Origin of the sequence: Kutzneria sp. NPDC052558 (genome assembly GCF_044547355.1) — a bacterium.
In the GTDB taxonomy this organism is placed as follows: domain Bacteria; phylum Actinomycetota; class Actinomycetes; order Mycobacteriales; family Pseudonocardiaceae; genus Kutzneria.
The window spans coordinates 1-55737 of the sequence record NZ_JBIUAG010000010.1 but is presented as its reverse complement, the minus strand read 5'-3'; the positions used below and the strand labels follow the sequence as shown (position 1 = coordinate 55737).

Below are 55737 nucleotides of genomic sequence, written 5' to 3'. Positions count from 1 at the left end.
GCCGATGCTGGACGGCGTGCTGGCCACCGGCGAGGCGACCTGGTCGGACGACCTGCTGCTGCCGATGAACCGCCACGGGTACTGGGAGGAGACGTACTGGACGTACTCCTACAGCCCGCTGCACGACGACGCCGGGGCGGTGGCCGGCGTGTTCACGGCGGTCACCGACACCACCGACCGGGTCATCGCCAGCCGGCGCATGGCCGCGCTCCAGGATCTCGGCGCGCAGGCCGGGGCGACGACGATCGACGAGGCGGTCCGCCGCATCCAGGGCTGGGCCGACCGGCACGGCCCGGACGTCCCCTACGCGGCGGTGCACCTGGACGTGCCGTCCGACCGGCGCTGGCCCATCGCCAAGGTGATCGCGGACGGCGAGCCGGCGGTGGTGAAGGGCCTGTCCGGGCTGCCGGGCGGCGGCTGGGCGACGCCGCCGACCGAGGCGATGGTCGCGCCGCTGCGCAACCACGCCGGCGACGGGCCGCTCGGGGCGATGGTGCTCGCGGCCAGCGGCGGCCGGGCGCTGGACGAGGACTACCAGGCGTTCCTGCGGCTGGTGGCCGAGCAGGCGGCGGTGCTGATCAACGGCGCGACGGCCTACCAGGCCCAACAGCGCCGGGCCGAGGAGCTGGCCGAGCTGGACCGCAGCAAGACGGTCTTCTTCTCCAACATCAGCCACGAGTTCCGCACGCCGCTCACGCTGATCACGGGACCGCTGCGGGAGCTGCGCGACCAGGCCCCGCCCGCGGTCGACGAGCGGCTGTCCATGATCGAGCGCAACGCCATGCGGCTGGGCAAGCTGGTCAACGCCCTGTTGGACTTCTCCCGCATCGAGGCGGGCCGGGTGCGGGCCAACTACGAGCCGGTCGAGCTGCACTCGCTGACCGCCGAGCTGGCCAGCGTGTTCCGTGCCGCCGTCGAGAAGGCCGGCCTGACGCTCGACGTCGACTGCGTGCCGCTGGGCCGGCCGGTGCGCGTCGACCGCGACATGTGGGAGAAGGTGGTGCTCAACCTGCTGAGCAACGCCTTCAAGTTCACCCTGGACGGCACGATCTCGGTCACGCTGCGAGCCGAGGCTGAGCAGGCCGTGCTGCGCGTGCGCGACACCGGCGTGGGCATCCCGGCCGGCGAGATGTCCCGGCTGTTCGAGCGTTTCCACCGGATCGACCAGCCCCGCGCCCGATCGACCGAGGGCAGCGGCATCGGCCTGGCCCTCGTGCGGGAACTGGTGCGGCTGCACGACGGCGAGATCGAGGCCGTGAGCGCCGTCGACAAGGGAACGACCTTCACCGTGCGGATCCCGTTGGGAGACCGGGACCTGCCGGCGTCGCCGGCCGATCCCGTCGACCGCACGGCCTCGCCGTACGTCGAGGAGGCGCTGCGCTGGCTGCCCCCGGACGTGCCGTCCGGCGGCCCGTTCGACCAGGGGCCCGGCTACGTGCTGGTCGCCGACGACAACGCCGACATGCGCGACTACCTTGCCCGGCTGCTGGGCGAGCGGCACACCGTGCGCACCGTCGGCAACGGGGCCGCGGCCCTGGAGCTCATCCGGGCCGACCCACCCGACCTGCTGGTCTGCGACGTGATGATGCCCGGCCTTGACGGCCTCAGCCTGGTCCGCGAGCTGCGGTCGGGCCCGCGCACGGCCCGCCTGCCGGTGCTGCTGCTCTCGGCCCGGGCCGGCCAGGAGGCCGCCGCCGAGGGCCTGCGGGCCGGCGCCGACGACTACTTGGTCAAGCCGTTCGCCGCCGGTGAACTGCTGGCCCGGGTGAACACGCACGTCCGGCTGGGCCGGGTCCGGCGGCAGGGCGAGGAGCGGTTCCGCACCATGGCCGACGTGGCCCCGGCCCTGATCTGGGCCACGGACCGGGCCGGCCGGCGTGTGCTGGCCAACCGCGGTTGGGCGGAGTTCACCGGCCAGGACGGGCTGGCCGAGGACTGGCAGGCGGCGCTGCACCCCGACGACCGGGACCGCTACCTCGCCGCCTTCCGGCACGCGACCGAGGCCGGCGAGCCGTTCGACATCGAGTACCGGCTCAGACGGGACGACGGGGCGTACCACTGGATGCTGGAGCACGCGGTGCCGATCGGCCGCGGCGAGGAGTTCAGCGGGCACGTCGCCAGCTGTGTCGACGTCAACGAGCGCTATCGGGAGGGTGAGCGGCAGCGGCTGCTGGCGCAGGTAGGGACGGCGCTGGACGGGGAGACCGGGGTCCGGCAGCGGCTGGACCGGCTCGTCGCGGTGCTGGTCGAGGGCGGGCTCGCGGACGCATGCGCGGTCACCCGGGTCACCGACACCGGGCATCCGGTGACCATGGCCAAGGCCGGCGTCGACGTGCGGCCGACGCTGGTCAGCGAGGCCGAGATGGTGCTGCCGCTGCGGGCCCGGGGCGAGGTGCTGGCGACGCTGAGCATGCGCCGCTCCCCCGACGGTTCCCCGTACGAGCAACAGGATCTGGTGCTGGCCGGCCAGATCGCCGACCGGGCCGGCATCGCGCTGGACAACGCCCTGCTGCTGGCCGAGGAGCAGGCCGCCACCCGCCGGTTGACCCTGTTGCAGGAGGCCACCTCGGAGTTCTCCGCCGCGAGCACGCCGCAGCGGGTCGCGGAGGTCGCCGCGACCCACGGCCGGCGGCTGTTCGCGGAGCACGAGTTCGCCGTGTTCGAGCTGCGCGACACGCACCGGCTCGAACCGCTGGCGGTGCTCGGTCAACGACACGGGCTCGACCGCATCGACCTGCGCGAGCACTCCCCCGTCGCCGACGCCGTCGTCGGCCAGGCGCCGCTGTGGCTGGACCGGCTGGACGACCGGCGCGGCGACTACCCGGGGTTCATCGGCCGGGCGCTGACCGGCGGGTTCCGGTCGGGCGCGGTGATCCCGTTGGTGGCCAACGGAAAGTGCATCGGCGTGCTGGCATTCGGCAGCCGCCACGAGATCCCGTTGGCCGCCGGCGACAAGCGGGCCGCGCTGGCGTTGGCCGTGCAGTGCGGGCTGGCGTTGGACCGGGCCCGGCTGTACCAGGCCGAGCACGAGATCGCCGAGACGCTGCAACGCAGTCTGCTGCCGGCCCGGCTGCCACGGCTGGACCGGCTCGCGCTGGCCGCCCGCTACCTGGCCGGCGCGGCGTTCAGCCAGGCCGGCGGCGACTGGTACGACGTGCTGCCGCTGGACGAGGACCGGGTCGCCCTCATCGTCGGGGACGTCGTCGGCCAGGGCCCCCGGGCCGCCGCGGCGATGGGCCAGCTGCGCAGCACCCTCGCGGCGTACCTGCTGGAGGGCCATCCGCCGGCCAGCGCGCTGGCCCGGCTGGACGAGTTCGCCGCCCGCGTCCCGGACGCCCTGGCGTCCACAGTGGTCTGTGTGGTGGTCGACTGCGCCGCCGCGGAACTGCGCTGGGCCCGGGCCGGGCACCTGCCGCCGCTGGTGATCACCGACGGCCGCGGTGAGTTCCTGAGCGGTGCTCGCGGGCCGGTGCTGGGCCTCGGCGCCGGCATGGAGTTCACCGAGGGGCGGCGGTCGCTGTCGCCGCAGGCGGCCATCGTGCTCTACACCGACGGGCTGATCGAACGCCGGGACGCCGATCTCGACGCCGACCTGCAACGGCTGGCCGAGACCGCCACCGACCTGCCGCCCGAGCAGCTCGCCGTGTGGCTGGTGGACAACCTGCTCACCGAGGAGGGCCCCGGCGACGACGTCGCCCTCGTGGTCGCCCGCCTCGTGCCGGCCCCGTTGCGGCGGACCCTGCCGGCCCGCAGCGACCAGCTCGCCGTCGCCCGGCACGACGCCGCCGACTGGGCCGAACGGTCCGGCCTCTCGCCGGCGGTGGTCGACGACCTCATGCTCGTCCTCGGCGAGGCCACCTCGAACGCCGTCGAGCACGCCTATCGCGACCGCCCGGCCGGCGACTTCACCTACGAGCTGCGCTGCACCCCCGACGGCGGCGTCGCCGGCGTGGTCAGCGACGCCGGCCACTGGCGGCCCCCGCCGGCCGACAACGGCACCCGCGGCCGTGGGATCGCCATCATCGAGGCCGCGTCCACCCGTTCCGACGTGCGGGGCACCGAGGCCGGGACCCGGGTGGAGTTCGCGCTGCCGGCCACGGTTGCCGCCCCCGGGGCGCCTGGCTATGGTCACGGTCATGGCCAATGACTTCTCGGCCAGTGATGGAGATCTTCCGACGCCCGCTGACGCGACCCCGCCGGCCACGGCCGCGGTCGACACGCTGGGGCCGGTCTCCGTCGTGCACGTCAGCGGCGAGGTCGACATGACCAGCCGCGACGCCGTCGAGCGGGTGCTCACCCGCACCGTCGACGGCCGGCCCGAGGCCGTGGTCATCGACCTGTCCGAGGTGACCTTCTTCGGCTCCTCCGGCCTCCAGATGCTTGCCGAGGCCCGAGTCCACGCCGCGGCCGTCCACGTGCCGCTGTTCCTGGTCGCCACCACCCGCCGAGTGTTGCGGCCGCTGGAGATCACCGGCTTGACGATGGCGTTCACGGTCTACGCCACCGTCGCCGACGCCGTGTCCGCCGACCGGGGCTGACGGTCTCAACGCACGATGTGCACCGGGCAGGTCGCGTGGTGCAGCGCGGCCCGGCCGCCCGGTCCGGGGCGGGTCACCACCAGGTCGGTGGCGTCGGGCACGGTGGCCGCCGCGTCCCGGCGGACGACTTCCAGCACCGAACGGGTGAGCTTGGCGAACTGCCGCGCCCGGGCCACCAGCGGCTCGTCGTCGTCCGCGTCCAGCCAGGCGGTGACCTTGCGGAACTCGCCGTGCACGGCTTGCGGCCGGCCCCGCACCACAACCACATCGCAGGGGGCCGATTCGGCCAGCAGCAACGCGTGCCGGCCGACTCCCAGGTGGCATTTGTGCTGGCCACGGCAGCCGACCACCACCAGGCCGCTGGTCTTCGCGGCGGCCAGCAGCGCCGCCGCGGGATCGTCGCCGCTGCTGCGGACGCGGACCGGGAGCATCGGGTAGGACCGCAGCACCGAGCCGGTGCCGATGTCGGCCGGCAGGTCGGCCGGGATGTCCTCGAACCGCCGGTCGGCCTCGTAGACGTCCAGTTCCAGGCCGGCACGATGGGCGTAGCGCACCGCCCAGTCCAGGGCGGCGTGGCCCCAGTACGAACCGTCCGTGCCCACCGTCACCCGCCCGAGGCGAACCTTCGCCACCTGGCCGGGAATCATCAGCACGGATCGTCGCCGCTCGCTGCGTGCTACCACGTCCACCCCTGGGGTGTGAGACGGTCCGAAATGGACCGTTGCACCGCTGGATGCCCGCCGCCGCCCCGCTTTACACCCTTTGCCGCTCAGCGCCAGTCGCCCACCAGTGAGAACGACGCCCAGTGGTATGGATGGTCGAACGGCCGCACGGTGTAGTCGACGGCCCGGCCGGCCGCCGCGGCGAGCCGGCAGCGGGTCGCGAGGCCGCGCAGCTCCGCCGCATCGGACGAGCCGTCGGCCAGCCGGTCGTACTCCTCGGCCGCAGCAGCGAAGTCGAACGCCTTCACGCGCAGCGCGGCGACATCGAGCCGCCAATCGCGTTGCGCCCGCGGTCCGGAGGTCGTCCGGGCCACCTCCTGGCAGTGCGAGATCACCTCGGCGACCGTGACCGAGCGCAGCCGCGCCTGGCCGGCGCTCAGGGCCACCGCCGTCGGCCGGCCGTCGGCGACCGCCTGGTACAGCTCGCTCATCAGCAGCCCGGCGGCCACGTCCTCCACCGGCCAGCGGCTGACCAGCACCGAACGCGCGCCCGAGCGCAGCAGCGCGCGGGTGAACCCGATCAGCTCGTTGCCGGTGCGCAGCTGGGCGGCCCCGGTCTCGCAGCCGCTGAGCGTCACCAGCCGGGCCGACAGCCGCATCGACAGCACATCGGCGACGGTGAGCTCGCCGTCGGCCAGCAACACCCCGGACCGGAGCGGATCCTCGCTGTTGAACCGGGAGTGGCAGGCGATGTGCACGATGTCGTACTCGCCGCCGGTCAGCAGGGACCTGGTGTGCTCCCTGGTCACCTCGGCCCCGAGATGCGTTGTGGCGGCGGGAAAGGCCGCGCTGATCGCCAGCGCCTCGGCGCGGGCGTGCGGCAACGGCCGGTCCGTCCGGGAGTCCGCGAGCACGAGCAGCCGTGCCGCCCTGGTCACGGGGCCGGCGACGCAGTACCGCATGATCGTGGCGCTGGGCGTGCTGCACACCGGATTGCGTTCACACAGGGCCGTTCCGCCGACGGTGACCGCGGGCAGCGGGACGTCGTGCAGGTCGGCATCGGGCACCAGCCACACCACATCGCCGGGGTCGCAGTGGTCGGCGATCGGCGCGAGCAACGGCCGGTAGGGGGCGTCCCAGCCGGCCGGATCCACCGCCCGGGCGGCTTCGACCGTGCGGAAGCGGTTCGGGGCGGGCGCTCGCCGCACGGGCACGGCGATCGGCTCCGGGTAGTCCTGCCGGGCCAGCAGCACGAACACACCCGGCCCGTGGACCAGGAACTCGACGAGCAGCACCCGGCGTCCGGTCCGCTCCCCCAGTGAACCGAGTATCGCTCGAATCTCGTCGTAGCCGGCCGGATCGCCGCGACGCATGGCCACATAGGCCGCGCCGGCCGGGCCGGTCGCCGCGATGTCCCGCCACGCCCGGTTGAGCTCGTCCCTGGCCCACCAGGCATTGCTGTGCTGATGGGTGAACGGGACCCGATCCGGGGTCACGTCGGCGGCGGAGGCAACGGCCTCGCGCATGAGGTCCCGTTCCCGCTTGACCAACCCCTCAAGGCCTTGCGGCGCCGGCGCGTCCGCGCCGAGCAGCTCCAGCAGGACCCTCGACCGACTCCGCTCGATGATCTCCAACGCCCGGGCGATCGGCCGGTCCGGCATCCCGCGCACGGTCAGCAGCGGAAACACCGCCGCCTCGCAGGCGTAGGACAGGTCGGTCTCCATCCGCAGGTCGGCGGTCAGCGTCCGTAACCGGCGCTGCTCCAGCAGTTCCACGGCCAGCAACGCCTGCCGGTGCGCCTCCGGCCAGTTCGACCGCCGCTCCTCGATCTGGGCCGACAACAGGTGCGCCGTGGTCTGGTGGCCGAGGTGCCGCTGCTTGGTCGCGTTGCGCAGCAACTTCTTCACGGCCTTGGGCGCGGCCGGATCGGCGCGGCGCACCAGTTCCATGGCGCGTTCCAGATCCACGTCGAGCGGCGAGGCGAACCAGCTGGTCATGGCCGTCACCAGCCCCGGCGCCGCTGACGGCGGTGGAGCAGGTCGGATGCCATGCGGTCGGCCATCAGGCTCAGCATCCGGCCGAACTCGACGGACGCTTCGGGCCCGTACGGCGTGGCGAGGGGAAGGCTGACGGGAGACTCGGTGTGCAGGAACTGGGTGTGGCGCGGCCGCCACGGCAGCCGGCGGACGCGGGCGATCAGCCGCTCGGCCTGGTCGAGCTCGCCCAGGTTCAGACAGATCTGAGTGCATAACAGCATCGCGTGCACCCGGACGCCGACCGCGAGCTTCTCGTTGTCCAGCATCGGTTCGAGCTCGCGCAGCGCCTCGAAGCCCCGACCCAGCCGCATGCCACGCAGGTGCGCGCGATTGGCCGTGGCCAGCGCGGCGTAGTTGGGCATCCCGGCGGCGGTGAAGCTGTCGATCGCCGCCCGCCAGCTCACCAGCGCGATGTCGACCTGCTCGGTGCGATCGCTGACCTCGGCCTTCTGCATCATCGCCAGGCCGTGCAGCCGGTGGTAGTTCCGCTTCAGCCCGGCGAAGTCGCTTCGCCGGCTCGCGCCGCGCATCTCCAGCGTCACGCGGAACATGTCCAGCAGATGCTCCACGGCCCACAGCGTGGCCGCCTCCGGCGCCTGGCCGGTCGGGTTCGGGCTCGTCGTCCAGCGCACCTTCTCCATGCCCGCGGCCGGCGCCATGTGATCGGGCGCCTTGCCGATCGCCAGCAGCAGCTCGATCAGGGAGTAGTCCGCCGCCGGCCCGTAGAGCACCTGGTCGTAGAGCCACCCGCCCTCCAGCGATCCGGACATCGCGTTGACCGCCAACAGATGGCCGCCGTAGAGGGAGACCCGCATCACCCGTGGCGTGACCGCGGCGGCCTCGATCCTGATCCGCCAGTTGCCCGACCGCGTGGTCACGATCGCGACCGCCGTCTCGACCACCATCACGCACAACGCCGGCGCCGTCAGACGACTGTCGAGCTGGTGCAGCGTCGCGACCAGCGCCGGCACCCACCCCTCGAACAGCAGCGTCTTGCGCGCCACCGAGAGCGGCATGAGCAGAAACCGCATCGGCCCAGCGACCCGCAGCGCCGGCACGGAATTCAGGCCCAGCCACCCCACCAGGCACACCGCCGACAGAATCAGCGCGCCCGACAGCCCGGTCAGCCACGGCACACCGAGCCACCAGTCCGCGAGCCAACCGCCGACCGGGCCACCGAACAGAACAAGTCCGACGATCACGCCGAACGTCCGATTACGCCGCCAGATCCGGCGAACTGGACGTACCGCATGCCGCAGCCCCCGGTCCAGCACCGCCGTCCGCCCGGCCAGCAACACCAGCGCCGCCACCGTCACCACATCGGCGCCTCGGTGCACCACCACCGCCGTCACCAGCGGCGCGAACCCCGCCAGCACATAGGCGACCCGCCAGGCCCGATCGTTCCACTGCGGCGGATCGATGGGCGGCCACGAGTAGTTTCCCCTGAACCAGCCCACCAGCCCCCCACGACGTCGCCCGTCTGGATGGGCGCCGACTCTATCGGCTCGCCGCCCTGCGCGCCGCCCATTTGGGAACCCCGGTCACCCCGACATCGGCCGTATGTCCACTTCGGACTGTCGCCTTCGGGCCGCCCGGACGCACCTGATCAGCTCCTCCCCGTACGGCAGCGCGATCAACGCCCCGATCGCCGCGGCGACGCCGACGAGGTATCCGCTCGGCAAGGGATTCTTCTTCCACTGGAGCCGCCACGCGCCCTCGGCGCGCAGGAACTGCCGGACCTGCCTCCAGTGCAGGCAGGCGATCGCGGACGTGCCCATGAAGGGGAGCGACTCCAGGAAGCTGTGGATGTGCTGCTCGATCGGCCGGACCTCCCGCCCGCTGTCCACCGCGGTCTTGACGTCCCACAGCGCCGTCGCCTCGTGCGCCGCCACGGCGGCGGCCATCACGGCCAGCACCGCCGGGTTGATCTCGCACAGCAGCACGAGTGTCACGGGGATCCCGACCTCGGCCATCATCAGCAGGTGGATCGCTGATTCCTTCACCCCGGCGGTGTGCTGGATGTCGGTTCGGCGGTGCTGCCACCAGTCCAGCACCCCGGGGGCGAACCACGCCGGCAGCAGCACGTACAGCAGGTAGCGCAGGGTCGCGCTCTCGACATCGTTGACGTGCTCGGGCATCCGCATCGAGGACCGGCTCACCACGGCGCGGCGCAGGGCGTTCAAAGGTCGGCTCATCACGGCCACCGGTTACCCGGACAGGTTTGGCCCCACACCAGCGCGGTACCCGACAGGCATGGTGAGCATCGGATACTTCCTGTCCAGCGAGGAGTTCGGCCCCCGCGAACTGGTCCGCCAGGCCGGGCTCGCCGAGCGGGCCGGCTTCACCCGCCTGTGGATCTCGGACCACTACCATCCCTGGAACCACGAGCAGGGCAACAGCCCCTTCGTCTGGTCGGTCATCGGGGCCTTGTCGGAGCGGACGACGCTGCCCATCACCACCGCCGTCACCTGCCCGACCGTGCGGATCCATCCGGCGGTGCTGGCCCAGGCCGCGGCGACCGCGGCGGTGCAGTGCGAGGGCCGCTTCACGCTCGGCGTGGGCAGCGGCGAAGCCCTCAACGAGCACATCCTCGGCGACCCGTGGCCCAGCGCCGACGTGCGACTGTCCATGTTGGAGGAAGCGGTCGAGCTGATCCGGGCCCTGCACCGCGGCGGGCCGGTGACGTATCACGGCGAGCACTACACGGTCGAACAGGCGGAGATCTTCACCCGGCCGGCCGAGCCGGTGCCGATCTACGTCTCCGGCTTCGGCCCCAAGGCCGCCACCCTCGCCGGCCGCATCGGTGACGGTTTCGCCTGCGTGCAGCCGAATCCCGAGCTGATCGACGCGTTCCGCGAGTCCGGCGGCGGGAACCGGCCCGCCCAGGGCGGTTTCAAGGTGTGCTTCGCCCCGGACGAGCAGGAGGCGGTGCAGACCGCGCACCGGTTGTGGCCCAACGAGCAGCTGCCCGGCGAGCTGGCCCAGGTGCTGCCGACGCCGCGGCACTTCGAGCAGGCCAGCACCCTGGTGACCCCGGACATGGTCGCCGCGGCGGTGCCGTGCGGGCCCGATCCCGACCGCTACGTCGAGCAGCTGCGAACCTATCTCGACGCCGGCTACGACGAGGTCTACGTCCAGCAGATCGGGCCCGACCAGGACCAGTTCTTCGAGTTCTGGACCGAGCATGTGCTGCCGCGCGTCCCCGAGCTGGAGACCGTCTGAGCCGCGTGGAACAACGATTCGACCAACGCCCGCCGGGTACCCGGTTCCCGGCACGCGAAGCCCGAGCGAGGAGGCACCATGGCTGAGACCGTCGGCGACTACCTGCTGCACCGCTTGCGGGAATGGCAGGTGGAGCAGGTCTTCGCCTACCCGGGCGACGGCATCAACGGCATCGTCGCCGCGTTCGGCAAGGCCGACGACCAGCCCCGGTTCATCCAGGCCCGGCACGAGGAGATGGCCGCCTTCCAGGCCGTCGGCTACGCCAAGTTCAGCGGCAAGGTCGGCGTGTGCATGGCGACCTCCGGCCCCGGCGCGATCCACCTGCTCAACGGCCTCTACGACGCCAAACTCGACCACGTGCCGGTGGTCGCGATCGTCGGCCAGACCGCCCGCAGCGCGATGGGGGCCAGCTACCAGCAGGAAGTCGACCTCCAGTCCCTGTTCAAGGATGTGGCCAGCGCCTACCTGGTCGAGGTGAACGTCCCCGAGCAGCTGCCCAACGCCCTGGACCGGGCCATCCGCGTCGCCGAGGCCGAGCGGGCCCCGACGGCCCTGATCATTCCCAGCGACCTCCAGGAGCAGCCGTACTCGCCGCCGGGGCACGTGTTCAAGCAGTCGCCGTCCAGCCCGCCCAGCCATCCGCGCACGGTCACCGTGCCGGATCTCGCCGAGATCGAACGGGCCGCCGACGTGATCAACGCCGGCAGCCGGGTGGCGATCCTGGTCGGCCAGGGGGCGCGCGGCGCGGCCGACGAGGTGCGCAAGCTGGCCGAGCTGACCGGCGCGGGCGTGGCGAAGGCGTTGCTGGGCAAGGACGTACTGCCCGATGATCTGTCCTATGTGACCGGTTCGATCGGACTGCTGGGCACGCGCCCCAGCTACGAGCTGATGCGGGACTGCGACACGCTGCTGATCATCGGCTCGAACTTCCCGTACTCCCAGTTCCTGCCCGACTACGGCAAGGCCAGGGCGGTGCAGATCGACATCGACGGCAAGTTCATCGGCATGCGCTTCCCCACCGAGGTCAACCTGGTGGCCGACGCGAAGGCGACCCTGGCGGCGCTGCTGCCCAAGATCGAACGCAAGGACGACCGCTCGTGGCGGGAGACCGTGGAGCACAACGTGTCCCGCTGGTGGGAGACGATGGAGCGGGAGTCCATGGTGTCCGCCGATCCCATCAACCCGATGCGCATCACCTGGGAGCTGTCGGCCTACATCCCGGACAACGCCATCGTCACCGCCGACTCCGGCTCGGCCGCCAACTGGTACGCCCGCACCCTCAAGCTGCGCAGCGGCATGCGGGGCTCGCTGTCCGGCACGCTGGCGACCATGGGGCCTGGTGTCCCGTACGCCATCGGCGCCAAGTTCGCCCATCCCGACCGGCCGGTCATCGCCCTGGTCGGCGACGGCGCGATGCAGATGAACGGCCTGGCCGAGCTGATCACCCTGCGCCGCTACCACGAGCGCTGGGCCGATCCCCGCTGCGTGATCTGCGTGCTGCACAACAACGACCTCAACCAGGTCACCTGGGAGCTGCGGGCCATGGGCGGCGCGCCGAAGTTCGAGGAGTCCCAGGTCCTGCCGGACGTCGACTACGCCGGCATCGCCCGCTCCTTCGGCCTCGGCGGCCTCACCGTCACCGACCCCGACCGGATCGGCCCGGCCTGGGAGGAGGCCCTGGCCGCCGACCGGCCGGTGCTGCTCGACATCCACTGCGACCCCAACGTGCCGCCCATCCCGCCGCACGCCACCTTCGAACAGGTCAAGGCGGCCGCGGAGTCGGTGCTCAAGGGCGACCCGGACGCCTTCGCCCTGGTCACCGAGGGCATCAAGACCAAGCTCCAGGAGTTCGTGCCCGGCAGCCGCAAGTGACCGGCCTGGGAGGGATCATGCCTGAGGACGAAGCGTCCACCGGCCAGCTGCTGGCCCGGTTGAGCGAGCAACTGTCCACTTTGGTCCGTGACGAAGCCGCGCTGGCCGTGGTGGAGGTGAAGACCAAGGCCCGTGCCGCGGGGCTGGGAGCGGGGGTGCTGGCCGGGGCCGCGCTGTTCGGCTTTCTCGGGCTGTGCGTCTTCATCGCCTGCGCGGTGATCGCCCTGGCCCTGGTGTGGCCGGCCTGGCTGGCGGCCCTGGTCGTCGCCGCCGCGCTGACGGTCCTGGCCGGCGGGCTCGGCGCGTTCGCGATCGCCAAGCTGCGCAAGGGGATTCCGCCGGTGCCGGAGGACACCGTCGCCAACGTCAAGGACGACGCGGCGGCCATCCAGCAGGCGGTGACCCGATGACCGGGAAGCCGCAGGACCCCGCCGCCCTTCGCGCGGAGATCGAACACACCCGCGAGGACCTCGCCGACACGATAAACCGCTTGCAGGGCAAGGTGAACCGGGCGCACAAGGTGCCGATCGGCCTCGCCGTCGCCGGCGGGCTCGGCCTGCTACTGACCCTGATCCTGCTGCTGCGCCGGCGCTAGCTCGGCCCGGCGCACCGCCGCCAGCGCCTCGTCCACCGTGGTGTCGATGGCGAACAGCCGGTGCAGCTCGGTGATCTGGAGCGGCCGCAGGACCTGCCGCCGGGTCGCCACCAGTCGCAGCGTGGCGATCCGGCCGGACCAGCCCACGAGCAGGCTCAGGCCGCTGGAGCCGAGAAAGGCCAGGCCGTCCAGGTCGACCACGAGCGCATCGGCCCCGTCGGCCGCTTCGGCGAGTTCGAACTCCACCTGGTCCACGGTGGCCAGGTCGAGCTCGCCGTACAGGTGCACGACCGCGATCGCGCCGATCCGCTCCGTGCTGGCGGCCAGTGCCGCCGATGTCGATGAGGTGGTCATGAGCGCCGCTTCCGCTAGTGGGGGGCGCAGCCGCGAAGGACACAACAGTGCCACGCCGGCTGTAGGCTCAACCGCCTTCACCGTAGGCCAGCCGCCCCACCTGCGGCAACGGGCCTACCCAGAACGAATCGAGCTAAACCACACCTATGCGGCCGACAGCGGACTGGCCACGTCCTCCAGGGATTTCCGCGCCGCCTCGACTCCGATCGCCAGCTCGATGACGCCCCCGCCCATCATCACCGCCGCGCCGAGGTAGTAGCCGATCGCCACCATGGCGGTGCTGCCGGTGTCGACCAGCCCGCCGAACAACACCGGCCCGATGATGCCGCCCAGTCCCGTGCCGACCGAGTAGAACAGGGCGATCGCCATCGCCCGGATCTCCAGCGGGAAGATCTCCGACACGGTCAGGTAGGCCGCGCTCGCGCCGGCCGAGGCCAGGAAGAACACCGCGCTCCACGCGACGGTCAGCGCGACCGCCGACAACACCTGCTGCTGGAACAGCACCCCGGTCACGACCAGCAGCACACCGGAGCCGAGATAGCTGATGGCGATCATGGTCTTGCGGCCGACGGTGTCGAACAGCCGCCCCAGCGCCAGCGGCCCGGCCAGGCTGCCCACGGCCAGCGGGATGAGATAGCCGCCGGCCGTCGCCCCCGAGATGCCGAAGAACTTGCCCAGCACCAGGGCCTGGGTGAAGTAGACCGCGTTGTAGAGGAACGCCTGGCCGACGAACAGCCCCAGCCCGAGCAGGGTGCGCCGCGGATAGGTCTTCAGCAACGTCCGGCCGACGGCCCCGAAGCCGGTGCTGTCCCGCTGGTGGACCTCGATGGTGTCGTGCACGGGTTCGAGCTGCTCGCCGGTCTGCTCGGACACCTGGCGTTCGATGTCGGCGACCAGGTGGTCCGCCTCGTCCGCGCGGCCGTGCGTGAACAACCACCGCGGGCTCTCCGGCACGTTCCGCCGCACCAGCAGAATGCCGACGCCCAGCACCGCGCCGAGGCCGAAGGCCAGCCGCCAGCCCAGGTTCTCGGCGAACAGCGTCGGGTTCAGCAGCAGCAACGTCAGCGCCGCGCCGGCAGCCGCGCCCAGCCAGTAGGAGCCGTTGACGATCAGGTCGATGCGGCCGCGCAGCCGGGCCGGCACCAGCTCGTCGATCGCCGAGTTGATCGCCGCGTACTCGCCGCCGACGCCGGCGCCGGTCAGGAACCGCATCGCGAAGAACCACAGCGGGCTGAACGAGAACGCCGTCAACACCGTGGCCGCCAGGTACAGCGCCAGCGTGACGAGGAACAGCTTCTTGCGGCCCAGCCGGTCGGTCAGGTAGCCGAAGCCCAGCGAGCCCAGCACCGCGCCCGCCACGTAGCACGAGGCCGCCAGCCCGACCTGGGTCTCGGTCAGGTGCAGGCCGCTGGCCGGGTCGGTCAGCCGCTGCCCCAGCGCGCCGACGATCGTGACCTCCAGGCCGTCCAGGATCCACACGGTGCCCAGACCGATCAGGACGGTCCAGTGCCACCTCGACCACGGCAGCCGGTCCATCCGCGCCGGGACGTCGGTGGTGGTCATGATCGGTCGCCCAAGATTCGCATGTCGCCGGATACCCAGGCGCACAACGAATAATTCCCCCGGCGAGCGGGTAACCGAGCACCATGAGCTTCCACGGCATGATCCGGTGGGCGGCCGCGCTGGGCGCCGGCGCCGCGGCCGTGATCACCGTGCTCGCGGTGTGCGGGCTGATCGTGCCCGCGGCGATCGCCGTGGTGCAGATGCTCGCCCCCTGGTCGGCGATCCTGGTCGTGGCGGTCGTGGCGCCGCTCAAGCCCAGTGTGTAGCCGGGCTCAGGAGGCCTTGCGCGCGGCGCGTTTCACGGCGGACGCCAGCTCGTCGCGGTTCATCTTCGACCGGCCCTTGATGCCCAGCTCGCGGGCGGCTTCGTCCAGTTCGGACTTGGTCTGCCGGCGGGTGCTCTCCACGCTGCGGCGCAGGGCCTCGAGCAGGTCGGTCGTCGGCTCCGGCGGCTCGGCCTCGACGGTGATCTCGCGGCCCTTGCGCTTGTCCTCGATGAGCTTGCGCACCTTGCGGGTGTAGGTGTCACGGAAGTCGCGCGGCCGCCACGGCATGGTCATGGACTCGATGAGCTGCGTGGCCATCTTGAGCTCGTTGGCATGCGGCCGAGTGCCGGAGGGAAGCGTGTCCAGGGTCTCCCGCGGGTCGCGGATCTCGTCGGCGTAGTACAGCGTGTCCAGCGCGAGCACGCCGTCCTCGGCCCGCAGACCGGTGAGATACTGCTTGCCCCGCATGACAAAAGAGGCGATGCCGACCCGGTTGGCCTTGGCCAGCGCCGCGGCCAGCAGGGCGTAGGGTCGGCCGTACTCCTCCTTCGTCGGGGCCAGCCAGTAGGTCTTCTGGAAGTGGATCGGGTCGATCTCGGCCAGGTCCACGAACCCGGTGATCTCGATGGACTTCGACCGCCCGGGCGCGATGGCCGCCAGCTCGTCCGGCTCGACCAGCACGTACTCGCCGTCGCCGACCTGGTGGCCGCGCACGATGTCGTCGTAGGCCACCTCCTTGCCGGTCCGCTCGTTGACGCGCTGGTAGCGGATCCGGTCGGAGGTGCCGCGCTCGAACTGGTTGAAGTGCACGGTGTGGTCCTCGGTGGCGCTGAACAGGGCGACCGGGATCGTCACCAGCCCGAAGCTGATGGATCCGCTCCAGATCGACCGCGCCATCACGCACCGCCGCGCACGGTCACGCCTGTGCCTTGGCGAATTCGTCCACCAGCGCCTCGCAGAACGCTGGCAGGTCGTCAGGGTTGCGGCTGGTGACCAGACCGCCGTCGATGACGACCTCCTTGTCCACGGCCGTGCCGCCGGCGTTGCGGATGTCGGTGCGCAGGCTCGGGTAGGACGTCAGCGTGCGGCCGCGCACCACATCGGCCTCGACCAGCAGCCACGGGCCGTGGCAGATCGCCGCGACCGGCTTGCCGGCCTCGAAGAAGTCCTGCACCAGCGACACCGCCCGGCCGTTCTGGCGCAGCCGGTCCGGATTGGTGGTGCCGCCGGGCAGGATCAGCGCGTCGAAGTCGTCGACGGAGGCCGCGTCCACGACCAGGTCGACCGGGAAGGTGTCGGCCTTGTTCACGTCCGCGTTCATCGCCTGGATCTCGCCGTCCTCAAGGGACACGATCGTGGTCGTGCCGCCGGCCCGCTCCACCGCGGCCTTGGGCTCCTCCAGCTCCACCTGCTCGACGCCGTCGGTGGCCAGGATCGCGACCTTGCGGCCGCGCAACTGCTCGGACATCGCTGCCTCTCTCGGATTGCCGTACAGGTCCGGTTCCTCGTCGGCGAGCCGCTCGTCCAGGGTCTCCCCCTCGCTGTCGGCCCGCGCCCACCGCTCGGCCGGATCCATGCCTCGCTCCAGCGGATCCACGCCCAGCTCGTCCTCGTCGAGCTGCTCGCTGGTGGTCAGGTCCGGGTCGGGTGAGCTCGTCATGTCCGTCGGTTACCCCCGTCGCCGGCGGGCTATGCCAGCGCCCGCACGGTTTCCCGGCAGAGCTGGAGGTCCTCGCGGGGGCGGACTACGAAGACCGGCACGTCGGCGTCGGGCGGGCTGACCGGGCCGTCGTCGTCCCGGTTGCCGGCCAGGCCGCTGTGGATGCCCAGCACGCCGAGCCCGACGCAGACGGCCTCGCGGACCTCAGGCTGGTCCCAGCCGATCTCGCCGGTGAACACCAGGGCGTCGATGTGGTCGAAGTTCGTGGCCAGGGCGGCGAGTTCGCGACGGACCCGGTGGGCGAACACGGCCAGCGCGAAGGCCGCCTGGTCGTCCTCGGCGGCGACCAGCTCCCGCGTGTCGTCCGAGATGCCGCCCGACAGTCCCAGCAGGCCGGAGCGGGTGTAGAGCCCGTCGCGCACCTCGTCGACGGTCAGGCCCTGGTCGAGCAGCCAGAGCAGCAGGCCGGGGTCGACGCTGCCGGAGCGTTTGGTCATCGGGACGCCGTCCAGCGGGGTGAAGCCCATGGAGGTGTCGATGCTGCGGCCGTCCTGGATCGCGCACGCGGAGCAGCCTCCGCCCAGGTGAGCGGCGAGGATGTTGGGCCGCTGGACCTGGCTGGCCGCCCAGGCGTAGGACAGGCCGTGAAAGCCGTAGCGGCGCAGCCCGAATTTCTCCCGCCACTCGGCCGGCAGGGCGTAGGTGTGCGCGACCGACGGCAGATTCCGGTGGAAAGCGGTGTCCGGGCACACGACATGGGGCACGTTCGGCAGCCGCTCCCGGAGCTTGGCCAGCAGCCGCACCGTGACGGGAACGTGCAGCGGGGCCAGCGAACTCGCCGCCTCAACGGCTTTCACCACATCATCGTCCACAATGGTCGGTTTGGTCACCTGAGAACCGCCGTGCACCAAGCGATGCCCGACCGCCGCGAGGTCGCGGTCGAGCAGGTCGTCCAGCCCGGCTTCGTCGGTTGCCCGGGCCAGGACCTCCTCGGACTCGGCGTCCACCAGCACGGCCTGGAGGCTGTTCGACCCGGGATTGACGGTCAGCACGGCGGTCATCACGTCACCTCCGGCGGGTCGACGCCGTCGTGGTAGGCCCGCGCCCGCAGCTCGTCCCGCCGGGCGATCATGGCGTCGCCGTCGCGGCCGACCCGGCGCAGCGCGTCGGCGGCCAGGTCGAAGCGGCTCATCTCGTTGCGCACCAACAGGTCGAACGGAGTCGTGGTGGTGCCCTCCTCACGGTAGCCGTGCACGTGGAACCGTTCGGTGTCGGGCCGGCCGTGCAGGGTGACATGCACCGCCGACGGATAGCCGTGGAAGGCGAACACCACCGGCACGTCCTCGCCGAAGCAGCAGGCGAAGTAGCTGGCCGACAGCCCGTGCGGATGCCGCGTGTCGGGGGCCAGCGACAGCAGATCCACGACGTTGGTCAGCCGCACCCGCAGATCCGGCGCGTGCTCCGCCAGCAATCGGGCGGCGGCCACGGTCTCCACCGTCGGCACGCCGCCGGCGCAGGCCAGCACCACGTCCGGTTGCCCGACGTCCTCCCAGACGCCCGCGCCGGCGTCGAAATGCCGTTGCGCGGCGTCGAGGTCCAGCCACTGCGGCCCGGCATTCTTGCTGGCCACCACCAGGTTGATCCGCCCGGTCGAGGCCAGGCAGTGCCGCAGGGCCACCAGCAGCGTGTTCGCGTCCGGCGGCAGGTACACCCGGGCCACGGACTGCTTCTTGGTCAGCAGGTTGTTGAGGAAACCCGGGCCCTGGTGGCTGTAGCCGTTGTGCTCCTGCCGCCAGCCCTCGCTGGTCAGCAGGTAGTTCAGGCTGGCAACCGGCGCCCGCCACGCCACCTCCGAGGACATCTTGAGGAACTTGGCGTGCTGGTTGACCATGCTGTCCACAATGGACGCGAAGGCCTCGTAGCACGGGAACAGGCCGTGCCGTCCGGTCAGCAGGTAGCCCTGGAGCACGCCCTGGCACAGGTGTTCGGACAGCACCTCCAGGACGCGGCCGTCCGGGGCCAGATGCTCGGTGTAGCCGTCCACTTTGCGGGTGAAGGCCCGGCCGGTGACCGTGAGCACCTCGTCGAGCTTGTTGGACGCCAGCTCGTCCGGGCAGACGATCCGGAAGTCCCGCGTGGCCTCGGTGTCGGCCATCAGCCGGGTCAGCCACGCTCCCGCGGTGGCGGTCGGGCTGGCCGGCTCGTCCGTCGGCGCCGCGTACGGGGCCAGGTCCGGCAGCGGCAGGTCCCGGCGCAGCTGGCCGCCGTTGGCCTGCGGCACCCGGCCCAGCCGCAGCTCGGGGGGCGGCAGCTCGTCGAGCAGGTCCGGCAGCGGCTCCCCGTCGTCGGTGAACAGCTCCTCCGGGCGGTAGGACCGCAGCCAGCGCTCGATCAGCGGCAGCTGCTCGGCCTCCAGCGGCACCTGGTGGGCGTTGAACGTGCCGGCCAGGGGCTTGCCGTCGAGGTCGTGCGCGGGCACACCCCAGCCCTTGGGGCTGCGCAACAGGATCAGCGGCCAGCGCTCGCGGGTGGTGTGGGCCAGCGCCAGCGCCGCGTCCAGCACCGCGTCGGGGTGGGCCGTCGTCGTCACGTCGATCACCTGCGGCGACCAGCCGATCCCCCGGAAATACGTGATCAGGTCCTGGTCGTCCAGAGTGGACAGCACGGTCGGCGAGGAGATCTTGTAGCCGTTGAGGTGCAGGATCGGCAGCACCGTGCCGTTGCCGGGATCGTCGAAGAACGTCCTGGCCTGCCAGGCGGCCGCGGTCGGGCCGGTCTCCGCCTCGCCGTCGCCGACGACGCAGGCGGCCAGCAGGCCGGGATCGTCGGCAACCGCGCCGAACGCGGTGGCCAGCGCGTAGCCGAGTTCGCCGCCCTCGTGGATCACGCCAGGGACCTCGGGCGACAGGTGGCTCGGGAACCCGCCGGGCCAGGAGAACCGGCGCACCAGCGAGGCCAGGCCGGCGGCGTCCCGGCTCAGCGCCGGGTCGACGGCGGCGTGGGTGCCCTCCAGCCACAGGTTGGCGTGGATCGCCGGCGCGCCGTGCCCCGGCCCGGTGACCAGCAGCGTCCGCTGGCCGGTGTCCCGGACCAGGCGGTTCAGTCCTCTGTAGACGTACGTGATGCCCGGGCAGGTGCCCCAGTGGCCGAGCAGCCGGGGCTTGAGGTGCTCGGGTCGCAGCGGTTCGTGGAGCAGCACGTTGTCCCGCAGGTAGATCATCGCCGCCGCGAGGTAGTCGGCCGCGCGCCGGTATCGCCGGGCGGTCACGACTGGCCGCGGTAGTTCTCCGGCGCCACGCCGGGCATGTCGCCGAGAACCGGGTCGGTCTCCGCCGGCTGGTCCGGCATCGGCCGAACCGGCGGCGGCGTCATGCCGACCTCGCCGCGCCAGCCCCCGGTCTCGCGGCCCCGCCGCTCGATGAACTCCTTGAACCGCTTGAGGTCGCCGGCGATGCGGTTGTCCACCAGGCCCAGGGCCGTGCCGGCCTTCTCGGTGAAGGTGCCGGCCTCGTACTGCATGGCCAGCGCGACCCGGGTGACGGCCTGGTCGATCGGCTGGAAGGTGACCACACCGCCGTGCGGCGGCCCGCCGGTGGTGTTCCAGGCCACCAGCTCGTCCGGGTGCTGGGCGATGATCTGGGCGTCGAACTCCCTTGTCACGCCGCCGATGCTCGTCACCCAGTGGGTCTTCGTGTCGTCGACCTGGACGACCCGGTCCACGCCCTCCATGAACTCAGGGAAGGACTCGAACTGGGTCCACTGGTTGTACGCGGTGCGCACCGGCACGTTGACGTCGACGAATTTCTCGATCGTGGTCATGCCTGGTCGAGTACCCGCGTCTCCCCCGCTCAACCGGGTTTCGACCGGCCTCGCCGTGGGCATCCGCCGGCATGGCAAGAGCCGTCGAGTCTGCCGTGTGGTGGGTGGTGCTGGTCGGCGTCTGGCTGACCACGCTCAACGCGGTCAACTGGCAGGACCTGCTGGTCGCGGCGGTGGCGGCGGTGCCGTGCGCGCTGCTGGCGACCCTCGTGCGCGCCACCTATCGCGGACGGTGGCGGCCGGCCAGCGCCCGGGCGTTGCCGGCCGAAGTCGCCAGGGGCTGCGTTGCGCTGTTCCGTCGGCGCACGACCTTGCGGCACGAGAAGGTCCGGCCGCTCCAGAAAGCGGTCAGGACGGTCATCATATCGGCCTCCCCCGGCACCGTCGTGCTCGACGACGAGGGTGATTCGCTGCTGGTGCACGCCTTGGGGGACGAGTGAACGGCTGGGAGATCGCCGCGTTGGCGCTGCTGGTCGGCGGCCTGGCGCCGGCGCTGCTGCTGGTGGCCCGGGGCGGGGCGGTGGATCGGCTGGTCGGGATGGCGCTGGCGTCGTCGGTCGGCACGCTCACACTGCTGGTGGCGATCCAGGGGGACGGCCAGTCCAGCTACCTGATCGTGCCGCTGACCCTGGTGTTGCTCTCGTTCGCCGGCACCCTGGTCTACACCCGATTGCTGAGGCCCAAACCGTGATCGCCTGGGCGTTGTTGGCCGCGGGCAGTCTGGTCATCGTCACGTCGGCCCTGGGTGCAGTGCTGGCCAAGGACTTCTACCGCAAGCTGCACTGGCTGACGCCGGTGACCACCATCGGCGGCCCGCTGATCGGCCTCGCGCTGGCCGTCACGAACGGCTGGAGCCTGACCACCGCGATCGTGCTGCTGACGGTCGCGCTGCTGGCCGTCACCGCGCCGGTGCTGACGGCGGCGGTCGGACGGGTCGGCGCGCAACGGGACGGGATCGTGGGTGAGGAATGAGCCCCTTGCTGGTGGTGGCGTTCCTGCTGGTGGCGGCGGGCGGGGCGGTCGTGGTGTGGACGCGGGAGCCGTCCCGGCAGGCGGTCGTGCTCTCCGTCTACGGGGTGCTGCTGACGGTGCTGTTCGTCCTGGTGCAGGCCCCGGATGTGGCCCTGTCGCAGGTGGCGGTGGGCACGGCCATCGTGCCGCTGATGGTGTTGCTGGCCGTGCGCAAGGTCCGGGGCGGCAAGCAGTGAGCCGGCGGGCGCGGTGGATCGTGTTCTGGCTCGGCGCCGGCGGGGTCGCGGTGTTGTTCGCGTTGGCGGTGCTGCGGATGCCGGAGTTCGGCGGGCTGCTGCACCCGTACCGCGACCTGTCCGTGCCGGCGGCGATCGCCCGGTCCGCGCCGAATGTCGTGTCGGCGTTGAACTTCGACCAGCGCGGCCTGGACACGCTTGGCGAGGAAACCATCCTGCTGGGCTCGGTGGTCGGGGCCGCGTCGCTGCTGCGCACCTCACCGGATGAGGGGGAACGGTTGGCGGACAACGAAGGCCGGGTCCTGGAGGCCACCCGCCTGCTGGGTTACGTGCTGCTGCCGGTGACTCTGGTCCTCGGCGTCGACATCGTCACCCACGGCCATTTGACGCCCGGCGGCGGCTTCCAGGGCGGTGTGGTGCTGGCCACCGGCGTGCATCTGCTGTACGTGGCCGGCAGTTACCGCATGCTCCGGCGGTTGCGGCCGCTGTCCTGGTACAAGCTGGCCGAGGCACTGGCCGCCGGAGCGTTCGTGGTGCTGGGAATCACCGGCCTGCTGCTGGCGGGTTCCTTCCTCGCCAACGTGTTGCCGTACGGCGCTCTCGGCGACCTGTTCTCGTCGGGCACGGTGTTCGTGCTGAACGTGGCGGTTGGGGCCGAGGTCGCCTCCGGCATGGTCGTGCTCCTGGCCCAGTTCCTGGCCCAGGCCCTGTCCGTGCGGGAGGTCCGGTGACGCTCCTCCCCTACCTGGTCGCCGGGTGGCTGCTGCTCATCGGCTGCTTCGGCGTGGTGCGCAGCCGCGACCTCGTGCACACGGTCGTGTGCGTCGCGGTGGCCCAGTCCGGAACCTACGTCTTGTTGCTCAGCATCGGTTTCCAGCAGGGGGCGTCGGCCCCGGTGCAGGGCGCGCCGGGCCCGGTAGTCGATCCGGTGGTGCAGGCGTTGACGCTGACCGACATCGTCGTGTCAGCCACGGTGACCGCGTTGCTGCTGGCGCTGGTGATCCAGATCGCCAAGCGGCAGGGCACCGTCGATCCCGACCAGCTCGACGAGTTGCGAGGATGACCGTGGACCCGAGTTGGCTGCCGCCGCTGGGCATCGCCATCCCGTTGGCCGGCGCGTGCGTGGTGCTCGCGCTGGCGAAGTTCGTGCCCCGCATCGTGATCGACGTCCTGGCCATGGTCACGGCCGTGACGGCGGTGGCGGCGATGGCCGCGCTGCTGGCCGCGACCTCGTCGGGCCGGGTGGTGGCCTGGGCCGGCGGCTGGTCCCCGCAGCTCGGCATCGTGCTGGCCGCCGATCCCATCGGGGCCGGATTCGCCTTGCTGGCCTGCGTGTTGACGGCGTGCGCGCTGGGTTACACCTGGCGGTACTTCGAGGACGCCGAAGCCCATCTGCACGTGCTGGTGCTGCTGTTCCTGGCCGGCATGGTCGGTTTCTCGCTGACCGCCGACCTGTTCGACCTGTTCGTGTTCCTGGAGCTGATGAGCGTCACGGCGTACGCGCTGACCGGGCACAAGATCGAGGAGCCGCGGTCGGTGCAGGGCGGCTTCACCTTCGGCGTCGTGGCCTCGCTCGGCGCGTACTTCTCGTTGGCCGGCATCGGGTTGCTGTACGCGCGCACCGGCAAGCTCGGCATGCCCCAGATCGGGGCCGCGCTCGACGGGCACGGCCTGGACCCGCTGGTGGTCGCGGCGTTGGTGTTGGTGCTGACCGGTTTGCTGGTGAAGGCGGCGGTCGTGCCGTTCCACTTCTGGCTCGCCGACGCCCACGCGGTCGCGCCCACGCCGGTCTGCGTGCTGTTCTCCGGTGTGATGGCCCCGCTCGGCCTCTACGGCGTGCTTCGCGTGTCCACCACCGTGTTCGGCGGTGTCCTGCCGGCCGAGTCGTTGCACCGCACGCTGTTGCTGCTCGGCATCGTGACCGCGGTGCTGGGGGCGGTGCTGTGTCTGATGCAACGGCATCTCAAGCGGATGCTGGCCTACTCCACCATCGCCCACCTCGGGTTGTTCCTGGTCGGCCTGGCCACGCTGACCGCCGGCGGCGTCGCCGGGGCAGTGATCTACGTGTTCGGCCATGCCGGCGTAAAGGGAGCCTTGTTCCTACTGGTCGGTGTGTTGTTGGCCCGTAAGGGAAACGTCGACGAGTTCGCCCTGCACTGCCAGGGCCGCGACGAGCGGCTGACGAAGTGGCTGCTGCCGCTGGGCGCCTTGGCGCTGGCCGGGCTACCGCCGTTCGGCACCGGGCTCGGCAAGGCCCTCACCGAGGAATCGACCGACAGCATCGCCCTGACCGCGCTGTTCGTGCTGGTCTCGGCGGCCACCGGCGGCGCGGTGCTGCGAGCCTCGCTTCGAATCCACTTCGGACTCGGGCCGCAGCCCTCGGACACCGACCGGGACACCACCCGGGGCGAGGACGAGGAGCCGGAGGGCCGCTTCCCCAGCCGGCTGCCGGCCACCATGGTCGGAGCGATCATCGTGCTGCTGTCGGGCGGCCTGCTGATCGGTGTCGTGCCGACCGAGGCGCTTGTCATTGGGGCCAACCAGTTCCTCGACCGGTCGGGCCTGCTGGCCCAGGTCCTGCACGGGGCGATCGCGACCCCGCTCGACGTCACCGCGACCGACGGGTGGACCTGGTCGGGCGCGGCCCTCGGCCTGCTCAGCGCCGCCCTGGCCGTGGCCATCGGGTTCGTCGGTGTCCACTTCGGACTCGGCCGGCTGCGCGACATGCTCAAGGCTCCGCTGCATGTGATGCACCGCCTGCACTCCGGCCATGTCGGCGACTACGTGGCCTGGCTCCTGCTGGGCATGGCCGCCGTCGGCGCGTTGTTCGTGCTCACCTGATCCGCGTCAGGTGAGCACGAACGTCGGTCACGCCTTGGCCTGCATGCTCCGGCGGGCCGGATTGCCCTGCTGTTCGGCCTTCGGGTCCATCTCGTCCTGCTTGGCGTTGACCGCCTGCTCGATGCGGTCCCCGATCTCCTTGTCGATGTTGTGCCAGTACTCGAAGGCGCGCTTGAGGACCGGCTCGCTGACGCCGTTGAGCAGATGGCCGGCCACGTTGTCCACCAGCCGGGTCCGAGCCTCGTCGTCCATCACCTCGCGCACGAGCGTGCCGGCCTGGCCCCAGTCGTCGTCCTCGGCGTGCGACACGTAGGCGGCGCGGGTGATCCGGCCGTCGACCTGCCAGCTCGGCGGCGGGCTGGTCCTGGCCGCCGGGCCGCCCTTGGAATTGGGCGCGTACACCGGATCCGTGGCTTTCCGGTAGGCCATCGCGCCGTCCTTGGAGTACGTGTGCACGTCGACCGTCGGCGCGTTGACCGGCAGCTGCTGGTAGTTCGCGCCGATGCGGTGGCGGTGCGCGTCGGCGTAGGAGAACAGGCGGGCCAACAGCATGCGGTCCGGGCTCGGCCCGATGCCGGGCACCAGGTTGTTGGGCTGGAACGCGGCCTGCTCGATCTCGGCGTGGTTGTCGGTGGGGTTGCGGTCCAGGGTCATCCGGCCGACCTCGATCAGCGGATAGTCGCCGTGCGGCCACACCTTGGTCAGGTCGAACGGGTTGAACCGGTAGTTCTCGGCCTCCTCGTACGGCATCACCTGCACATACAGCGTCCAGCTCGGGAACTGGCCGTCGGCGATGTGCTCGAACAGATCCCGCATGTGGTAGTCGGTGTCCACCGCGGCAATCTGGTCGGCCTCGTGCTGGGTGAAGAACTCCACACCCTGGTCGGTCTTGAAGGTGTACTTCACCCAGAACCGCTCGCCGTCGGCGTTGATCCACATGTACGTGTGCGAGGTGTAGCCGTTCATGTGCCGCCAGGTGCGCGGGATGCCCCGGTCCCCCATCAGCCAGGTCACCTGGTGGGCGGACTCCGGCGAGAGCGTCCAGAAGTCCCACTGCATGTCGTGGTCGCGCAGGTTGTTGTCGGCCCGCCGCTTCTGCGACCGGATGAAGTGCTGGAACTTCATCGGGTCCTTGACGAAGAACACCGGCGTGTTGTTGCCGACCATGTCGTAGTTGCCCTCGGCGGTGTAGAACTTGAGCGCGAAGCCCCGCGGGTCGCGCCAGGTGTCGGGGCTGCCCCGCTCGCCGGCCACCGTGGAGAACCGGGCCAGCAGCTCCGTGGTCACGCCCGGCTGGAACAGCGCCGCCTTGGTGTAGCGGCTGACGTCGTTGGTCACCTCGAACCGCCCGAAGGCCCCGCTGCCCTTGGCGTGCGGCTGCCGCTCCGGAATCCGCTCCCGGTTGAACTGGGCCATCTGCTCGATCAGGTAGGAGTCCTGGAGCAGGATCGGGCCGCCGGGGCCGACCGTGAGTGAGTGTTCGTCACTTTCGACCGGAATGCCGGCGTCGGTCGTGGTGAACGGCCGCGTCTGGTCGGTCATTCTCGCATTCTCCTCACGTTTCGTGGTCACCGTCGGCGCAGCGCGTGGCCCGGGTCGCCCCGCTCGCCGAGGGCGCGCCGGAACAGCCACATCACCAGCACCAGGCCGATCAGGCCGATCACCAGGTACACCAGCGACGCCGTCGCGTCGTAGCCGAAGACGGACTGCCACTGGCCGGACTTGCGCGTGGCCGCCGAGACCATGAACAGGATCAGGAACACCGGGGCCTGCACGCACACCAGTGTCTTGGCCGCCCGGACCCGGGCGGCGCACAGCAGCGACACCAGCCCGGTGCCGGCGACGATGCCGGCCAGCGCCGCCGGCAGGGCGACGCCGGCCACGGCCGCCAGGCCCCCGCCCACCAGGTCCGTCACCAGCGCCCACCCACCGGCGAGCACGAAGACGATGCCCTGCGCGACGAGCAGCCAGCGGCCATGACGGAACGCGATGGTGTCGGAATCCTCGTATGGCGAAGGCATACCTGTCGGCTGCCCGCTCACCCGGCGGTCAAACACCCCGATCGGATTGAGCAGGCCGCGTGATCGCTCGGATCTGAACCCGCTGTTGGACGGGGCGGCCGGGCGGGTGGAGGGTGGAAAGCGACACCGGAACGGCCGGTGTGGAGGGAGAGGCGGCATGGAATACCGCACGCTCGGCGGGACCGGGACGATCGTGTCCACGCAGTGCCTGGGCACCATGACCTTCGGCAGCGAGAGCAGTGAACAGGAGTCGCACGCGCAGCTGGACCGGTTCCTGGAGCAGGGCGGCACCTTCATCGACACCGCCAACGTGTACTCCCGGGGCGTCTCGGAGGAGATCATCGGACGGTGGCTGGCCGCCCGTCCCGGAGTCCGGGACCAGATGGTCATCGCGACCAAGGGGCGTTTCCCGATGGGTGAGGGCCGCAACGACGTGGGCCTGAGCCGGACGAGCCTGAGCCGGGCCCTGGACGCGAGCCTGCGGCGGCTTCAGGTGGAGACCGTCGACCTGTACCAGGCACATGCCTGGGACGCGCTGACGCCGATCGAGGAGACGCTGCGGTTCTTCGACGACGCCGTGCGGGCCGGCAAGATCCGCTACGCCGGGGTCAGCAACTTCCTCGGGTGGCAGTTGCAGAAGGCGGCGCTGCTGACCGGTTTCCTCGGCCTGGCGCCGATCGTGACCCTGCAACCGCAGTACAACCTGCTGGTGCGGGAGATCGAGTTCGAGCTGACCGACGTGTGCCGCGAGGAGAACATCGGCATCCTGCCGTGGTCGCCGCTGGCCGGCGGCTGGCTGACCGGCAAGTACCGCCGCGACGAGGCCCCGACCGGGGCCAGCCGGCTCGGCGAGAACCCGGAGCGCGGCATGGAGGCGTACGCCCCGCGCAACGCCCAGCAGCGGACCTGGCAGGTCCTCGACGCGGTCCGCAAGATCGCCGAGTCGCGCGGGGTGTCGATGGCGCAGGTGGCGCTGGCGTGGACGGCCGACCGGCCGGCGGTCACCTCGGTGATTCTCGGGGCCCGGACCGTCGAGCAGCTCGACGACAACCTGGCCGCCGCCGGACTGCACCTGTCCGCGGAGGAGACGGCGTTGCTGGACGAGGCCAGCGAGCCGATCATCGGCGACTACCCGTACGGGCCGCAGGGCCGGCAGCAGCGGGCCGGCGGCCGGGAGCTGTAGAAGATCAACGCCGTGGCAGAGTGGGTGGGGTGAAGCTCCAGCGCCTCCTCCTGCTCGGCACGGGTGTCTTACTCGTCGGCTGCTCGGCGCCTCCCCCGGCGCCCCAGCCGACGGCGACCACCAGCACCACCACCGCGAAGCCGGCGCACGGCCCGGTGCTGTCGCTGGGCGAGGGCGATGCGGCGTCGGGACTGCGGGTGGTCCCGATCCGCCTCGCCAACTGCGGCGACACGCCGTTGACCGTGACCGGCTACCCGGCGCTGCGGGTGCTCGACGACGACCGGCAGCCGATCGACGTCAAGGTGGCCGACGGCGCCGACGCGGTGGCGCTGGTGCCGAGCCTGCAACAGCCGCCGACCACGTTCACCCTGGCCCCGGGCCAGCAGGCCGAAGCGTCCGTGCTGTGGAAGAACACCGTCACCGACTCGACCGTCGTGGCCACCACCGGCGCGTACTTCGACCTCGCCCCGGCCGCCGGCCAGCCGTGGCAGACCCGCAAGCCCCACGGACCGATCGACATCGGCAACACCGGCAAGGTCGCGGTCAGCCCCTGGACGCCCGGCACGGCCGAGGCCAACTGCCAGGCGTCAACCGGCTGAGGCGGCGGCGAGGAAGTCCTCGTGCCGCGCGAAGCACCACCCGGTCTGCGCCGGCTCCACGGCCCACTGCACCGGCCCGTGCCGGGTCGGCGTCGGCGGGACCGGGACCCAGCCGTTCTCGGCCGACACCCGGGCGTCCAGCCGACCCAGCACGGGCCGCCATGGCAGGCCCGGCTCGACCCAGAACAGCCGCCGGCCGCGTTCCCGCCACACCGCCACCGGGGTCGCCGTGTGCCGCTCGGCCAGCGCGGCCTGGACCCTGGTGGCGGCGGCTTCCGGCATGCTGACCACGTCGAACACGACGCCGGTGCGGACCGCCACCGACAGGGTGAGCATGCCCAGCCAGGCCGCCACCACCTTCGGGTCCGCACTGGCGCGGTCGGGCCAGAGCCGCCACACCGGGTGCATGGTCTCCTCGACGCAGTCGGCCTGCACGCAGGTGTAGCTTCGCCCGTCGAAGAAGGACACCGGCACCACCGGCCAACCGTGCGCGGCGTACTCGACCGCGGCGGCCCTGAGCCGCGTGCCGAGATCGGTCCGCAGCGCGTTCACCGCCGCGGGCCGAACGTCCGGGCGATCACCACGGTGTCGTCCGCGTCGACGCGGGCCGCCAGCCGGGCGTCGGCGTCGGGTTTCCTTCCCTGGTAACGAAGTTCGAGCCGGACGCCGGCGGTCTCGGCCGACGCCGACAGCCGCACGCCGGGAAGTTCGCCGCACTGCGCCGCCACCCGCACGCCGCGCTCGATCCACATGGCCATCTCGGCCCGCGTCTGGGCCGAGATCACGATGTCCAGTTCCGGCGGCAGCTCCAGGTGTGCCACCAGCCCCTGCTGCCCGGCCTCGGACAGCAGCACGGCGGCCAGGTCCTGGCGCAGGTCGGGCTGCGGGCCGGCGGCGCCGCGCAGCCGTCCGTGCAGCCGCTCGATCGCCGTGGCCAGCGTCGCGATCGGCCCGGTGAGCCGGCGGTGCACGTGGTCGTCGGCCGACGCGCCGATCCGGGACAGGTCGACCGTGACGTCGAACAGCTCCGCCGCCGTGCGGGTCGCGATGCCGGCGTACTCCTCGGCGGTGACCGGCGTCGGGTGGTCGGCGTCCTCGCCGAGCACGAGCGACCAGCCCATGTGCTCGGCGAAGCCGACCAGCATGTCCCGGTCGCCGGCGGTGAACCCGGGCTGGCCGACGTCCCGCCCGAGGCCGACCACGCCGACCATGCGCGAGTCCAGCCAGACCGGGGCGACCAGCGCGGGGCCGACCCGGACGCTGCGGTCGGACCGCACCGCCCCGCTGTCGCGCTCGATGTCGCCGAGCAGCACCGCCCGGCCGGTCTCGATGGCCAGCGCGGACACCGAGCCCTCGACCGGGATGAGCCGGCCGGCCCAGTCGCCGAACCCGCCGGCCGTCGCCGCCACCCGCAGCCAGCGGCCGCCGTCGATCAACACCGCCAGCACCGCCGTGTCCGCGGTCCCGCACACGGCCGCGGCGTCCAGCAGGGCCCGCAGGAAGCTGCGGGGCCGTTCCTGCGGGCGGGCGTCCAGCAACACCCGGCCGAGCACCTCGTGCCAGTCCGGGCTCCGGTCCTGCACCCGCTCGGACATCGCGGCGAGGGTGGTGAAGAAGGGCTCCACTGGGTCGCTCCTGTCGCGGAAGGTGGACGCCCAGTGATTTCGTCGTTGAAGCCTCAACATAACGCCGTCTCACTCGTTCGCCGGCCGAGACCGCACCATCGGACGCGTGGCCGCGCGTGCCGCGGGCGTAAGGGGCTGACCCGCACGGCCGATGACGCGACGGGGCGCGCCCGGCGAAACTCGATGCGTGGGATTCCTGGACAAGTTGATTTTCGCCGTACGCCGGAATTCCAGCACCGCGGACGTGCTCAGGGCCATCGGGGCCCTGGCCGAGCGGATCGGCTCGCCCGACCTCGCCGGGTGGTCCACCCGGGAGCTGCTCGGCTACGCCGAGGACGACCCGGTGCCGGTCTACCGGGGGCCGTTCACCGCCGAGATCCACGTGCGCCGCCACCGCCGGCCGGACGCCACCGCGCCGCTGCCGCGCTCCGCCTTCGCCGCCGAGCTGCGGGAATCCAAGCTGATGCGGATCTACGAGCTCACCGTCGTCGAGCCGGTCGAGCACCTCGAGGCCCTCGAGGGCGGGCCGCTGGTCCGGCCCTGGGGCGAGGTGCACGTGGACCTGCTCAACCAGCTCATCGTCATCGGCGGCCTGTCCGCCACCCCGGACGACCTCGTCGCCCAGGCCGAGAACCGGCTGCCCGGCAGCATCGTCCGCGCCATCGTCAACGCCGTCCGCTCCCGCGCCCTGGGACTGGCCCTCACCCTCGAACGGGTCGCCCCCGACGCCGGCGACCCCGGCGGCCCGTCGGACGCCACCCCGGCCATCCGCGACGTCATCGCCCGCGCGGTCCGCTGACGGTCACCACCTTCCCGGGGTCAGGCCGGGAGGCGGACCGTGACGGTGAGGCCGCCGGCGGGGCGGGCGGCGAGGGCGAGTTCGCCGCGGTGGGCGGTGACGATGGCGTCCACAATGGACAGCCCGAGGCCGGCGCCGCGGTCGGTGTGGATTCGGGGGCGGTCACCGCGGATGAAGGGGTCGCGGAGCCGGTGGAGGGTGTCGGCGGCGATGGGCGGGCCGCTGTTCTCGACGCGGAGGAAGGCCCAGCCGTCGGCGCTGCCGGTGGTGAGGTGGATGTGGCCGCCGGAAAGGTTGTGGCGGACGGCGTTCTCGAGCAGGTTGCCGCACAGGCGTTCCAGGAGAACGGGTTCGCCGGTGACGGGAGCCGGCCGGAGGTCGGCTCGGATGGTGAGGTCGCCGGTGTCCTGGGTGGGCGTGAGGAGGTCGGCGAGGTCGACCTGGTGGCGAGGTCCGGCGACGGCCTGGCTGCGGGCCAGCGCCAGCAAGCCGTCGAGGGTGCGCTGGCTCTGCTCGACGGCGGCGCGGACGTCGCCGGTCATGGCCAGCAGATCCTCGATGCTGGGCCCGTTCTCCAGCGTGACGTCGATGGCGGTGCGCATGGTGGTCAGCGGGGTGCGCAGCTCGTGGGCGGCGTTGGCGGTGAACAGGCGCTGGCCGGCCAGCACCCGGTCCCGCTCGGCGACGCCCTGCTGGATGCGGTCCAGCATCTCGTTGATGGTGCCGGCCAGGGCGGCGAGCTCGTCGGCGGGCGGGCCGACCGGCATCCGCTCGGACAGGTTCTCCGCGGACAACCGCCGTGCGGTGGCGGCGATCGTGCGGACGGGACGCAGCACCCGGCCGGCCACCAGCCAGCCCAGGGCGGCGGCGAGCACCGTCACCACGGCGAGCGCGATCCCGGCCTGGGTGAGGAAATCGGCGAGCGTGACCTCGTGGACGTCGGCCGGAAGTGGCGGCAGCGAACCGGGCGCGGCCGGCGGGTTGAGGACGATGACCGACTGCCGCTGGCCGGCGTTGGCGCGCATCAGCAGGTAGGTCAGGCCGGTGAGGACGATGCCGGCGGCCAACACCAGTGCGGTGTAAAGGATCGTGAGCCGGCCGCGCGCGGTCACGCGACGATCCGGTAGCCGGCGCTCGGCACGGTCTCGACCGGCTGGGGGTCGCCGAGCTTGCGCCGCAGCGTGCCGACGGTGATCCGGACGGCATTGGTGAACGGGTCGGCGTGCTCGTCCCACACCTTGTCCAGCAAGGTTTCCGCGCTGACCACGGCCCCGCCGGCGGCGAGCAACTGCTCAAGCACGCCGAACTCCTTGGGAGTCAGGTGAAGCAGCCGCCCCGCGCGCTCGACCGTGCGCCGTGCCGGGTCCAGCACCACGTCGCCGGCCCGCAGCAGCGGCGGCGTCGCCGGGGTGCTGCGCCGGCACAGTGCCTGCACCCGGGCCACGAGCTCGGAGAACGCGAACGGTTTGCCCAGGTAGTCGTCGGCGCCGAGAGTGAGCCCGTCGACCCGGTCCTCGACCGTGCCGGACGCGGTGAGCATCAGGATCCGCGCCGCGCCGCGTTCGGCCAGCTCCCGGCACACCGTGTCGCCATGCACCACGGGCAGGTCCCGGTCCAGCACGACGACGTCGTACGGCGTGACCGCGCACTTGTCCAGCGCGTCGCGCCCGTCGAACGCGACGTCGACGGCGAAGCCGTGTCTGCGCAGGCCGGCCGCGATGTACTTGGCCAGCGCAGGCTCGTCCTCGACCAGCAGCACCCGCATCCGGCCAGTGTCCCCGCCCCGACATATGGATCACGTATGGACGGGGCATCGGTTCCCGATCGCCGACGATCGGTAGATCTTCGGCCATGACCACGACCCGACGAACGGTGCTGGGCCTGCTCGGCGCGTCCGGCGCCTTGCTCGCCACCGGCGGGCTCGCCCCCGCCGCGACCCGCGACCAGGTGAGCGCGTTCGACCAGTTCCTCTCCGACCAGGGCTTCTCCGGCAGCGTGCTGCTGATCCACCGGGGGCGCCCCGTGTTGGCCCGCTCCTACGGCCAGGCCAACGACGCCGCGCCCAACGGCCCGGACACCCGGTTCGCGATGGCCTCGGTGACCAAGCTGTTCACCGCGGTCGCCGTCGCCCAGCTGGCCCAGGCCCGGAAGATCGCCTACAGCGGCAAACTGGGCGACTACGTCAGCGGTTTCCCGGCCGACATCGCCGACACCGTGACCGTGCACCATCTGCTCACCCACACCTCCGGTCTCGGCGATCCCTTCACGATGCCCGGGTATCTGCCCGACGCGCTGTCCTGGACCACGCCCGAGCAGGTGATGGCCGGCACGACCGACTTCATCCGGCGGTCCTCGCTGGATTTCGCGCCCGGGGCGGGTTTCCGGTACAGCAACGCCGGCTACCACCTGCTGGGCGAGATCGTCGCCCAGGTCTGCGGGCAGTCCTACTACGACTACGTCCGCGAGCACGTGTTCCGAGCGGCCGGCATGACCAGCACGGACTTCTACACCCGACCCCAGTGGCACTCCGATCCCCGCATCGCCCACCCGTACGCGGTCCACTCTTCCGGCGGCTACACGGATTCCATCGACCAGCGACTGTTCATCGGCACGCCGGCCGGCGACGCCTTCTCCACCTGCGCCGACATGGCGGCCTTCGCCCGTGCCCTGCTGGGGGCGAAGCTGCTCGACCGCGCCTTCACGCCCGCCACGCTCAGCGGCAAGGTGCCGCTCGGCCCGCCGGTCGGCCCGCAGCCAGGCCCGGCCCCGGCGGTGCCGCCCGTCGCCTTCCAGTGCTACGGGCCGATGGCGACGCTGGTCAACGGCCGGTGGGTGATCGGCCACAGCGGCGGCGCGCCGGGCACGTCGACCGACCTCCAGCTGTGCCCGGACAGCGACTGGGTGTCGGTGATCCTGAGCAACCGCGACTTCGGCGACGGCGGAGTGCCGCCGTGGCCGATGAAAGCCCGCGAGATCATCACGGCCTGACCAGCGGCCCGGGTCATGGCCGGCTGAGCCAGTCGAGGGCGGAAAGGGACGGCATGAAGCCGTATTCGCCGCCACGGGTCCGGGTGAACGAGCTCAGGCCGTGCAGGCGCCGGCGGACGGGATGGTGGGGAACGGTGAAGGTGTCGTCACGCAGGTGCCGGCCGGCGATGGGGTCGCCCTCCTCGCCGAGGCCGATGAAGGAACCCTGGTCGAGCCATTCGGTCTTGAGGAACTCCAGGGTGGTCATGGCCCGGGCGCTCATGAACAGGAAGTAGACGCCCCGCTGCTCGCCGTCGTCGTCGAACACCCCCTCGGGCAGCGGCGGCCCGAAAGTCGCGCCCTGCCTGATGATCCGGTGCAGTTTCACGTCGGTCAGCCGCTCCAGCCCGCTCGCCCGCGGGTTGACCCGGCGGATGTGCGCGCCGTGCGGGCAGAGCAGCCCGCGGGCGTCGTCGCTGTAGTCGAACGCGTCGTTGCGCTCGAAGTCGTCGGCGAGGGCGGGATCGTCGCGGTCGGGGGCGAGCGCGAGCGGGGCCCCGCTGCGCCACCGGCCGACCATCTTGGCTGCCAACAGCTCCCGCCCGGCTTCGTCGGGGGCGTTGTCCCGCAGGAAGCGACGGAAGGCGGCGACGTCCGTGCGGACCTTGCGGACGCCGACGAACGTGCCGTTGCGGCCGAGAATCTCGGGCCCGGGCAAGGGAAGCAGGGCGCCGCCCTCGCCCGGGTAGCCGAGCACGAACTCGCCGGCCGCGATGGTCTGCTGCCCGGGCAGCTTCGGTCGGGGACCGCCCTCGATGTGCGGATAGCCGATGCCGTCGCGATAGCCGAAGGTGGTACGGCTGTCCAGGTGCGCGGAGTAGTCGTGGCTGTGCAACAGTTCGACGCCCTCGATGCCGTCGACGACCGCCGCCGCCTTGGCATACGCCTCACGCCAGGCCTGTTCCGTCGCCGCGACAAGGGACACCGCCGCGTGGGTGCGCCCAGTGCCCCACGGCTGGTCCCAGTGCTCCGGGTCGCTGTCCCCGACATCGCTGAGCTTGTCCGCCCGCGCGGCCATCCCTTCCCGGAACGCCGCCGGGAAACTCGCCAGGTCGGCCTCGTCCACGCCCAGGGCCCGCAGACCGGCGTGGGTGAGGACCAGCGAGACCCAGGCCTGGCCGCTGTCCGCGTCGGCGGCGCTGGGCACGTGCGGAAGCACCTGCCGGACAAAGGCTTTGCCGGCCGACGCCGTGGCGAAGTGCAGCAGCACCATCGTGCCCCAGTAGGGAGTGGGGCGACGGAGCAGGATCGGGGCCTGGATCTCGCCGAGGTCGAGCAGGGTCACGACAGGACCTCGCCGGCGCCGGCGGGTTCGCGGACCTGGTCGCCGTTGATCTCACGCCGTCGCTGGGCCGAGACGCGGTAGGCGCTTTCCCGCAGCCGGTTGATCTGGCCGAGCGGGGCGTGCTCGGCCCTGGTGCGCCACGGGGTGAGGTAGAGCCGGTCGCCGTCGGCCACGTTGCGGTCGCCGCCGATCTCCTGCCGGGGCACGGTGATCCGCGCGACGGTCACGAACGGGGAGACCTGCTCCGGCCAGGCCACCGAGGTGTTCTCGACCGGCATCAGCTCCAGGTCCGTGCACAGCTGCACCTGGAGGTCGAACGCGTGGTCCCGCTCCCCCGCCTCCGCGACCAGCGTGCGGCGGTAGGGCTCGAGCTCCGCGGCCGCGTCGACGGCCATGTGCTCGATGCCGCCCAGCGAATCAGGCGTCGGGGCGATCCGCAGCTTGGCGATGTAGTCGCCGTGCCGGAACGCCCCCATGCTCCAGTACGTGTAGGACAACAGGTTCCGCTTCGGCAGGGCGAACAGCGACAGCAGCGCGAGCAGTTCGTCCCACAGCCAGTCGGCCTCGTCGAGCTGGCCGTCGCGGGTGAGGAACCGGGTGAACCACACGCGGCGGGTGTCGGGCTTGGCCAACGCGTCGGGCACCTGGTCGAACAGCTTCTGGACGGTCAGGTAGTCGCGCGCGGTGTTGCAGAAGAAGGTCGGATTGTTGATCATCGCCAGGTCCATCGTGCCGGCGTCGTCCTGGTCGCCGAGAACGGAGCGGCCGGGGACGCCGAACATCTTGATCGCGAAGCCGCAGCCGGCCCCGAGGTAGCGGTCCGGCCGCAGGTGCGGGAGGCCGTTGGACAAGCGCACGACCGCCTCGTACGTGGCGGGCACGGCGTACACGCCCTGGGCGTATTCGGGCGCGAGGCCGGGCAGCACCTCGACGGTGGCGCGGGCGGCCCCGTATCCCTTGGCGTGCACGTCACGCGTCGCGTGGCCGTCGTGGTCCCGGGCGTGGCGTTCGACGGTCCGGCCGACCTCGTCGAGCATCGCGCGCTCGTCCTCGTCGAACGTCGCCGGCAGGTGCGACTCATACGCGGTGTAGGGCACGAAGTCCATCGGGTCAGTCCGCCAGGTCGAGCAGCTCGTCGAAGGCCTTCTTGACCTTCAGCCCCTTGCGGACCTCCGACACGGTGGCGTCGTAGCCGGTGTAGAAGGCGTGCGCGGTGACCTGGGTGCTGGCGATGAACGCCTTCACCTCGGGCGAGCGCATGCCCGGCCAGCCCTCCACCACCGAGAACAGCAGGTCCATCTCGTCGGGGATCTTGGTGGCGAAATCGTCGATGTAGGTGTCCCAGTCGCCGTCGTAGGTCGTGACGAACAGGATCTTCGTGTCGTTGTCGAGGAAGGTGAAGCGGGCGTCGTGCACGGTGCCGATGCCGTCCAGGGCCTCGAATCCGTTCACGGCGCTGCCCGCGATCACCTCCCGCAGCCGCTGCGCGCCGCCCTCGACGAGCGGGGCGATGACGGTGAACTCGCTGAGCTTTCCCTTGCGCTGTCCGGCCCGGTTCTCGGTCGCCATGATCGGTTCCCCGTCTTTCGTCGCTGGGACTTCAAGGTCACGGCGAAGGCTGCTTGCCCTGGCAACGATCGACAAGCGCCGGCCCGGGGCGGACGCACTCGGGGACACACTCCTGGCCCTTTGGGTCACAGCGCGCTGCCGCGAACTCGCCCTGCGGCCGCATGACTTCCGCTACCTTCGGCCGAGGACGGTGCCGTCGGACGGAGCAGTGGGGACCTATGACACAGGTGGCCGGGACCGGGGCCAAGAGCATCGGGCGGCCGGCGGTGTCGCGGGTGGGCTGCGGGTTCGCCGTGTTGCTGGCCGGTTTCGCGCTGTTGGCGAGTTTTCCCTTGCTGGTCGGGCAGGTCGACGCCGGCCCGGCGGCGCGGGCGGTGTTCGCGGCGGCCACCTTCGTGACCTGGGCGGTTGTGCTGGTGTGGGCGGCGTGGCGGGTGCTGGTCCCGGGCCGCCTGGCGATCGGCGCGGAGGGCCTCGAACTGCGCTGGGGTGGGCGGCGGCTGCGGTTGCCGTGGGACGCCGTCGAATCGGCGTTCCTGCTGCCGGCGCCGCAGATGGCCCCCGGCAACCCGCCGACGCACCCGGGGTTGCTGCTCGTCCGCCCGACCGAGGGCCGGCCGGCGGGAACACGGCACCGAGGCAAGCTGCGGTGGTCCGCGCCATTGCGGGGTGTGGTGTTCGACCTACGCCCGCTGAACTCGACGATCAAACAGCTCGACGAGCTCATGGCGGCGCACGCGGGCGACCGCTGGCACGGCACGACGCGCGTACCGCCCGACCGGGCCGGCGGCGTGACCCTCGCCGGCGACTTGTTGTCCTTGCCGTCACTGGTGTTGCTGAGGCTCGGCGCGCTGCTGACGTTGTTCGGCTCCGTGGCCTTCTCGCTCCTCGCGGGCGGGTACGAGTACGGGCCCCTGGCCGTGCTGAGCAGCTTCGCCGCCGGCGTCGTGCTGTTCGTCGTCCTCGGATCACGGCTGATCACCGCCCTGGCCCAGCGCTGCACGCTGCGCGTCGAGCCGGAGGGCCTGCGCCTGACCGTCGACGGGGACCAACGCCTCCTGACCAGCAACGAGGTGAGCCTGGTCGAGCTCGCCGGACCAGCGACGGCCAGGGTGGTGCGGGCGCGGCTGACGCCCGACGCACTTGCGCCGGACCCGTTGCGGCATCACCGTTTCCCGTTCCAGGAGGGGAACCGGACCGTCGACCTCGTGCCGCTGGCGTCGACGGACCGCTCCTACCGGCACGGCCTGTTCGCCTACCCGGCGCAGGTCGAGAATCTGCTGGCCGGGGTCCGCGCCCCGGTGCGAAGCCCCCGGGGGGAGGGAGAATCAGTGACGCTGCGGGTGTCCCAGCAGGCCGGCTCGGAGCACACCACCATCGCCTCGGCGCTGCGGGCCGGCGGCGGGCGTGTCCTCGTCGAACCCGGTCACTACCAGGAGAGTCTGACGATCTGGGGCACGGTCGAGCTGAGCGCCGCCGGCGGCCCGGTCGTGATCGAGTCCTCGGACGAGGTGACCCTGGACTGCACCGGGGACGTCACGCTGGACGGCGTGAAGATCGTCAACCGCAACTCGGCCGCGATCCGCGCCGCCGCCAAGCTGACGATGATCCGCTGCACCGTCGACGCCCAGGGCGAGTTCGCGGTCTCGGCCCTGCGTGACGCCCAGGTGAGCATGACCGAGTGCGAGGTCAAGGCCGGTCGCACCGAACTGGCCGGCGCCCGCGGCACGTTCGAGCGCAGCCGGTTCCTGGACGCCAAGAAGCAGGCGATCCTGCTCAAGGACGGGGCGCACGCGGAGATCACCGACTGCACGGTCGCCGAGAGCCGCAGCAACGGAATCCAGGTGCTGGCCTCGACCGCCGTGATCAAGGGCTGCGAGCTGCGGCGGACCGGCAGCGCGGCGGTGGCCATCGGCCCGCAGTCCGAGGCCGACGTGCTCAACTGCGCCCTGAACGACTTGCACGCCACCGGCATCTCCTACTACGAGCAGGCGCGCGGCACCGCTGTCGGCAACACCGTCATCGGCGCGAAGGACGGCCTCTACATCGCCCACGGCTCGGATCCGGTGGTCCGCGACTGCCGGTTCGAGAACTGCCGGGCCACCGGCGTCACCATCGGCGAGCAGGGCCTGGGACGGGTGGAGAACTGCCACATCGAGGCTCCCGGCGAGACCGGCATCAGCCTCACCGACGGGGCCGACGCCACCCTGCACGCCTGCACGGTCGTGGGCGGCCGCAACGGCGTGGCGGTGCACAAGTCCCACGCGACCATCACCGACCTGGCGGCCAGCGAGCAGACCAGCAACGCGGTGCGGATCAGCGAGGATTCGTCGCTGCGCCTCACCGGCGCGCGGCTGGAGCGCTGCGGCGCCGGACTGTTCGCCCGCGGCGCCGGCGTGCAGGTCCAACTGGCCGACGTGACCGTCACGGACGTGGCCAGCTCGGGGATCGCGGCCGAGGACTCGGCCCGGGTGACCGCGGAACGGACCACGATCGAACGGGCCCAGCTGTTCGGCTTCAACTGCCGTGACCAAAGCCATGTCACCGCACGCGAAAGCATCATCACCAAGCCCGGAGAGGCCGGCGTGCTCGCCCTCAAGGACGCCGTGGCGGTGTTCGACGGGCTGACCGTCGCCGACTCCGGCCGGGACGGCATCACCGGCCACGACAACGCCCGCCTGACCGTCACGCGGGCCTGGCTGCGCGGCGGCGAGCGCGACGGTGTGCGGCTGGGCTCGTCGGTGTACGGCCGGTTCGAGAACTGCGAGGTGACCGGATACAAGGGAGACGCGGTGTCTCCCGGCAACGAGCGCGTGGCGATGGTGGACGTGCGGACCGGCGCCACCGCCGAGGAGGTGCGCAAGCCGGAGGCGGGGCCGCTGGCCGAGCTGCACGACATGATCGGCCTGGAGCTGGTCAAGCGGCAGGTGGCGGTGCAGGTCGACCTGCTGCGGATGGCCCGCTGGCGGGCGGAGGCCGGGCTGCCGGCCCCGCCGACCGCGCGGCATCTGGTGTTCTCCGGGCCGTCCGGCACCGGCAAGACGACCGTGGCCCGCCTGTACGGGCAGATCCTGGCCGCCCTCGGGGCGTTGGAGAAGGGCCACGTCGTCGAGGTCGCCCGCGGCGACCTGGTCGGCGAGTTCCTCGGGCTCACCGCGCAGAAGACCGAGAAGGTGTTCGCCCGCGCCCGCGGCGGCGTGCTGTTCATCGACGAGGCGTACAGCCTGGCCCGCCGGTTCGGGGCCGGGTCGGACTTCGGGCAGGAGGCCATCGACGTCCTGACCAAGCTGATGGAGGACCACCGCGAGGACGTGGTGGTGATCGCCGCCGGCTACACCGAGGAGATGCGCACCTTCCTCGACTCCAACCCGGGGCTGCGGTCGCGGTTCTCCCGGACCCTGGAGTTCCGCTCCTACGAGCCGGCCGAGCTGACCGAGATCATCGGGTTGCAGGCGTCCAAGTACGCCTACCGGCTGGCCCCGGAGGTGGGCCCGCTGCTGACCGAGCGCTTCGACCGGCGGCAGCGCCGGGGCGACGCCGCCAACGCGCGCGACGCCCGCAACGTGCTGGAGTCGATGGTGGAGCGCCAGGCCGCGCGCCTGGCCACGAACGCGGCCCCGACCCGGGAAGACCTGACCGTGCTGCTGGCCGAGGACATCCCGGAGAAGGATGCCCTGTGACGGCGGAGAACGCCCTCACGCCGGCCGAGCAGGCGATTCTCGACCGGGTGGGGCGGGTTGAGGCGGAACCCGCTGTGCTGGCCTGGTTTCTCGGCCCCGAGGCGGACGCGGCCGTCCAGGAGGTGTTCACGCAGGGCATGTCGCCGGACGGCATGATGCGGATGCCGGCGGCCGTCGCGATCGCCTACCACCGCTGGTTCCACTACATCGCCAGCGAGGGCGTCGATGCCCGGGAGCTGGGCGATGCGCTGCTGTGTTTCGCCGCCATCCGCGAGCAGACGCTCGATCCCGTTCCGCCCGCGCTGTTGCCCCTGCTCGACGTCCTGACCGGACGGCCCGGCGACGGTGTGGTGGAGCCGAGCGAGGCGTTCGAGGCGGGCTCCGGGCTGGTCATGCTCTACGACCTCAGGCGTGATCCGGTCATGCTGGTCGCCGCCGAGCGGTTGCTGCGGCACGCGATCGCCGCGTTGCCGCCGGGCAGCGCCGAGCAGGGCACCTGCCTGTCCACGCTGGGCCTCGCGCGGCTGTTCGCCTTCCAGGAGGGGGCGGGCCGCGAGGCCGCCGCCGAGGCGGTCGAGCACAGTCGCGCCGCCGTCGCCGCCGCGCCCGGCGAGCCGGCCGAACAGGCCCGCCGGCACGGCAATCTCGGCTTCGTCCTGCGGCACTGGGCCGACGCGACCGAGGACCCGGCGGCGATGCGGGAAAGCCTGTCGGAGCTGAGGTTGGCGGTGCGCATGGGCACCGCGGAGGACACCGACCACATCGAACGCTGCGCCGGGCTCGGTTCGGCCCTCTACCGCGCCGCCGCCATGTTCGGCGATCCGTCCATGCTCCCCGAGGCGGTCGAACTCCTGCGCGGGGCGGTCGTCACGACAACGCCGCCGAGGGCGACGCATCTGGCCGAGCTGGGCATCGCGCTGGTCATGGACGCCCTGGCCAACGACCGGCCCGAGGCATACGACGAGGGGGTCGAGAGCTGTCGGCTGGCCGCCGAGCACGCGCCCAACCCGATCGAGCGTGCGACCTACCTGTCCAACCTGGGCCTGGTCCTCAAGGGCAGCTGGATCCGGGGCTCGGACATCCGGCTGCTGGACGACGCCGAGGCGGCGTCCCGGGCCGCCGCCGCCGGCATGCCAGCCGGCCACCCGATGCGGGTCAAGGTCGACTTCGTGCTGTCCGGCGTGCTGCGTTCCCGCCACGGGGCGACCGGCCGGCTCGCCGACCTCGACGAAGCCATCGCCCTCGCACGCGGCGTGTTCGACGCCACGCCGGCCCAGGACCGCGGCCTGCGGGTCGCCCGCGGCCGGGAACTGGCCGATCTCCTCCGGCTGCGGGCCCGGGCCGTCGACACGCCCGAGGCCGTCGACGAACCGATCGCCCTGCTCCGTGAACTGGCCCGGACGGTGCCCGAACCCTCGGCCGACCGGTCCGACGTGCTGTTCGTCCTCGCCCGGTGCCTTCAGCAGGCTCCGGAAAGCCGGGACGAGGCGCTCGACCGTTTCCGGGAATGCCTCACGCTGCCGTTCCCGAGCCGCACTTCCGAGGCGGAGATCCGGTTCGCCCTGGGCAGTGCGCTCGCGGAGCGGGCCGGGCCCGGCGACCAGGACCTGTGGCGGCAGGCGGTCGAGCAGATGCGGCAAGGGATCGCGCTGCTGCCGCCGAGCGACTCCCGCCACGCCGAGTACCTCTCCGACTTCACCGCCATCTCCTCGCAGCGCGCCACCGCCACCGGCGATCTCGACCTGTACCAGGAAGCCGTGCGCCTCGGCCGTGAGGCCGTCGCGCGGGTGCCCGCCGGCAACACGTCGGAAGCGGCGATGTGCCGGTCGAACCTCGGCGCCGCCCTGGCCACCCTCGCCCAACGAGCCGGCGACGTCGAGATGCTGGCCGAGGCGGTGGAGTCGCATCGGGCGGCGGTCGCGCTGAGCCCGCCCGGCGACCATCACCGCGTGCATCGCATGGGCAACCTGGGCGACGCCCTCCAACGGCTGGCCGAGATCCGATCCGACCCGAGCCTGCTCGAAGAAGCCGTTGCCGTGCTACGGGAATCGGTGGCGTCCGAGCCGGGCACCCCCAGCCGCGCCGGCTGCCTGACCAAGCTCGGTCACGCCCTGCGCTCGCTCTACCGCTTCACCGGCGACCAGGCGGCGCTGGACGAGGCCGTCGAATGGCATCGGGCCGCGATCGCCGCCAGTCCCGGGCCGCCGCCGGCCGTGGCGCTGGTCGGCCTGGCCAACAGCCTCGCCGACCAGTACGGCCACACCCACGAGGGCCGCCTGCGGGACGAGTCCGTCGAGCTGCTGCGGACCGCCCGGGCCCGGGTCCCCGAGTCCTCGGAGGACATGTCCGCCATCTCCGTCAGCCTCGGTCACGTCGAGTGGAAGCGGGCCCTGGACGCCGGCGACCCGGTGCTGATGGACGAGGCCGTCGTCACGCTGCGCGAGGCGCTCGCCGCCGTGCCGGCCGGCCACTCCGGCCGCGCCCTGGCGCTCACCAACCTCGGCGTGGCCCTGATGGAACGAGCCCAGATCAGCGGCGACAGCACCTGGCTGGCCGAGTCCGTGGCCGTGCTGCGCACCGCCGTCGCCGAGAGCCCGCCGACCTCGTTCGACCGCGTCGGGCACCTCAACAACCTCGCCGCCTCGCTGCTCGCCCGCTACCGCATCGCGGGCGACGCAGTCGCGGGCGAGGAGGCGGCCACGCTGCTGCGTGAAGCCGAAGCCCTGACCAGCAGCGAACGTTCGGGCGCCGACCTGACCGTGCTCAATCTCGGTCTTCTGCTGCACAGCCGGGCCTCGTCGAGCGGGGATCCGCAGGGCATGGCCGAGGCCCGGCGGGTGCTGGAGGAGGCTGTGGCCAAGCTCGCCGAAGGCAGCGACTGGCGCGGCGTGGCCCTGAACAACCTGGCCAGCGTCTGCCTCGAACACTCGCTGATCGTCGACGGCGAGCCGGCGGTCCGACAGGCGTTGCACCGGGCCGTCAGCGCCGCCCGGGAGGCGTTGACCTGCATGCCGGACGGCTCCCCGAACGAGGCCAGCACGCTGTTGGTGCTCGGCACGGCCCAGGTGCTGCGGGCCGAGCAGGGCGAGCCCGTCGACCTGGTCGAGACCGCCCGGCTTTCCCGGCAGGCAGCGGAGAATCCGACCGCGCCGCTGGTCAGCCGGCTGCTCGCGGCCCGCGTGTGGGGCAACGCCGCAGCCCGGGCCGGTCGGGACGCCGATGCCCTGGCCGGCCTCGCCTACGCGGTCGGCCTGCTGCCGCGGATCGCCCCGCGCAGCCTCAGCCGCGCCGACCAGGAGGACCGGCTCCAGTCCGGGCCGGGCTTGGCCAGCGACGCCGCCGCTTTCGCGCTGCGGGTTGGCGATCCCGGACGTGCGCTCACCTTGCTCGAACAGGGCCGGGCGGTGCTGCTCGCCCAGGGCATCGACAACCGTGGCCAGCTGTCCCAGGTCCGCGCGGTCGCGCCCGCCCTGGCCGACGAGTTCGAGCTGATCCGCGACCAGCTCAGCGTCGTGCCGCAGACCCGCCCGGCGCTGTGGACCGACGCCACGCCGGGCCAGCCGGCCGACGGGGGCCTGACCACCGACGCGCGGCACACGCTGGCCCGGCGCTGGGACGAGCTCGTGGCGGAGATCCGTGCCCTGCCAGGACTTTCCGGCTTCCTGCGCGCGCCGGACCTGCCGGACCTGATCTCGGCCGCCGCCGAGGGGCCGGTCGTCGTCGTCAACGTCAGCGAGTACCGCTCCGACGCCATCGTCGTGACCGCCGACGGCCGGCTCGAGGTGGTCCCGCTGCCGGGCCTGACGCCGGCCACCGTGCTGACGCAGGCGGCGATCTTCCTGGAGGCCATCGAGTGGGCGTACGGGTCGCAGGGGGTGCAGAACGCCGTCTCGGCGATGGGTCTGCTCACCGAGATCCTGCGCTGGCTGTGGGACAGCGTCGCCGGTCCCGTGCTCGACCGGCTGGGGCTGCGGACCGTGCCGCTCGACGACGAGCCGTGGACCCGGCTGTGGTGGTGTCCGACCGGCTGGCTGTCGTTCCTGCCGCTGCACGCCGCCGGGCGCGACGGGCCGGATTCCGGGAAATGGGTCGTGGACCGGGTGATTCCCTCGTACACGCCGACCGTGCGGGCCCTCGTCCGGGCCCGACGGCAGCTGGCGCTCGTGGACCGGGTCGATCCGCGGCCGCTGGTCGTGGCGATCCCCGACACGCCGGGCGCGGAGCCGCTGCCCGGAGTGGCCGACGAGGCGGCGGCCGTGCTGGAGATCTTCCCCGCCGGACGGCAACTGCTCGGTTCCGAGGCCACGCTGTCGGCCGTCCGGGAGGCGCTGTCCGGGCATTCCTGGGTGCACTTCGGCTGCCACGGCGTCACCGACACCCGCACGCCCTCGGCCAGCGGCCTGGTCCTGCACGACGGCCGGCTCACCACCCTGGACGTCGCCGCCGAACGGCCCGACCGCCCGCAGCTGGCCGTGCTGTCCGCATGTTCGACCTCCCAAGGCGGTCTGGACCTGCCCGACGAGGCCGTGCAGCTCGCCTCCTCGTTCCAGCTGGCCGGCTATCCACACGTGATCGGCACTTTGTGGCCCGTGGCCGACGAGCTGTCGACCCACGTGATCCAGCAGTTCTACGCCGCCCTCGCCCACGACATCGCGCAGCGCCGCCCCATCGCCCCCGCCACCGCCCTGCACGGCCCGACCCGGGCTCTACGCGACCGCTACGCCAAGGCCCCGCACCTGTGGGCGGCGTACGTGCACACCGGCCCGTGACCGCTCAACGCGGCTTCGGCGCCTCGCCACTCGTCCCCATCGCCGTGCCCGACGGGCCCTCCGGCAACTCCTCCGGCTCGTCCTCGCCGTCCGTCGGCCGGTAGGTGCGGCGGCGGGAGAACCGCTCGACCAGGGCCTCCAGGTCGTCGTCAGGACTCGTCATCGGTGCCCTCCTCCTTGGCCGGCGGCCGAAGCAGCTCCAGCACCTCGATGTCGGCGGCCTTCACGTACGTGCCGGCGCTGCCGGGCACGCGGCCCACGAAGCTACCGTCCGGCCCCATCCGGTACTGGGTCTGCAGGTAGAGATCACCCGGATGCGGATAGGCCGACACCGCCGAGCGCGAGCCCAGCCAGCCGCCCACCCACAGGCCGCTCTTCAGCCGCATCCGCACGAAACACGACCCCGTGCCGTGGAACAGCGCGTCCCACGCCGTCGGCGTCGGCTCGTACCGCGCCTGCGAGCGCCGGCGCACCCACCAGCCCTCCGCCCAGGCCACCGCCGAGGGCACCACGACCACCAGCAGCAAGCCCGTCAGCCCCGCCAGCCGTGGATGCTGCCCCACCCCCGCGAACGGCGTCGGCGCCGTCGGCCCCAGCAGCTCCACCAGCCACGGCCCCGCCACCACCGCGTACACCCCGTCGAGCAGCGCCCCCGCCGCGATCGCCCGCACCAACCGGTTCTGCGGCTCGTTCTCCGCCGCCCGCACCCCGCTCAGCCGCTCCCGCACCGCCTGGTAGAACACGCCAGGAAGCACGAGGACCAGCAGGATCGTCAGCTGCTGGACTGTCCCCGGGACCATGCCGCTCCCCTCTGCCCCGACCGGTCGATCACAGCCTGGCACAACCGGACGGAATCGGGATCACGGGCGCTGCCGATTCCTGGCCCGGTTGTGTTTTCGACGCGGTCACACTCGGACCGCGTCCTCGGCTTCCCACCGCAGCAGATCGCCGGGCTGGCAGTCCAGCGCCGCGCACAACGCGTCCAGCGTGGCCAGCCGCACCGCCTTGGCCCGGCCGTTCTTGAGCACGGCGAGATTGGCCGGCGTGATGCCCACCCGCTCGGCCAGCTCGCCCACCGACATCTTCCGCCGGGCCAGCATCACGTCGATGTCGACGATGATCGGCATCAGATCACCTCGTCCAGCTCGGCCCGCAGCCGCGTGGCCTCCACGTCGCGGGCCACCGCCTGGGCCAGCAACATCCGCAACACCAACACGATCAGCGCCACCAGCAGGATGCCCAGCCCGATGCCCGCCATGATGCCCGTGACCCCCGGGTCGTCCCGCTGCCCCGGCGCGTTGATCGCCGTCACCCCGAACCACACCAGCGCCGCCGCCACGATCGCCCCGATGATCATGTCCACGTACCGGAACGCCGCGTTCGAGAACACCGTGCCCCGCCGCACCATCGTGACCAGCCGCGCCACGCAGAACAGCGCCACCTCCACCGCCAGCAGGCCCACGATCGTCATCACCCGAAACGCCGTCAGCGGCAGCGACCCGTCATCCGGCTTGGTCACCAGCGCCACCACCATCAACACCTGCACCGCCACCGTGCCCGCGAACACCACCGCCAGCGCCACCCGCAGCGCCCGCACCGCCACCGTGCCCATACCCCACCCTCCCATCGAGTTACGATGGAAACCTATCGCAACTCGATAGCCCCAGCAACCCTCCCCCCGCCCAAACAGCACCCCTGACGCTTGGAAGGGGGCTTTCCTCCACTCCAAGTGGAGGAAAGCCCCCTTCCAAGCGTCAAACTCGCCATGTTCGCCACCGGCGGTGGCAGCACCACGACGACGCCGTCTCTCCGAGACTCCGGGAGGCGGCTCAGCCCGCGACCACGGTGATCGTCGTCCACGCCCCGAGGTGCACGCGGTCGCCGGGACTCAACGGATGCGGCACGCCGGAGGTCAGCCCGGCCCGCGAGTAGTTGAGGTACGTCCCGTTGGCCGAGTTCATGTCCACAATGGACCACCCGGCCTCGCCGGCGACCAGCAGCGCGTGCAGCCGGGACACCCCGGGATCCTCGGGCGGCCCGATCAGGTCGATGTCCGGCTCGATCCCCCGGCTGCGGCTGCGCCGGCCGATGGTGATCTGCTGCCCCCGCAACGTGAACCGCCGCTCCGGGCTGAACGGCGGAAACCCGATGGAGTCGGCGTCCGGCCCGCCCTCGGCCTGCACGCTGTCGTAGTACCGGCGATCGGCCCCGACCACCACCGACCACGCCACGACCGCCGGGGCCGAAGTCGTGGCGGCCACTGGCGCCGGGGCGGCCAGCGAGTCGGCCCCGCACTGCTCGCAGAACCGCCCGTCCAGCGGCGCCCCGCACGACGGGCAGTCCCCGACGACCGGCTTCGGCGCGGCGGTAACCGTTGGCGCGCCGGCGAAAGCCAGGCCACAGACGTCGCAGAACTCGTCATCGGCCGAGTCGTGGCCGTTCGCGCAGACCGGCATCAGTCGGCCTCCTCCTCGGCGGCGGACTGGCGGCCGACCCGCTTGGTCACCTGCGACCGGCTCTCCAACGTCATGGCGTCCACCGCGCTGACCGCCCGCTTGAGCCGGATCGTGCCCCGCGCCGGATCGACCACGTCGACGACATTGGCCAGCAGCTTGGCCGTGTCCTCGTGCCCCGACGCGTGCGCGAGCGCCACCGCCCGCCCGAGCTTGGCCGTCGCCGTCTCGACGTCGCCGCCGCGCTGCGCCTGCAAACCCTCCTCGATGGCTTCGGCCAACTCGGCCTGCCCGGTGTAGTGCGCGACCTCGGGGCTGATCTTCGTGGACAGCACGGTGTCCTCGGTCCACACCGCCAGCATCTGCCCCCGCGTGCCCAGCTGGTCGCCGGCGGCCGACACCAGGCTGACCCGGCCGGCCAGCATCTTGTCGCCGACGCCGGCCGGCTCGACCTGCACGCACACGTGGTAGTCGCGGCTTTCCGCGCCCCACGAGCCGGTCGGGTAGTCCCCGGTGCGCGGCCCGGACTCGGTCCGCCGCGCGGTCAGGTCGACCAGCGTCGGCTCGACCTGCTTGACGAACTTCACCGTCGCCCCCTGCGGCGTCCACAGCCGCAGCGCCACGTCCGCCACCTTCTTGCCCATCGACGCCGCGGTCATCGCCTTGAAGTCGGCCTCAAGGCCGGCCGGCTCGGCCACGATGTCCACCGAGCCGAGCATCGTCTCGGAGATCCGCCGCAGCTCGCCGACCTCCCAGTCGGTGCCCACGCCCCGGCAGTCGCAGACGTACTGGCCGGCCACCTTTTCCAGGATCCGCGCCAGTTTCTCCGGCGGCTCGTGCTCGTTTCGGCCGTCGGTCAACAGGATCGCGTGGCGCAGCGTGCTGGACCTGCTGTCGAACACCCGCGCCGCCAGCCGCAGCCACTCCCCCATCGCCGTGCCGCCGTCGGCCCTCAGCCGGGTCAGCGACTGCTTGGCCGCCTTCCGCGACTCCGCGTCGGCCCGGGCCATGCCGCCCTCGTACGGAAAGATGATGGACGCCGTGTGCGTGCCGGCGATCACCGCGAACAACACGCCGTCCCGCAACGCGTCGATCGCCGCCGCCGTCGCCCGCTTGGCCGCCTTCAGCTTGGTCGACGGCCAGTCCATCGAGCCCGAGCAGTCGATGATGATCACCTCGGCCGCCGGCTCATCGGCCGCCACCACACCCTCGCCGGTCGCGGTGACGGTGACGATCGCGTTGACCTCGGACGCCCCCTGGGGCAGGTACTCGTTCTGGTAGACGTCCACCCGGAACTCGTTCATGCGCGCTCCTCGAACGGATAGGGCAGCACCACGACCGTGATGTTGTCGCGGCCACCGCGGCGCAGGGCGACCGCGGTCAGGTCGGCGGCGACCGCCAGCGGCTCGCCGTCGGACATCTCGTCGGCGAGATTCTCCGCTCTGGGCAGGTAGTTCCACAGCCCGTCGCTGCACACCACCAGCCGGCCCGGCGTGCCGGCCGGCAGCACGGCCAGGTTCGGCGGCCCCTGCTCGGCGTCCGCGCCGACCCAGCGGGTGAGCGCGCCGACGATCGGGTCGGCGTCGTCCCGGGTCAGCAGGCGGCTTTCGCCGCCGGCGATCCAGTACGCGCGGCTGTCCCCGATCCAGCCGACCGTGATCGCCTGCTTTGTCGCCACCGCCGAGACGAACGTGGTGGACGGCGCGCTCGTACGCGGATCGCCCAGCACCCGCACCGCCGCATACGCCTCGGCGACGGCACGATGGGTCGCGTCCTCGGCGTCCCCGCCATCGGCCAGCCGGTCGACGATCTCCGCCAGGGCAGCGTCGGCGGCGGCCTGCGAGGCCTCGGCGGCCCGCTCGGTGGAGCCGACGCCGTCGCAGACGATCGCCACCACGGCCTCGGGTTCCGTTGCGGGGCCGACGATCGCGAACGCCATCGCGTCTTCGTTGCGGGCCCGCACCGAGCCGCGATCGCTCACGCCGGCGACCAGCGTGAGGTCGTGCTCGGCACGGTCACGGCCGGCCACGGCGTCGGGCGGGGTCCGGCGCAGCCGCAGGCTCGCGCCGCACCCCTCGCAGTACCGGTCCGCCGGACCGACTTGGTCGCCGCAGTGCGGGCAGGAGGTCAGAACCATGTTCTCGGCCGAATCTGGTTGGCCCGGTCCACCCAGGCGATGCGGTCGAGGCGGGTCGAGGCCTGCCGGGCCAGCGCCAGGTAGCAGCCCTCCATCCCCCGCCTCAGGTCGTCCGTCACGAGCCGGCGTCCCAGCACCGTCCCGGTGGTCGCGCCGTCGCCGGCCCGCGACCACTCGTACGCGGCCTCCAACAGCTCCCGTTCGGCGTTCACCCGCCGCACGTCGTCCAACTCCAGTGCGCTCAACCGGTTTCCGACCAGCACCAGGTCCACTTCGGACAGTCCGTCGGACCGGCCGACGGCCAGCCGCGACCGGATCGCCGCCAGCTGCGCGACCAGGTGGTGGCTCGACGTGTCCGGCACGGACTCCAGCACGTCCACCGCCTCGGCCCGGCCCACGACCCGCGCCAACCCGAAGGCAGCGCTGATGAAACTCCGGTCGGTGCGCCAGACGAGCCGGTAGCATCGGTCCGCGACCGCGGTGTCGCCGGTCAGTTCCGCGCACGCGGCGATCGCCAGCTTCGGCGCCGACTCCCCGGGAACCAGGTCGTACACCGCCTCGAACGACGCCCGAGCCTGCCCAGGATCGTCGGCTGCCAACGCGGCCAGACCCCGGTGCCATTCGACCCGCCAATCACCGGGATCGGTCTCGATCCCATCCAGGGCCGCCCGGGCCCCGACCACGTCACCGAGCTCGATCCGGGCCCGGGCCAGCCGCAGTCCCACCTCGACGCCCTCGGCCGGGGCGGCGACCAGCTGGGCGATCAACGCCTCCGGGTCGGTCACGGAAATGCCGGCCAGGAACACGGTTCCCGGATCGTCGGCGTCCACTTTGGACACGGGGAGCGCGGCGGCGACCTCCGCCGCCGACAGCGTCCCGGACACCCCGAAACTCCGCCGCTCCGGCGTGAACTCGGCCGACGGCCCCGGTCGGGGCTCGCCGTCCTCGGCCGCCGCGACCTCACGGAAAACGCCTTCCAACTGTTCCCGCATCTGCGCGGCCGAGGCGAACCGCAGCGCCGGATCACGATGCGTGGCCCGCAACAGCAGCCGGTGGAACGACTCGTGCTCGGCCAGCAACGGCACCGAATCCGCGCTCGGCAACGTGGTCGGGAAGTCGTTGTGGAAGTCGAAGGGGAAGGTCATCACCGCCAGCGACCGGCCGACGGTGTAGAGGTCGGAGGCCGGCGACGGCAGCTCCTTGCCGATCTCCGGCGCCTGGTAGCCGACCGTGCCGTAGATCGGGCTCACCTGGTCGTCCACCCGCCGCACCGCGCCGAGGTCGATCAGCTTGAGCCGGTCGCCGCCGTGAATGGCGTTGTCCGGCTTGAAATCGCAGTAGACCAGGCCGCTCTCGTGCAGATGTCCCAGCGCCGGCAGCACCTTCAGCGTGTAGGCGATCGCCTGGGTCAGCGGCAGGCACGCGCTCGGGTCGCCCTCCTGCCGGCGCTGCTTGATCAGGTCCTTGATCGAGGTGCCGCCGACGTACTCCATCACGATGTAGCCGGTGCCGCGGTGCTCGACGAAGTTGAAGATCCGCACGATCGCCGGGTGCTCGACCTGGGCCAGGAACCGGGTTTCCGCCACCGCCGCGGCCATCGCGTCCGCGTCCCCGGAGTCCAGCAGGCCCTTGAGCACCACCCAGCGGTCGGCGACGGCGTGGTCCAGCGCCAGGTAGATCCAGCCCAGTCCGCCGTGGGCCAGGCAGCCCAGCACCTCGTACTGGCCCTGGACGACCTCGCCCTCGGCCAGCTTGGGGACGAAGGAGAACTGGTGGCCGCACTGGGGACAGAAGCCTTCGGTCCGCCCCGGCCGGTCCTCCCGGCCCCGCCCGACCTTGGCCCCGCAGCTGCTACAGAACCGTTTGCTCTCCGGCACGCTCGGATCGGCCAGCACGGCTTCGCGGGGATCGCGGCGCGGCAGGCTCGCGATCTCGACGATGCCCTCGCCGAGCAGGTCACGCCCGCGCGACCGCGTGGATCCGTGCGTGGACCGGGATGCCGAGGTGCCGCTGGTCGGCGTGCTCCAGGACGTCAGCGCTCCCGTCGACGTCGACCGCGTCGACAGCGGCGGCGTCACGGCCGGCGCCGACACCGCGACGGCGAGGCCACACGTGTCGCAGAAGCCCTCTTCGTCGATCTCGCCGCCGCACCCGGGGCGCGCACACCTTGTCATCGTGGTCATCGTCCCTCCTGGCGGGCCTGGAGCGCCTCCTGGTACCGCTTGACCGCCCGGGTCGACGCGGCCAGCTCGCACGGGATCGTGTACAGCAGGACGCGAGCTTCCCGATACACCGCAAGCAGATCGAGGTCCTCCGCGTACCCGAGGCGACTCGCCTTGGCGTGGTAGGCGTCCAGTCGCCCGCGCAGTTCGAGCCGGCGGTCCAGTAGACCCGTGGCCGAGGCCAGCCGGTCCCGAGCGTCGGCCAAGGCGGCGTTCGCGTCCTCCCGGAGACCCTCCAGCGCGGCCGCGAGTTCCTTGAGCCGACCGGACATTGCCGGCAACTCCGCCAATCTGGCCCGCAGCCGCGGCACGGGATCGGTGAACGCCGCCAGCCCCGGTGCGGCGATCTTCTCCAGCACGGTCACGTGCGCGTCCCGGATCCGCTGCCCCACATCGGAGATCTCGTCGATCAGCCCGTCCAACCGGTCGAGCTGCTCGGCCAGCGAGTCCCGGGCCTCGGCCAGCGCCGCCAGCTCGGTCCGGACGGCGGTGATCCGATCCGTGAGCTGCTGCGGCACGCCCGGCGCGGCCAACGGATCGGCGGCCGTGCGGCGACGGATCTCCGCGAGCTCGTCGGCGACCCGGTCCAGCTCGGGCTCCTCGACCGCCAGCGAGCCCGCAAGTGTCCGCGCCGCACGGAGTTCTCCGTCCAGCGGGTCGAGCCGATCGACCGCCTCGCTCCAGGCCGCTTCCACGGCGTCGAGGAGGTCGGTCACCATCGTGCAGGTGGCGCCCATCGGCGTCGACAGGCCCGTGAGCCGGGTGACCAACGTGGTCAGCTCACTCAGATCACCGTCGCCGAGCCGAGCCCGCCGGCCCCGAACCTGCCTCGCCTGGTCGAGAAGCGTTCGGTACGTGGAGAAATCGTCCCACAGCGAGTTCAGCGCGATACTGGCCACGCCCCACCGCTGTTCGGTCACGCCGGTCAGCGCGCCCGACAGCAGGTGATACCCCGGGCGGGCATCCATGGCCAGCACCGCTTGCGCGATCTGGTCGCCGTCCGCGCCGAGCCGGTCCAACGCGCGGTCCGCCTCGTCGACGGTGAGCATGGGCATCAGTCCCGGTACTGCGGGGTCGGCGGCGCGGGCGCGGCGCCGGGCAGCAGGCCGCCCAGCCACCGCTGGTACGACGCCGTCCACGCGCCGCTCGCCTCGGTGTTCTGGAGCACCCCGTTCACGAAGCGGACGAAATCCTGGTTCGCCAACGGCATCGCCATCCCGTACGGCTCGTCGGCCAGCGGCGCGCCGACGATCTTCGTGTACTGGTCCTGGGCCGTCATGCCGGCCAGGATCACGTCGTCGGTGGAGATCGCGTCCACCTGCCCCTGCTGGAGCATGACCAGGCAGTCGGTCCAGTCCGACACCGACACGGGCACCGGCTTGGCCGGCAGCGCCGCGACCGCGGCCAGCGACGTGGACCCCTTGGTGGCGCACACCTTCTTGCCGCCGAGCGCGTCCGGCCCGTCGATCGGGGAGTTCTGCTTGACCAGGATCCGCTGCTTGGCGTCGTAGTAGACGGCCGAGAACGCCACCTGCTTGAGCCGGTCGCAGGTGATGGTCATCGTGCGCACCACGATGTCCACGTCCCCGTTCTGCAACGCCGGAATGCGCTGGTCCGACGTGAGCGCCTTGAGCTGGATCGCGTTCGGGTCGCCGAACAGGGCCTGGGCCACCGCCCGCGCCATGTCGATGTCGAAGCCCTGGATCTGCCCGGTGGCCGGGTCGCGGAAGCCCATGTGGAACGTGTTCTGGTCCACCCCGACGACCAGCTTGCCGCGCTGGACGATCTTGGCCATGGTCGAGCCGGCCGGCATCTGCCCCGGCGGCGGGTTGGTCGACGGGCGCAGGCTGGCCAACGGATCGGCGCACTGCTGGGTGGCCGCCGCCGTGGGCGCCGCCGCCACGCTCGCGTTGCCCGGGCTCGGCACCTGCGCCGCCACGTTCGGAATCACCGTGGTGGCCACCGATGCGCAGCCGGACAACGCGAACACGGTGGCTAATGCTGCTAATGCGCGCTTTCTCATCGGTAGTCCCTGAGTCGTCGCCAGATCCCGGCCCCCGCGCCGGCCGCCGTCAGCACCGCCAGCACCCCGACCACCGCGACCAAGCCGTTGAGCGCGGCGCCGGCGCTGGTCACCTTCGCCGTGAACGCCGCCCGGGTCTGGTCGATGGCGTCGCGCAGGTCGCGGTCGAGCTTGTCGAACGCCGTCGCCGCACTGTCCGGCGCGGTGCCGATCGCCACCGTCACCGCCGTGCCGAAGTCGCCGGAATCGTCGGCCTTGCGCAGAGTTCCGTGCGCCGTGCTCCATGCCGCGTGATCGGCCTTGGCCGCGTCGATCTTCGCCCGGACACCGCCGTCGGTGGCCTGGTTGCCGGCTGTGGTCAGCAGGTCGCCCAACTGCTTGTCCACCTGGACGAAATCCGCCTGGTACGCCTGGCCGGCGCCCCGGGCGACCAGCGTCAGCGTCTCGTCCGACCGGGCGGCCAGAGTCGCGATCCTGGCCGCGGCCAACGTCTCCACCTGCGCCGAGCCGTCACGCTGGCTCGCGCCGATGTCGCCCATCACCGCGATGCCGGAGACCATGACCCACAGCAGCGACACCAGAGTTGCAGCCGTCGCGCCCAACAGGCCCACGTTGAACACGCGATTTGTCCTACGGCACACCACAACCTGCGCCGCAATCAGCAGACCGAGGACAAGCAGGCCCAGCAGCAGCTCCAGGATCGGGAACGCCCCGGCCCCGCCCTGGTCGGCCGTGACCTGGGCCGTCTCCGAGCGGTAGAGGCCCTGCGCCATCGGCAGCAGCCGGCTGCGCATGAGCGTGGACGCCTCGCGCTGGTAGGCGGCCCCGAGCGGCAGGCCCTGCTGGTTGTCCGCCCGCGCCGTCTCGACCAGGCCCGTGTAGACCGGAAGCTGTTCGGAAAGCGTCGCCAGCGCGCTGCCCGACGCCGTGATGTCGGCCGGATCACGGGCCGCCACGGCGATCGCGAGCGTGCCCGATGCCTGCGCGATGTCCGCTTCGTAGCGCTGCCGGGTGGCGGCCGGCTCGAGTCCGCCGGACAGGAACGCGCCCGTCGCGGTCGCGTCCGCGTCCGATAACGACTGGTAGATCTGCTCCGCCGCCACGCTCAACGGCCCGCTGCGGGCGGCCAGGTCCTGCGTCGCCTGTACGCGAGTCTGGACGCCAAGGCCGGTCAGCGCGCCGGCCACCAGCGCCACCACGATCAGGACCAGCGCGAATCCGCTGAGCACCCCGGGCGTAGTCCCGCCCAGCCGGACGAGCCCCCGCACCTGTCTGTCGGCCTCAACCGCCGTCATGCAGCCACCCCCTGCGCCGATCATCGCCGCACCGGCGGGGGCCGTTAGCCCGCCTCCGCCTCGTGGCCTGTGTCCAGACTGCCACGAGTTCGGGGCGGGGCGTGTGTCAAACGACCTTGACCTCGTCGGCGTGCCCCGAACAGCTCACCAGCGCCGACTCCCCACAGAAGGATCCGGGGGGCCGACTCCCCACAGGAGCATCGGGGGCGCGGGGGCGAAGCCCCCGGTCGGGGGGTGTGGGGGGTCGCCCCCCCACAACAAACACGAGCAAACGCCCCCTGTCTGCGTTTTCCGCAGACAGGGGGCGTCCAAAGTTTGCTCGGCGGCGTCCTACTCTCCCACACCCTCACGAGTGCAGTACCATCGGCGCTGGAGGGCTTAGCTTCCGGGTTCGGAATGGGACCGGGCGTTTCC

The 55737-nt window shown here is 72.0% G+C and carries 51 protein-coding genes and 1 rRNA gene (1 of these 52 only partly in view); 20 read left to right on the top strand and 32 right to left on the bottom strand.

Annotated elements, in window-relative coordinates; all coding sequences use genetic code 11:
- Nucleotides 1–4147, top strand: partial view of a SpoIIE family protein phosphatase gene (locus ACIG5F_RS19670; protein ID WP_396519288.1) — the 3' portion only. The gene continues 275 nt to the left of window position 1, outside the view; only the last 4147 of its 4422 coding nucleotides appear in the window; its start codon lies beyond the left edge, outside the window; it ends in the stop codon at nucleotides 4145–4147.
- Nucleotides 4137–4538, top strand: a complete 402-nt coding sequence (locus ACIG5F_RS19665; RefSeq protein WP_396519286.1) for an STAS domain-containing protein — start codon at nucleotides 4137–4139, stop codon at nucleotides 4536–4538. The genes ACIG5F_RS19670 and ACIG5F_RS19665 overlap by 11 nt, the downstream gene beginning before the upstream one ends.
- Nucleotides 4539–4543: 5 nt before the next feature.
- Here the strand turns inward: ACIG5F_RS19665 and ACIG5F_RS19660 are convergent, their stop codons facing one another.
- The 4 genes from ACIG5F_RS19660 to ACIG5F_RS19645 form a co-directional block, all read right to left on the bottom strand.
- Entirely contained in the window at nucleotides 4544–5221 is a 678-nt protein-coding gene (locus ACIG5F_RS19660) for a universal stress protein (protein WP_396519284.1), read from the bottom strand.
- Between the two features lie 86 nt (nucleotides 5222–5307).
- Entirely contained in the window at nucleotides 5308–7197 is a 1890-nt protein-coding gene (locus tag ACIG5F_RS19655; protein WP_396519282.1) for a CHAT domain-containing protein, read from the bottom strand.
- 5 nt (nucleotides 7198–7202) lie between these two features.
- Entirely contained in the window at nucleotides 7203–8693 is a 1491-nt protein-coding gene (locus ACIG5F_RS19650; protein WP_396519280.1) for a hypothetical protein, read from the bottom strand.
- An 84-nt stretch (nucleotides 8694–8777) separates the two neighbouring features.
- Entirely contained in the window at nucleotides 8778–9431 is a 654-nt protein-coding gene (locus ACIG5F_RS19645) for a diguanylate cyclase/phosphodiesterase (RefSeq protein ID WP_396519278.1), read from the bottom strand.
- A 58-nt stretch (nucleotides 9432–9489) separates the two neighbouring features.
- Here ACIG5F_RS19645 and ACIG5F_RS19640 point away from each other — a divergent pair, with 58 nt between their 5' ends.
- The 4 genes from ACIG5F_RS19640 to ACIG5F_RS19625 all read left to right on the top strand — a co-directional run bounded on the left by ACIG5F_RS19640 (nucleotide 9490) and on the right by ACIG5F_RS19625 (nucleotide 12925).
- The gene (locus ACIG5F_RS19640; protein WP_396519277.1) at nucleotides 9490–10458 is read left to right on the top strand and encodes a TIGR03557 family F420-dependent LLM class oxidoreductase; all 969 of its coding nucleotides are present in this window, start codon (nucleotides 9490–9492) and stop codon (nucleotides 10456–10458) included.
- A gap of 78 nt (nucleotides 10459–10536) precedes the next feature.
- The gene (locus ACIG5F_RS19635; protein ID WP_396519275.1) at nucleotides 10537–12330 is read left to right on the top strand and encodes a thiamine pyrophosphate-requiring protein; all 1794 of its coding nucleotides are present in this window, start codon (nucleotides 10537–10539) and stop codon (nucleotides 12328–12330) included.
- A 17-nt stretch (nucleotides 12331–12347) separates the two neighbouring features.
- Complete coding sequence (locus ACIG5F_RS19630) at nucleotides 12348–12740, top strand: phage holin family protein (protein ID WP_396519273.1); 393 nt, start codon at nucleotides 12348–12350, stop codon at nucleotides 12738–12740.
- Nucleotides 12737–12925 carry a DUF3618 domain-containing protein gene (locus tag ACIG5F_RS19625; protein ID WP_396519271.1) on the top strand — a complete coding sequence of 63 codons (189 nt, stop codon included), beginning with the start codon at nucleotides 12737–12739 and terminating at the stop codon, nucleotides 12923–12925. Before ACIG5F_RS19630 ends, ACIG5F_RS19625 begins: the two co-directional genes overlap by 4 nt.
- Here the strand turns inward: ACIG5F_RS19625 and ACIG5F_RS19620 are convergent.
- Nucleotides 12890–13279 (bottom strand): anti-sigma factor antagonist, encoded by a 390-nt coding sequence (locus ACIG5F_RS19620; protein WP_396519269.1) that lies wholly within the window; start codon nucleotides 13277–13279, stop codon nucleotides 12890–12892. The two genes, ACIG5F_RS19625 and ACIG5F_RS19620, sit on opposite strands and share 36 nt — an antisense overlap.
- A gap of 144 nt (nucleotides 13280–13423) precedes the next feature.
- On the bottom strand, nucleotides 13424–14842 hold the full coding sequence (locus ACIG5F_RS19615; protein ID WP_396519267.1) for an MFS transporter: 1419 nt from the start codon (nucleotides 14840–14842) through the stop codon (nucleotides 13424–13426).
- Between the two features lie 98 nt (nucleotides 14843–14940).
- Between ACIG5F_RS19615 and ACIG5F_RS19610 the strand changes: the two genes are divergently transcribed.
- Nucleotides 14941–15108 carry a hypothetical protein gene (locus tag ACIG5F_RS19610; RefSeq protein WP_396519265.1) on the top strand — a complete coding sequence of 56 codons (168 nt, stop codon included), beginning with the start codon at nucleotides 14941–14943 and terminating at the stop codon, nucleotides 15106–15108.
- 6 nt (nucleotides 15109–15114) lie between these two features.
- Here the strand turns inward: ACIG5F_RS19610 and ACIG5F_RS19605 are convergent, their stop codons facing one another.
- The 5 genes from ACIG5F_RS19605 to ACIG5F_RS19585 form a co-directional block, all read right to left on the bottom strand.
- Complete coding sequence (locus ACIG5F_RS19605) at nucleotides 15115–16005, bottom strand: Ku protein (RefSeq protein ID WP_396519263.1); 891 nt, start codon at nucleotides 16003–16005, stop codon at nucleotides 15115–15117.
- A 19-nt stretch (nucleotides 16006–16024) separates the two neighbouring features.
- A complete protein-coding gene (locus ACIG5F_RS19600; RefSeq protein ID WP_396519596.1) occupies nucleotides 16025–16576 on the bottom strand; it encodes a type 1 glutamine amidotransferase domain-containing protein in 552 nt (183 codons plus the stop codon).
- Between the two features lie 221 nt (nucleotides 16577–16797).
- On the bottom strand, nucleotides 16798–17829 hold the full coding sequence (locus ACIG5F_RS19595) for an acetate/propionate family kinase (RefSeq protein WP_396519261.1): 1032 nt from the start codon (nucleotides 17827–17829) through the stop codon (nucleotides 16798–16800).
- Nucleotides 17829–20036 (bottom strand): phosphoketolase family protein, encoded by a 2208-nt coding sequence (locus ACIG5F_RS19590; RefSeq protein ID WP_396519259.1) that lies wholly within the window; start codon nucleotides 20034–20036, stop codon nucleotides 17829–17831. The genes ACIG5F_RS19595 and ACIG5F_RS19590 overlap by 1 nt, the downstream gene beginning before the upstream one ends.
- Nucleotides 20033–20587, bottom strand: coding sequence for an SRPBCC family protein (locus ACIG5F_RS19585; RefSeq protein WP_396519257.1), 555 nt, complete (start codon nucleotides 20585–20587; stop codon nucleotides 20033–20035). Before ACIG5F_RS19585 ends, ACIG5F_RS19590 begins: the two co-directional genes overlap by 4 nt.
- 71 nt (nucleotides 20588–20658) lie before the next feature.
- Here ACIG5F_RS19585 and ACIG5F_RS19580 point away from each other — a divergent pair, with 71 nt between their 5' ends.
- Genes ACIG5F_RS19580 through ACIG5F_RS19550 form a run of 7 tightly spaced genes read left to right on the top strand, consistent with a single transcriptional unit; the run spans nucleotide 20659 to nucleotide 24636 of the window.
- Nucleotides 20659–21027, top strand: a complete 369-nt coding sequence (locus tag ACIG5F_RS19580) for a hypothetical protein (protein ID WP_396519255.1) — start codon at nucleotides 20659–20661, stop codon at nucleotides 21025–21027.
- Nucleotides 21024–21278, top strand: coding sequence for a monovalent cation/H+ antiporter complex subunit F (locus ACIG5F_RS19575; RefSeq protein WP_396519253.1), 255 nt, complete (start codon nucleotides 21024–21026; stop codon nucleotides 21276–21278). The genes ACIG5F_RS19580 and ACIG5F_RS19575 overlap by 4 nt, the downstream gene beginning before the upstream one ends.
- Nucleotides 21275–21559, top strand: coding sequence for a cation:proton antiporter (locus ACIG5F_RS19570; RefSeq protein ID WP_396519251.1), 285 nt, complete (start codon nucleotides 21275–21277; stop codon nucleotides 21557–21559). Before ACIG5F_RS19575 ends, ACIG5F_RS19570 begins: the two co-directional genes overlap by 4 nt.
- On the top strand, nucleotides 21556–21795 hold the full coding sequence (locus ACIG5F_RS19565) for a Na(+)/H(+) antiporter subunit B (RefSeq protein WP_396519249.1): 240 nt from the start codon (nucleotides 21556–21558) through the stop codon (nucleotides 21793–21795). Before ACIG5F_RS19570 ends, ACIG5F_RS19565 begins: the two co-directional genes overlap by 4 nt.
- Entirely contained in the window at nucleotides 21792–22526 is a 735-nt protein-coding gene (locus ACIG5F_RS19560) for an MnhB domain-containing protein (RefSeq protein WP_396519247.1), read from the top strand. Before ACIG5F_RS19565 ends, ACIG5F_RS19560 begins: the two co-directional genes overlap by 4 nt.
- Nucleotides 22523–22858 carry a sodium:proton antiporter gene (locus tag ACIG5F_RS19555; RefSeq protein ID WP_396519245.1) on the top strand — a complete coding sequence of 112 codons (336 nt, stop codon included), beginning with the start codon at nucleotides 22523–22525 and terminating at the stop codon, nucleotides 22856–22858. The genes ACIG5F_RS19560 and ACIG5F_RS19555 overlap by 4 nt, the downstream gene beginning before the upstream one ends.
- Nucleotides 22855–24636: a complex I subunit 5 family protein gene (locus ACIG5F_RS19550; protein ID WP_396519243.1), complete on the top strand. Its 1782-nt coding sequence runs from the start codon at nucleotides 22855–22857 to the stop codon at nucleotides 24634–24636. The genes ACIG5F_RS19555 and ACIG5F_RS19550 overlap by 4 nt, the downstream gene beginning before the upstream one ends.
- Before the next feature lie 27 nt (nucleotides 24637–24663).
- On the opposite strand, the gene ACIG5F_RS19545 is transcribed toward ACIG5F_RS19550, so the two are convergent.
- Together ACIG5F_RS19545 and ACIG5F_RS19540 are read right to left on the bottom strand one after the other, a co-directional pair.
- A complete protein-coding gene (locus ACIG5F_RS19545; protein ID WP_396519241.1) occupies nucleotides 24664–26178 on the bottom strand; it encodes a catalase in 1515 nt (504 codons plus the stop codon).
- 26 nt (nucleotides 26179–26204) lie between these two features.
- Entirely contained in the window at nucleotides 26205–26657 is a 453-nt protein-coding gene (locus ACIG5F_RS19540) for a hypothetical protein (RefSeq protein WP_396519239.1), read from the bottom strand.
- 157 nt (nucleotides 26658–26814) lie between these two features.
- Here ACIG5F_RS19540 and ACIG5F_RS19535 point away from each other — a divergent pair, with 157 nt between their 5' ends.
- Both ACIG5F_RS19535 and ACIG5F_RS19530 read left to right on the top strand, forming a co-directional pair.
- Entirely contained in the window at nucleotides 26815–27840 is a 1026-nt protein-coding gene (locus ACIG5F_RS19535) for an aldo/keto reductase (RefSeq protein ID WP_396519238.1), read from the top strand.
- 29 nt (nucleotides 27841–27869) lie between these two features.
- The gene (locus ACIG5F_RS19530) at nucleotides 27870–28439 is read left to right on the top strand and encodes a DUF4232 domain-containing protein (RefSeq protein ID WP_396519236.1); all 570 of its coding nucleotides are present in this window, start codon (nucleotides 27870–27872) and stop codon (nucleotides 28437–28439) included.
- Here ACIG5F_RS19530 and ACIG5F_RS19525 read toward each other — a convergent pair.
- Both ACIG5F_RS19525 and ACIG5F_RS19520 read right to left on the bottom strand, forming a co-directional pair.
- Complete coding sequence (locus tag ACIG5F_RS19525; protein WP_396519234.1) at nucleotides 28428–28991, bottom strand: bifunctional DNA primase/polymerase; 564 nt, start codon at nucleotides 28989–28991, stop codon at nucleotides 28428–28430. The two genes, ACIG5F_RS19530 and ACIG5F_RS19525, sit on opposite strands and share 12 nt — an antisense overlap.
- A complete protein-coding gene (locus ACIG5F_RS19520; protein ID WP_396519232.1) occupies nucleotides 28988–30064 on the bottom strand; it encodes a GAF domain-containing protein in 1077 nt (358 codons plus the stop codon). The genes ACIG5F_RS19525 and ACIG5F_RS19520 overlap by 4 nt, the downstream gene beginning before the upstream one ends.
- A 187-nt stretch (nucleotides 30065–30251) precedes the next feature.
- On the opposite strand from ACIG5F_RS19520, the gene ACIG5F_RS19515 reads away from it, so the two are divergent.
- A complete protein-coding gene (locus ACIG5F_RS19515; RefSeq protein WP_396519231.1) occupies nucleotides 30252–30863 on the top strand; it encodes a hypothetical protein in 612 nt (203 codons plus the stop codon).
- Between the two features lie 20 nt (nucleotides 30864–30883).
- Here ACIG5F_RS19515 and ACIG5F_RS19510 read toward each other — a convergent pair whose 3' ends face one another.
- Both ACIG5F_RS19510 and ACIG5F_RS19505 read right to left on the bottom strand, forming a co-directional pair.
- Nucleotides 30884–31975, bottom strand: coding sequence for a sensor histidine kinase (locus tag ACIG5F_RS19510; RefSeq protein WP_396519229.1), 1092 nt, complete (start codon nucleotides 31973–31975; stop codon nucleotides 30884–30886).
- Nucleotides 31972–32628, bottom strand: a complete 657-nt coding sequence (locus tag ACIG5F_RS19505; protein WP_396519227.1) for a response regulator transcription factor — start codon at nucleotides 32626–32628, stop codon at nucleotides 31972–31974. Before ACIG5F_RS19505 ends, ACIG5F_RS19510 begins: the two co-directional genes overlap by 4 nt.
- An 86-nt stretch (nucleotides 32629–32714) precedes the next feature.
- Between ACIG5F_RS19505 and ACIG5F_RS19500 the strand changes: the two genes are divergently transcribed.
- Nucleotides 32715–33851, top strand: a complete 1137-nt coding sequence (locus tag ACIG5F_RS19500; RefSeq protein ID WP_396519225.1) for a serine hydrolase domain-containing protein — start codon at nucleotides 32715–32717, stop codon at nucleotides 33849–33851.
- Between the two features lie 13 nt (nucleotides 33852–33864).
- Here the strand turns inward: ACIG5F_RS19500 and ACIG5F_RS19495 are convergent, their stop codons facing one another.
- From ACIG5F_RS19495 to ACIG5F_RS19485, 3 genes are read right to left on the bottom strand one after another with little or no spacing between them, the layout of a single operon-like run.
- Nucleotides 33865–35175, bottom strand: a complete 1311-nt coding sequence (locus ACIG5F_RS19495; protein WP_396519223.1) for a Dyp-type peroxidase — start codon at nucleotides 35173–35175, stop codon at nucleotides 33865–33867.
- A complete protein-coding gene (locus tag ACIG5F_RS19490) occupies nucleotides 35172–36281 on the bottom strand; it encodes a catalase family protein (protein WP_396519221.1) in 1110 nt (369 codons plus the stop codon). The genes ACIG5F_RS19495 and ACIG5F_RS19490 overlap by 4 nt, the downstream gene beginning before the upstream one ends.
- Before the next feature lie 4 nt (nucleotides 36282–36285).
- Nucleotides 36286–36744, bottom strand: coding sequence for a hypothetical protein (locus tag ACIG5F_RS19485; protein ID WP_396519220.1), 459 nt, complete (start codon nucleotides 36742–36744; stop codon nucleotides 36286–36288).
- Nucleotides 36745–36962: 218 nt separating this feature from the next.
- On the opposite strand from ACIG5F_RS19485, the gene ACIG5F_RS19480 reads away from it, so the two are divergent.
- Complete coding sequence (locus ACIG5F_RS19480) at nucleotides 36963–40424, top strand: right-handed parallel beta-helix repeat-containing protein (RefSeq protein ID WP_396519218.1); 3462 nt, start codon at nucleotides 36963–36965, stop codon at nucleotides 40422–40424.
- Nucleotides 40421–45193: a CHAT domain-containing protein gene (locus ACIG5F_RS19475; RefSeq protein WP_396519216.1), complete on the top strand. Its 4773-nt coding sequence runs from the start codon at nucleotides 40421–40423 to the stop codon at nucleotides 45191–45193. Before ACIG5F_RS19480 ends, ACIG5F_RS19475 begins: the two co-directional genes overlap by 4 nt.
- A gap of 4 nt (nucleotides 45194–45197) precedes the next feature.
- Here the strand turns inward: ACIG5F_RS19475 and ACIG5F_RS19470 are convergent, their stop codons facing one another.
- The 12 genes from ACIG5F_RS19470 to rrf all read right to left on the bottom strand — a co-directional run.
- Nucleotides 45198–45356, bottom strand: coding sequence for a hypothetical protein (locus tag ACIG5F_RS19470; RefSeq protein WP_396519214.1), 159 nt, complete (start codon nucleotides 45354–45356; stop codon nucleotides 45198–45200).
- On the bottom strand, nucleotides 45343–45993 hold the full coding sequence (locus tag ACIG5F_RS19465) for a DUF6338 family protein (RefSeq protein ID WP_396519212.1): 651 nt from the start codon (nucleotides 45991–45993) through the stop codon (nucleotides 45343–45345). Before ACIG5F_RS19465 ends, ACIG5F_RS19470 begins: the two co-directional genes overlap by 14 nt.
- 105 nt (nucleotides 45994–46098) lie before the next feature.
- On the bottom strand, nucleotides 46099–46320 hold the full coding sequence (locus ACIG5F_RS19460) for a helix-turn-helix domain-containing protein (protein WP_396519210.1): 222 nt from the start codon (nucleotides 46318–46320) through the stop codon (nucleotides 46099–46101).
- Nucleotides 46320–46820, bottom strand: a complete 501-nt coding sequence (locus ACIG5F_RS19455; RefSeq protein ID WP_396519208.1) for a DUF2975 domain-containing protein — start codon at nucleotides 46818–46820, stop codon at nucleotides 46320–46322. Before ACIG5F_RS19455 ends, ACIG5F_RS19460 begins: the two co-directional genes overlap by 1 nt.
- A gap of 202 nt (nucleotides 46821–47022) precedes the next feature.
- The gene (locus tag ACIG5F_RS19450) at nucleotides 47023–47649 is read right to left on the bottom strand and encodes an FHA domain-containing protein (RefSeq protein WP_396519206.1); all 627 of its coding nucleotides are present in this window, start codon (nucleotides 47647–47649) and stop codon (nucleotides 47023–47025) included.
- Nucleotides 47649–48950, bottom strand: coding sequence for a VWA domain-containing protein (locus ACIG5F_RS19445; protein ID WP_396519204.1), 1302 nt, complete (start codon nucleotides 48948–48950; stop codon nucleotides 47649–47651). Before ACIG5F_RS19445 ends, ACIG5F_RS19450 begins: the two co-directional genes overlap by 1 nt.
- Nucleotides 48947–49783: a protein phosphatase 2C domain-containing protein gene (locus tag ACIG5F_RS19440; RefSeq protein WP_396519202.1), complete on the bottom strand. Its 837-nt coding sequence runs from the start codon at nucleotides 49781–49783 to the stop codon at nucleotides 48947–48949. The genes ACIG5F_RS19445 and ACIG5F_RS19440 overlap by 4 nt, the downstream gene beginning before the upstream one ends.
- Nucleotides 49774–51957 carry a tetratricopeptide repeat protein gene (locus tag ACIG5F_RS19435; protein WP_396519200.1) on the bottom strand — a complete coding sequence of 728 codons (2184 nt, stop codon included), beginning with the start codon at nucleotides 51955–51957 and terminating at the stop codon, nucleotides 49774–49776. The genes ACIG5F_RS19440 and ACIG5F_RS19435 overlap by 10 nt, the downstream gene beginning before the upstream one ends.
- A 5-nt stretch (nucleotides 51958–51962) precedes the next feature.
- Entirely contained in the window at nucleotides 51963–53054 is a 1092-nt protein-coding gene (locus ACIG5F_RS19430) for a hypothetical protein (protein ID WP_396519198.1), read from the bottom strand.
- Nucleotides 53055–53059: 5 nt separating this feature from the next.
- Nucleotides 53060–53995 (bottom strand): glutamate ABC transporter substrate-binding protein, encoded by a 936-nt coding sequence (locus ACIG5F_RS19425; RefSeq protein WP_396519196.1) that lies wholly within the window; start codon nucleotides 53993–53995, stop codon nucleotides 53060–53062.
- A 29-nt stretch (nucleotides 53996–54024) separates the two neighbouring features.
- Nucleotides 54025–55323, bottom strand: a complete 1299-nt coding sequence (locus tag ACIG5F_RS19420) for a hypothetical protein (RefSeq protein WP_396519194.1) — start codon at nucleotides 55321–55323, stop codon at nucleotides 54025–54027.
- Nucleotides 55324–55640: 317 nt separating this feature from the next.
- A 5S ribosomal RNA gene (gene rrf / locus ACIG5F_RS19415) occupies nucleotides 55641–55737 on the bottom strand; the annotation flags it as partial.

What these genes read in the sequence shown, in the direction of transcription:
- ACIG5F_RS19665 (WP_396519286.1), top strand. Translation starts at nt 4,137, where the DNA reads ATGGCCAATGACTTCTCGGCCAGTGATGGAGATCTTCCGACGCCCGCT.
- ACIG5F_RS19655 (WP_396519282.1), bottom strand. Translation starts at nt 7,197, where the DNA reads ATGACCAGCTGGTTCGCCTCGCCGCTCGACGTGGATCTGGAACGCGCC.
- ACIG5F_RS19645 (WP_396519278.1), bottom strand. Translation starts at nt 9,431, where the DNA reads ATGAGCCGACCTTTGAACGCCCTGCGCCGCGCCGTGGTGAGCCGGTCC.
- ACIG5F_RS19640 (WP_396519277.1), top strand. Translation starts at nt 9,490, where the DNA reads ATGGTGAGCATCGGATACTTCCTGTCCAGCGAGGAGTTCGGCCCCCGC.
- ACIG5F_RS19635 (WP_396519275.1), top strand. Translation starts at nt 10,537, where the DNA reads ATGGCTGAGACCGTCGGCGACTACCTGCTGCACCGCTTGCGGGAATGG.
- ACIG5F_RS19630 (WP_396519273.1), top strand. Translation starts at nt 12,348, where the DNA reads ATGCCTGAGGACGAAGCGTCCACCGGCCAGCTGCTGGCCCGGTTGAGC.
- ACIG5F_RS19625 (WP_396519271.1), top strand. Translation starts at nt 12,737, where the DNA reads ATGACCGGGAAGCCGCAGGACCCCGCCGCCCTTCGCGCGGAGATCGAA.
- ACIG5F_RS19620 (WP_396519269.1), bottom strand. Translation starts at nt 13,279, where the DNA reads ATGACCACCTCATCGACATCGGCGGCACTGGCCGCCAGCACGGAGCGG.
- ACIG5F_RS19615 (WP_396519267.1), bottom strand. Translation starts at nt 14,842, where the DNA reads ATGACCACCACCGACGTCCCGGCGCGGATGGACCGGCTGCCGTGGTCG.
- ACIG5F_RS19610 (WP_396519265.1), top strand. Translation starts at nt 14,941, where the DNA reads ATGATCCGGTGGGCGGCCGCGCTGGGCGCCGGCGCCGCGGCCGTGATC.
- ACIG5F_RS19605 (WP_396519263.1), bottom strand. Translation starts at nt 16,005, where the DNA reads ATGGCGCGGTCGATCTGGAGCGGATCCATCAGCTTCGGGCTGGTGACG.
- ACIG5F_RS19600 (WP_396519596.1), bottom strand. Translation starts at nt 16,576, where the DNA reads ATGTCCGAGCAGTTGCGCGGCCGCAAGGTCGCGATCCTGGCCACCGAC.
- ACIG5F_RS19595 (WP_396519261.1), bottom strand. Translation starts at nt 17,829, where the DNA reads ATGACCGCCGTGCTGACCGTCAATCCCGGGTCGAACAGCCTCCAGGCC.
- ACIG5F_RS19585 (WP_396519257.1), bottom strand. Translation starts at nt 20,587, where the DNA reads ATGACCACGATCGAGAAATTCGTCGACGTCAACGTGCCGGTGCGCACC.
- ACIG5F_RS19580 (WP_396519255.1), top strand. Translation starts at nt 20,659, where the DNA reads ATGGCAAGAGCCGTCGAGTCTGCCGTGTGGTGGGTGGTGCTGGTCGGC.
- ACIG5F_RS19565 (WP_396519249.1), top strand. Translation starts at nt 21,556, where the DNA reads ATGAGCCCCTTGCTGGTGGTGGCGTTCCTGCTGGTGGCGGCGGGCGGG.
- ACIG5F_RS19550 (WP_396519243.1), top strand. Translation starts at nt 22,855, where the DNA reads ATGACCGTGGACCCGAGTTGGCTGCCGCCGCTGGGCATCGCCATCCCG.
- ACIG5F_RS19545 (WP_396519241.1), bottom strand. Translation starts at nt 26,178, where the DNA reads ATGACCGACCAGACGCGGCCGTTCACCACGACCGACGCCGGCATTCCG.
- ACIG5F_RS19540 (WP_396519239.1), bottom strand. Translation starts at nt 26,657, where the DNA reads ATGCCTTCGCCATACGAGGATTCCGACACCATCGCGTTCCGTCATGGC.
- ACIG5F_RS19535 (WP_396519238.1), top strand. Translation starts at nt 26,815, where the DNA reads ATGGAATACCGCACGCTCGGCGGGACCGGGACGATCGTGTCCACGCAG.
- ACIG5F_RS19505 (WP_396519227.1), bottom strand. Translation starts at nt 32,628, where the DNA reads ATGCGGGTGCTGCTGGTCGAGGACGAGCCTGCGCTGGCCAAGTACATC.
- ACIG5F_RS19500 (WP_396519225.1), top strand. Translation starts at nt 32,715, where the DNA reads ATGACCACGACCCGACGAACGGTGCTGGGCCTGCTCGGCGCGTCCGGC.
- ACIG5F_RS19490 (WP_396519221.1), bottom strand. Translation starts at nt 36,281, where the DNA reads ATGGACTTCGTGCCCTACACCGCGTATGAGTCGCACCTGCCGGCGACG.
- ACIG5F_RS19485 (WP_396519220.1), bottom strand. Translation starts at nt 36,744, where the DNA reads ATGGCGACCGAGAACCGGGCCGGACAGCGCAAGGGAAAGCTCAGCGAG.
- ACIG5F_RS19480 (WP_396519218.1), top strand. Translation starts at nt 36,963, where the DNA reads ATGACACAGGTGGCCGGGACCGGGGCCAAGAGCATCGGGCGGCCGGCG.
- ACIG5F_RS19470 (WP_396519214.1), bottom strand. Translation starts at nt 45,356, where the DNA reads ATGACGAGTCCTGACGACGACCTGGAGGCCCTGGTCGAGCGGTTCTCC.
- ACIG5F_RS19465 (WP_396519212.1), bottom strand. Translation starts at nt 45,993, where the DNA reads ATGGTCCCGGGGACAGTCCAGCAGCTGACGATCCTGCTGGTCCTCGTG.
- ACIG5F_RS19460 (WP_396519210.1), bottom strand. Translation starts at nt 46,320, where the DNA reads ATGCCGATCATCGTCGACATCGACGTGATGCTGGCCCGGCGGAAGATG.
- ACIG5F_RS19455 (WP_396519208.1), bottom strand. Translation starts at nt 46,820, where the DNA reads ATGGGAGGGTGGGGTATGGGCACGGTGGCGGTGCGGGCGCTGCGGGTG.
- ACIG5F_RS19450 (WP_396519206.1), bottom strand. Translation starts at nt 47,649, where the DNA reads ATGCCGGTCTGCGCGAACGGCCACGACTCGGCCGATGACGAGTTCTGC.
- ACIG5F_RS19445 (WP_396519204.1), bottom strand. Translation starts at nt 48,950, where the DNA reads ATGAACGAGTTCCGGGTGGACGTCTACCAGAACGAGTACCTGCCCCAG.
- ACIG5F_RS19440 (WP_396519202.1), bottom strand. Translation starts at nt 49,783, where the DNA reads ATGGTTCTGACCTCCTGCCCGCACTGCGGCGACCAAGTCGGTCCGGCG.
- ACIG5F_RS19435 (WP_396519200.1), bottom strand. Translation starts at nt 51,957, where the DNA reads ATGACAAGGTGTGCGCGCCCCGGGTGCGGCGGCGAGATCGACGAAGAG.
- ACIG5F_RS19430 (WP_396519198.1), bottom strand. Translation starts at nt 53,054, where the DNA reads ATGCTCACCGTCGACGAGGCGGACCGCGCGTTGGACCGGCTCGGCGCG.
- ACIG5F_RS19420 (WP_396519194.1), bottom strand. Translation starts at nt 55,323, where the DNA reads ATGACGGCGGTTGAGGCCGACAGACAGGTGCGGGGGCTCGTCCGGCTG.